This is a genomic window from Pseudomonas sp. JZ134 (genome assembly GCF_051027695.1).
In the GTDB taxonomy this organism is placed as follows: Bacteria; Pseudomonadota; Gammaproteobacteria; order Pseudomonadales; family Pseudomonadaceae; genus Chryseomonas; species Chryseomonas luteola.
Window position 1 is genome coordinate 345721 of record NZ_CP069251.1, and the last position, 57671, is coordinate 403391.

Annotated in this window: 54 protein-coding genes (2 of these 54 only partly in view); 32 read left to right on the forward strand and 22 right to left on the reverse strand. The window is 51.4% G+C overall.

Going from position 1 to position 57671, the window contains the following annotated elements; all coding sequences use genetic code 11:
• A protein-coding gene (locus JQR86_RS21025; protein WP_407363882.1) for a hypothetical protein crosses the window boundary here: on the forward strand, positions 1–835 show its 3' portion. It extends 320 nt beyond the left edge of the window; 835 of the gene's 1155 nt are visible here — the last part of the coding sequence; its start codon lies off the left edge, out of view; its stop codon occupies positions 833–835.
• Positions 836–1589: 754 nt separating this feature from the next.
• Here the strand turns inward: JQR86_RS21025 and JQR86_RS21030 are convergent.
• Entirely contained in the window at positions 1590–2717 is a 1128-nt protein-coding gene (locus JQR86_RS21030; protein WP_434155415.1) for a hypothetical protein, read from the reverse strand.
• A gap of 656 nt (positions 2718–3373) precedes the next feature.
• Between JQR86_RS21030 and JQR86_RS21035 the strand changes: the two genes are divergently transcribed.
• From JQR86_RS21035 to JQR86_RS21060, 6 genes are all read left to right on the forward strand, one after another.
• Positions 3374–5068, forward strand: coding sequence for an arylsulfatase (locus JQR86_RS21035; RefSeq protein WP_407363886.1), 1695 nt, complete (start codon positions 3374–3376; stop codon positions 5066–5068).
• Positions 5065–6108, forward strand: coding sequence for a formylglycine-generating enzyme family protein (locus JQR86_RS21040; protein ID WP_407363888.1), 1044 nt, complete (start codon positions 5065–5067; stop codon positions 6106–6108). Before JQR86_RS21035 ends, JQR86_RS21040 begins: the two co-directional genes overlap by 4 nt.
• A 736-nt stretch (positions 6109–6844) precedes the next feature.
• Positions 6845–7885, forward strand: coding sequence for a hypothetical protein (locus JQR86_RS21045; protein ID WP_407363890.1), 1041 nt, complete (start codon positions 6845–6847; stop codon positions 7883–7885).
• A 522-nt stretch (positions 7886–8407) separates the two neighbouring features.
• A complete protein-coding gene (locus JQR86_RS21050; RefSeq protein WP_407363892.1) occupies positions 8408–9586 on the forward strand; it encodes a transglycosylase SLT domain-containing protein in 1179 nt (392 codons plus the stop codon).
• Between the two features lie 711 nt (positions 9587–10297).
• Complete coding sequence (locus JQR86_RS21055) at positions 10298–11143, forward strand: sigma 54-interacting transcriptional regulator (protein WP_407364017.1); 846 nt, start codon at positions 10298–10300, stop codon at positions 11141–11143.
• Positions 11144–11214: 71 nt separating this feature from the next.
• Complete coding sequence (locus tag JQR86_RS21060; protein ID WP_434155417.1) at positions 11215–12126, forward strand: sigma 54-interacting transcriptional regulator; 912 nt, start codon at positions 11215–11217, stop codon at positions 12124–12126.
• Positions 12127–12194: 68 nt separating this feature from the next.
• On the opposite strand, the gene JQR86_RS21065 is transcribed toward JQR86_RS21060, so the two are convergent.
• Entirely contained in the window at positions 12195–14648 is a 2454-nt protein-coding gene (locus JQR86_RS21065; RefSeq protein ID WP_407363896.1) for a type III effector HrpK domain-containing protein, read from the reverse strand.
• Between the two features lie 241 nt (positions 14649–14889).
• Here JQR86_RS21065 and JQR86_RS21070 point away from each other — a divergent pair, with 241 nt between their 5' ends.
• The 13 genes from JQR86_RS21070 to JQR86_RS21130 all read left to right on the forward strand — a co-directional run bounded on the left by JQR86_RS21070 (position 14890) and on the right by JQR86_RS21130 (position 25894).
• Entirely contained in the window at positions 14890–15234 is a 345-nt protein-coding gene (locus tag JQR86_RS21070; RefSeq protein ID WP_159435100.1) for a hypothetical protein, read from the forward strand.
• A gap of 49 nt (positions 15235–15283) precedes the next feature.
• A complete protein-coding gene (locus JQR86_RS21075; RefSeq protein WP_434155419.1) occupies positions 15284–16195 on the forward strand; it encodes a type III secretion system effector HrpZ in 912 nt (303 codons plus the stop codon).
• A gap of 37 nt (positions 16196–16232) precedes the next feature.
• The gene (sctI, locus tag JQR86_RS21080; RefSeq protein WP_407363900.1) at positions 16233–16598 is read left to right on the forward strand and encodes a type III secretion system inner rod subunit SctI; all 366 of its coding nucleotides are present in this window, start codon (positions 16233–16235) and stop codon (positions 16596–16598) included.
• 10 nt (positions 16599–16608) lie between these two features.
• On the forward strand, positions 16609–17415 hold the full coding sequence (gene sctJ / locus JQR86_RS21085; RefSeq protein ID WP_150346065.1) for a type III secretion system inner membrane ring lipoprotein SctJ: 807 nt from the start codon (positions 16609–16611) through the stop codon (positions 17413–17415).
• On the forward strand, positions 17415–17990 hold the full coding sequence (locus JQR86_RS21090) for a type III secretion protein (RefSeq protein ID WP_407363902.1): 576 nt from the start codon (positions 17415–17417) through the stop codon (positions 17988–17990). The genes sctJ and JQR86_RS21090 overlap by 1 nt, the downstream gene beginning before the upstream one ends.
• Complete coding sequence (sctL, locus tag JQR86_RS21095) at positions 17980–18543, forward strand: type III secretion system stator protein SctL (RefSeq protein WP_407363905.1); 564 nt, start codon at positions 17980–17982, stop codon at positions 18541–18543. The genes JQR86_RS21090 and sctL overlap by 11 nt, the downstream gene beginning before the upstream one ends.
• A gap of 75 nt (positions 18544–18618) precedes the next feature.
• Positions 18619–18843 (forward strand): type III secretion protein, encoded by a 225-nt coding sequence (locus tag JQR86_RS21100; protein ID WP_074825831.1) that lies wholly within the window; start codon positions 18619–18621, stop codon positions 18841–18843.
• Positions 18844–18902: 59 nt separating this feature from the next.
• Positions 18903–21002, forward strand: a complete 2100-nt coding sequence (gene sctC / locus JQR86_RS21105) for a type III secretion system outer membrane ring subunit SctC (protein WP_434155421.1) — start codon at positions 18903–18905, stop codon at positions 21000–21002.
• On the forward strand, positions 20999–21205 hold the full coding sequence (gene hrpT / locus JQR86_RS21110) for an HrpT family type III secretion system protein (protein ID WP_258019806.1): 207 nt from the start codon (positions 20999–21001) through the stop codon (positions 21203–21205). The genes sctC and hrpT overlap by 4 nt, the downstream gene beginning before the upstream one ends.
• A gap of 18 nt (positions 21206–21223) precedes the next feature.
• Positions 21224–21562, forward strand: a complete 339-nt coding sequence (locus JQR86_RS21115; protein ID WP_150346060.1) for a type III secretion protein HrpV — start codon at positions 21224–21226, stop codon at positions 21560–21562.
• A 269-nt stretch (positions 21563–21831) separates the two neighbouring features.
• Positions 21832–22317 (forward strand): CesT family type III secretion system chaperone, encoded by a 486-nt coding sequence (locus tag JQR86_RS21120; protein ID WP_162997697.1) that lies wholly within the window; start codon positions 21832–21834, stop codon positions 22315–22317.
• A gap of 41 nt (positions 22318–22358) precedes the next feature.
• The gene (locus JQR86_RS21125; protein WP_434155423.1) at positions 22359–24521 is read left to right on the forward strand and encodes a hypothetical protein; all 2163 of its coding nucleotides are present in this window, start codon (positions 22359–22361) and stop codon (positions 24519–24521) included.
• Positions 24522–25489: 968 nt separating this feature from the next.
• Positions 25490–25894 carry a hypothetical protein gene (locus tag JQR86_RS21130; protein ID WP_434155424.1) on the forward strand — a complete coding sequence of 135 codons (405 nt, stop codon included), beginning with the start codon at positions 25490–25492 and terminating at the stop codon, positions 25892–25894.
• Positions 25895–26429: 535 nt separating this feature from the next.
• On the opposite strand, the gene sctU is transcribed toward JQR86_RS21130, so the two are convergent.
• The 12 genes from sctU to JQR86_RS21190 all read right to left on the reverse strand — a co-directional run bounded on the left by sctU (position 26430) and on the right by JQR86_RS21190 (position 36819).
• Positions 26430–27509, reverse strand: coding sequence for a type III secretion system export apparatus subunit SctU (sctU, locus tag JQR86_RS21135; protein ID WP_434155425.1), 1080 nt, complete (start codon positions 27507–27509; stop codon positions 26430–26432).
• A gap of 3 nt (positions 27510–27512) precedes the next feature.
• The gene (gene sctT, locus JQR86_RS21140) at positions 27513–28304 is read right to left on the reverse strand and encodes a type III secretion system export apparatus subunit SctT (protein ID WP_074825807.1); all 792 of its coding nucleotides are present in this window, start codon (positions 28302–28304) and stop codon (positions 27513–27515) included.
• Positions 28304–28570, reverse strand: coding sequence for a type III secretion system export apparatus subunit SctS (gene sctS, locus JQR86_RS21145; protein WP_112298012.1), 267 nt, complete (start codon positions 28568–28570; stop codon positions 28304–28306). Before sctS ends, sctT begins: the two co-directional genes overlap by 1 nt.
• A gap of 7 nt (positions 28571–28577) precedes the next feature.
• Positions 28578–29231, reverse strand: a complete 654-nt coding sequence (sctR, locus tag JQR86_RS21150; protein ID WP_112298013.1) for a type III secretion system export apparatus subunit SctR — start codon at positions 29229–29231, stop codon at positions 28578–28580.
• A complete protein-coding gene (locus tag JQR86_RS21155; RefSeq protein WP_434155427.1) occupies positions 29228–29581 on the reverse strand; it encodes a FliM/FliN family flagellar motor switch protein in 354 nt (117 codons plus the stop codon). The genes sctR and JQR86_RS21155 overlap by 4 nt, the downstream gene beginning before the upstream one ends.
• Positions 29574–30287 carry a type III secretion protein gene (locus JQR86_RS21160; RefSeq protein WP_434155429.1) on the reverse strand — a complete coding sequence of 238 codons (714 nt, stop codon included), beginning with the start codon at positions 30285–30287 and terminating at the stop codon, positions 29574–29576. The genes JQR86_RS21155 and JQR86_RS21160 overlap by 8 nt, the downstream gene beginning before the upstream one ends.
• Positions 30284–30694 (reverse strand): type III secretion system HrpP C-terminal domain-containing protein, encoded by a 411-nt coding sequence (locus JQR86_RS21165; protein WP_407363923.1) that lies wholly within the window; start codon positions 30692–30694, stop codon positions 30284–30286. Before JQR86_RS21165 ends, JQR86_RS21160 begins: the two co-directional genes overlap by 4 nt.
• A gap of 115 nt (positions 30695–30809) precedes the next feature.
• Positions 30810–31256 (reverse strand): type III secretion protein, encoded by a 447-nt coding sequence (locus tag JQR86_RS21170; RefSeq protein WP_407363925.1) that lies wholly within the window; start codon positions 31254–31256, stop codon positions 30810–30812.
• Between the two features lie 2 nt (positions 31257–31258).
• Positions 31259–32608 carry a FliI/YscN family ATPase gene (locus JQR86_RS21175; protein WP_434155430.1) on the reverse strand — a complete coding sequence of 450 codons (1350 nt, stop codon included), beginning with the start codon at positions 32606–32608 and terminating at the stop codon, positions 31259–31261.
• Positions 32605–33555 carry an FHA domain-containing protein gene (locus JQR86_RS21180; protein WP_434155431.1) on the reverse strand — a complete coding sequence of 317 codons (951 nt, stop codon included), beginning with the start codon at positions 33553–33555 and terminating at the stop codon, positions 32605–32607. The genes JQR86_RS21175 and JQR86_RS21180 overlap by 4 nt, the downstream gene beginning before the upstream one ends.
• Positions 33556–33571: 16 nt before the next feature.
• Complete coding sequence (sctV, locus tag JQR86_RS21185) at positions 33572–35665, reverse strand: type III secretion system export apparatus subunit SctV (protein WP_434155432.1); 2094 nt, start codon at positions 35663–35665, stop codon at positions 33572–33574.
• A complete protein-coding gene (locus JQR86_RS21190) occupies positions 35653–36819 on the reverse strand; it encodes a hypothetical protein (protein ID WP_434155433.1) in 1167 nt (388 codons plus the stop codon). Before JQR86_RS21190 ends, sctV begins: the two co-directional genes overlap by 13 nt.
• 258 nt (positions 36820–37077) lie before the next feature.
• Between JQR86_RS21190 and JQR86_RS21195 the strand changes: the two genes are divergently transcribed.
• The gene (locus JQR86_RS21195) at positions 37078–37611 is read left to right on the forward strand and encodes an RNA polymerase sigma factor (protein WP_074825779.1); all 534 of its coding nucleotides are present in this window, start codon (positions 37078–37080) and stop codon (positions 37609–37611) included.
• A gap of 243 nt (positions 37612–37854) precedes the next feature.
• On the opposite strand, the gene JQR86_RS21200 is transcribed toward JQR86_RS21195, so the two are convergent.
• On the reverse strand, positions 37855–39423 hold the full coding sequence (locus tag JQR86_RS21200) for a RopAA-2 (protein ID WP_434155435.1): 1569 nt from the start codon (positions 39421–39423) through the stop codon (positions 37855–37857).
• A gap of 893 nt (positions 39424–40316) precedes the next feature.
• Positions 40317–41558, reverse strand: coding sequence for a hypothetical protein (locus JQR86_RS21205; protein WP_434155436.1), 1242 nt, complete (start codon positions 41556–41558; stop codon positions 40317–40319).
• A gap of 411 nt (positions 41559–41969) precedes the next feature.
• Between JQR86_RS21205 and JQR86_RS21210 the strand changes: the two genes are divergently transcribed.
• Entirely contained in the window at positions 41970–42875 is a 906-nt protein-coding gene (locus JQR86_RS21210; protein ID WP_434155437.1) for a hypothetical protein, read from the forward strand.
• 2 nt (positions 42876–42877) lie between these two features.
• Positions 42878–43351, forward strand: a complete 474-nt coding sequence (locus JQR86_RS21215; RefSeq protein WP_434155438.1) for a CesT family type III secretion system chaperone — start codon at positions 42878–42880, stop codon at positions 43349–43351.
• 140 nt (positions 43352–43491) lie between these two features.
• On the opposite strand, the gene JQR86_RS21220 is transcribed toward JQR86_RS21215, so the two are convergent.
• Positions 43492–44064 carry a cupin domain-containing protein gene (locus tag JQR86_RS21220; protein WP_312271854.1) on the reverse strand — a complete coding sequence of 191 codons (573 nt, stop codon included), beginning with the start codon at positions 44062–44064 and terminating at the stop codon, positions 43492–43494.
• Positions 44065–44557: 493 nt separating this feature from the next.
• Between JQR86_RS21220 and vapB the strand changes: the two genes are divergently transcribed.
• The 3 genes from vapB (at position 44558) to JQR86_RS21235 (ending at position 46391) form a co-directional block, all read left to right on the forward strand.
• Entirely contained in the window at positions 44558–44788 is a 231-nt protein-coding gene (gene vapB, locus JQR86_RS21225) for a type II toxin-antitoxin system VapB family antitoxin (protein ID WP_122044179.1), read from the forward strand.
• Entirely contained in the window at positions 44788–45198 is a 411-nt protein-coding gene (vapC, locus tag JQR86_RS21230; RefSeq protein ID WP_074825762.1) for a type II toxin-antitoxin system tRNA(fMet)-specific endonuclease VapC, read from the forward strand. Before vapB ends, vapC begins: the two co-directional genes overlap by 1 nt.
• Before the next feature lie 158 nt (positions 45199–45356).
• On the forward strand, positions 45357–46391 hold the full coding sequence (locus JQR86_RS21235) for a GlxA family transcriptional regulator (RefSeq protein WP_404628621.1): 1035 nt from the start codon (positions 45357–45359) through the stop codon (positions 46389–46391).
• A 217-nt stretch (positions 46392–46608) separates the two neighbouring features.
• Here the strand turns inward: JQR86_RS21235 and JQR86_RS21240 are convergent, their stop codons facing one another.
• Entirely contained in the window at positions 46609–48066 is a 1458-nt protein-coding gene (locus JQR86_RS21240; protein ID WP_434155439.1) for a DnaJ domain-containing protein, read from the reverse strand.
• Between the two features lie 243 nt (positions 48067–48309).
• Positions 48310–48924 (reverse strand): TetR/AcrR family transcriptional regulator, encoded by a 615-nt coding sequence (locus JQR86_RS21245; RefSeq protein ID WP_233432159.1) that lies wholly within the window; start codon positions 48922–48924, stop codon positions 48310–48312.
• 110 nt (positions 48925–49034) lie between these two features.
• Here JQR86_RS21245 and JQR86_RS21250 point away from each other — a divergent pair, with 110 nt between their 5' ends.
• Entirely contained in the window at positions 49035–50039 is a 1005-nt protein-coding gene (locus tag JQR86_RS21250) for an NAD(P)-dependent oxidoreductase (RefSeq protein ID WP_434155441.1), read from the forward strand.
• Positions 50040–50692: 653 nt separating this feature from the next.
• Here the strand turns inward: JQR86_RS21250 and JQR86_RS21255 are convergent.
• Entirely contained in the window at positions 50693–51049 is a 357-nt protein-coding gene (locus tag JQR86_RS21255; protein ID WP_434155442.1) for a DUF1090 domain-containing protein, read from the reverse strand.
• A gap of 610 nt (positions 51050–51659) precedes the next feature.
• Positions 51660–52604, reverse strand: coding sequence for a LysR substrate-binding domain-containing protein (locus JQR86_RS21260; protein WP_434155443.1), 945 nt, complete (start codon positions 52602–52604; stop codon positions 51660–51662).
• A 131-nt stretch (positions 52605–52735) separates the two neighbouring features.
• Between JQR86_RS21260 and JQR86_RS21265 the strand changes: the two genes are divergently transcribed.
• From JQR86_RS21265 to JQR86_RS21285, 5 genes are all read left to right on the forward strand, one after another.
• Positions 52736–53140, forward strand: a complete 405-nt coding sequence (locus JQR86_RS21265) for a RidA family protein (RefSeq protein WP_286788503.1) — start codon at positions 52736–52738, stop codon at positions 53138–53140.
• 825 nt (positions 53141–53965) lie between these two features.
• On the forward strand, positions 53966–54493 hold the full coding sequence (locus JQR86_RS21270; RefSeq protein WP_434155445.1) for a hypothetical protein: 528 nt from the start codon (positions 53966–53968) through the stop codon (positions 54491–54493).
• A gap of 362 nt (positions 54494–54855) precedes the next feature.
• A complete protein-coding gene (locus JQR86_RS21275; protein ID WP_434155446.1) occupies positions 54856–55647 on the forward strand; it encodes a hypothetical protein in 792 nt (263 codons plus the stop codon).
• Positions 55590–56306 (forward strand): glycosyltransferase, encoded by a 717-nt coding sequence (locus JQR86_RS21280; RefSeq protein ID WP_434155447.1) that lies wholly within the window; start codon positions 55590–55592, stop codon positions 56304–56306. The genes JQR86_RS21275 and JQR86_RS21280 overlap by 58 nt, the downstream gene beginning before the upstream one ends.
• 183 nt (positions 56307–56489) lie before the next feature.
• Positions 56490–56690: a hypothetical protein gene (locus JQR86_RS21285; protein ID WP_434155448.1), complete on the forward strand. Its 201-nt coding sequence runs from the start codon at positions 56490–56492 to the stop codon at positions 56688–56690.
• Between the two features lie 266 nt (positions 56691–56956).
• Here the strand turns inward: JQR86_RS21285 and JQR86_RS21290 are convergent, their stop codons facing one another.
• A protein-coding gene (locus JQR86_RS21290) for a sensor domain-containing diguanylate cyclase (RefSeq protein WP_434155450.1) crosses the window boundary here: on the reverse strand, positions 56957–57671 show its final stretch. It continues 827 nt past the right edge of the window; only the last 715 of its 1542 coding nucleotides appear in the window; its start codon lies off the right edge, out of view — the gene reads right to left on this strand; it ends in the stop codon at positions 56957–56959.

Consider the following 57671-nt stretch of genomic DNA (forward strand, 5'->3'; position numbering starts at 1 on the left):
GCAAAATGGTAACGCAAACGTTTATAACTATGACGGTACAGGTGGCTTAATAGGCGTAGCGTCCAGCGAGCAAATTGGTAATAACAACGTACATAACATTGTCCAGACCGGGCTGTACTATGCTCCCGTTTTTGCCTATACAACTGGCAACGCGAATAACATCACGGTAGAGCAGGACACGGGAGGTGTAGGTAGTGGATTCTCCGTCACTCAGAATGGTGATAATAATGCCATTACCTCTACTCAACGCTATATGAATAATTCGGTCGGAGGAGAACAACGTGGAAATGCGAACGTTGTAGTTGTTGACCAAGACGGCAGTAACCCTAAGTACCCAGAGGACGGCGGGAATGGCTTGAGCTTTAACCAGACCGGTGATGGTAATAGCATAAACGCTACTCAAAGCCTGAATACCTCAACCGGACTTACACAAAATGGTAATAACAACACCATAACCTCTAGGCAAGAAGGTAACGCTGGAATGTTTGTTTCGGCACGGGCTGATCTGCATGCAACCCAAACAGGGAATAACAATACTCTGAATGTAGACCAGAGGGCTGCGCAGGGATCTAATGAGATCACTACCAATCAGGAAGGTAATGGCAATACCATGGATCTTGTACAGGATAGAACGATCGATAGCTCACTCGAAGTCGCTCAGCTGGGTGACGACAACTACATGAGCATTAGTCAGCGCCAGACTGTCAATGATGTCTTTAAGCTCACTCAGGAAGGCTCAGGTTTGTCTGTAACACTTGAGCGTACCGGTCAAGGTAATCAGGCTACGGTATCTCAAACCGGCATGATGAATACAGCGACTGTTATTCAGCAGTAAGCCAGCAAAGTAGGCCATGAGAACCTTGAGTTCTCATGGCCTCTCTGAGCTTCAAGCCAGTCATAAGAGGCATATCGCGTTTCTAGACACTTGATCAAGGCAGCTATATGTGTGATCTGATCATAAGGTTTGCCTATGAGCAGGAATTTAAAAAACTGTTTACTTAAATTTGCCCCGCCTTGAAAGGTATGGGCGGATGAACCAATACACAGGTAGCCTTGCTTTGGATACCTAGCCGAAGTGCTTATAGATTCCATTCGCTATAAGGCCCCTTAAATGTTCATTGCCTAACTGCAAGTAGTCTCTTTATAACGCTTTCTTAAATTGAACTCTAGGGTCTGTCTGAACAGTCCATCCACATGCATTGCTCGATACAAGCCAGAATAACCACAGCCTTGAAGCTACTGGCCAGTTTGTCAAAGCAGGTGTATTTCCTTCAACTAGCTGAATAGCACTCGTTTACGCGTATATCAAACCGTCAAGGCGCGCCTAGACACGTGGTGCGCTGAGTAATTACCGATCGCATACTAAAGTGGTTGCGATCATGACGTAACTCTTCACGATCGTAGTCCTTGTCAATGCTTCCTGTCATTAAGCATTGCAGAGTAAGGCAAGAGGTATATTTGGTCCTGACACCTTGATAGCTTAATCATTTCGATTGTTAGTTCATTCTCTGCAGCTGATCTTTCGTAGGATACTACGCCGCCTCGTTCATCTCTGATTTCTGCTAGAGTGCACAAAAGATGCCAGTCTATTAGCTTGTTTTTAAGACGGAACTTAACATCTTGAGCTCATTTAAAAGGTTGCCTACGGCACTATTCTGCTCTTCGCAGCTTTGTAAGGAGCTTAATTGATCCTCTAAGTCGGAGATGAACTTTGGGGCATCTTTTAACTCGAATCTATTAAAGTGAGCGATGCATTCCCTCGCTAGTCCCAACTTGGTTTGAACATCTTCTAAAGCACGCATAGTATTCAAAACGCTTTCAGCCTGCTGGTTTGGTAATTTTAAATCAGGCCGCTTATCGACGAGTGAAAAATCATGCAGCCAGTCACCAGCCTGAACAAGATGAAACGTCTCGACTATTTTTTTGCCAATAGCCTCTCTATCGTTGCCAGTGAGCGGCATGACACTAAACTTATTCGATGCAATAGTTATCAAGTTTGTTAGCGCTTTAGATTTTTCGCGCTTTGCTGCTAAATCACCAAAGGTACTGAGCTCGTCTGGCCTTGCTGCCATCTCATAAAGAGTGTTCGTTATGCGCTCTAAACCTGCAGTATGTTTCTCCTGCGGTAACCGAGCGATTCCATAAGCGAAAAGAGCTTCACTAAGCGTCATCGCGATGCTTGGATTTTCGACATTTATATCTGGCAGTGCGTTATATAAATGATCCAACTGCTCAAGCTTGGATTCAGACTCTGATTGAAAATTAATTAGATATTTAACAAATTCCATTGCTATAGACGATTTGTCTAAATTATTTGCGTTGGGTAGATGTTGAAGTAACGTATCCATCGCCCTGATATTTGGAGCTTTTTGTAAGGTCGTCCAAGCCTCTACAACGTTGTCAGGAACCTTGATGTCATTGTGCTCAATCATGGCTTGACATAATGCATCGTTAGATTGTGACAATGCCAAGCGATCAGGGAAAGCCAAGTGCTTTGCCACCTCGCTGACAATATCCTTATTGGCCTTTTTCCAAGCACCTGAAAATCGTGCTACTTGCAGCGAAGAGGCACACGGACTTGATGGTGGAGCATCTGGCCGAGGCGGTTTTACTGGCAATTTCTGGGGAGGCAGCGGAGCAGTTTCACTCTTCCGAACATCCTCTTCAGGTGTTGGAGAGTGAATGGTAACAACAGAAGGAGTACCAATCGGATACATGATGGACAGGCCTGTTGGATATAGAGAAAGTTCCTGCGTGGTTTTCTACTAACAAAAGTTCCCACCTATGGCCTGGACTGAATCTGCTGTGATCAGATCCTTTACCTACGCCGGACGCCGATCCGTTGGCTTCATTAACGAGGCGGTTTTTGCTTGAGCCTCTAATCCATAGGGCTTAAACCTTCAATTGCTAGTCCAAGCGGTAGTGATGCAAGAGCGAAGATAACGATGCAGCACTTTTCTACTAAGTCACATTGTTGAAGGACCCCTGGCAATACAGCTCGGAATTGGCGTGGTTAAAAAGCGTCGAGTGGCGGCATGACGCAGCGTCGTGACATGTTATGTAAGCCATATTGCTCCACAACCAGAAGTTGGACCAAAGCTTGCCATCTACGGATGCCTGTCTTGACCCGAATGCAAGCGTGGAGCCTCGCCTTGCCTCACGCATTCAACGTTTAAATCGAGAAGGTCCGTGACCCATCGCTCTACAGCGCACCTGACTGAAAAGCTGCAGCCGAGCCTGTTAGGTGCCGGTCAGGACATTGCGTCAAAACGCAGGCAGATTTGACAAACAAAGTTAACTATCATAATTATTTAGATGCTGGCCGATACCGAGGTCAAGCTCAAAAATGGGCATACAACAACAAGGAAAACCCATGAAACTTCTACCAGGTGTATTTGCCACCTGTCTTTGTCTCTTATCGAGCACAACGTCGTTCGCTGAAAACGCCCAAACACCTCATCAGCCTAATATTCTCCTGCTAGTTGCTGATGACCTGGGCTATGCAGACCTTGGCGCAATGGGCAGTGAAATCAGCACACCTAACCTCGATCAGTTGATTGCTGGTGGAAAACTCTTGCTGGACTTTCATAGCGCGCCGAGCTGTTCTCCTACCCGTGCCATGTTGCTTACTGGCAACGACCAGCACCTGTCAGGTATTGGCATGATGGCCGAGACACGTAATCGGCTGTTTGCTCACCAAGCCATCCGTCCTGGCTATGAGGGCGTATTACAAGGTGAGGCTGTTACGCTGGCTGAACTACTGCGAGACGCCGGCTATGAGACTTCCATTGCAGGGAAGTGGCATCTGGGCAAGCTGCCGGAACAACAGCCTCAGAATAGAGGGTTTGCTGAGTCCTATGTGGTGTTGGAGGGAGGGGCAGCTCATTTCAAGCAAAAGGAAATGTCTATCCAGGCCAACTACTCGGCAACCTTTGTCCATAATGGGGAACCGCTTGCTCTGCCCGAAAACTACTTCTCGACCACCTATTTTACCGATCGGCTGATCGAGACGACCCGGGCGGCGCATGAGCAAAACAAGCCTTTCTTTGCATTTGCAGCCTTCACGGCGCCTCACTGGCCGCTCCAGGCGCCGGATAGCTATCTTGCCAAGTACCGTGGGTTCTATGACAGGGGATATCAGGTGATTGCCGATCAACGCCTGGTTCGCCAAAAAGAGCTGGGTCTGCTTCCAGCCGATTTCCAGACGCGGGCGGTACTGGAAGGCGTGCCTGAGTGGAATTCCTTAAGCGCGGAAGAAAAAATGCGCTCAGCACGCTCAATGGAGGCCTATGCGGCAATGGTCGAGTCTCTGGATCAGGAGATTGGCCGCCTCGTCACTCATCTTAAAAACCTGGGCGAGTATGACAATACACTTATCCTGTTCATGTCCGACAACGGCCCGGAGTCGGTGAACCGAGGGGATTCAATCAAAGAGTGGGTAGCCGAACACTTTGATAATCGTCTGGACAATTTGGGGCGAGCCAACTCGTTTGTGACCTACGGTCCGGCCTGGGCGCAAGTTAGTGCTCAGCCGGGACGGCGCTATAAGCAGACCATTTTTGAAGGTGGAATACGGGTACCTGCGTTTGTACATTTTCCGGCCAGGGTCCTCAAGGGCCAGACAACGGAGTTTGCCAGTGTCCGTGACGTCATGCCGACCTTTCTTCAGGTAGCCGGTATAGAACATCCCGGTATTCGCTATAAGGGTAGGGCGGTCATCCCGTCACAGGGCAGCACGATGTTGCCGTTTCTTAGTGGAGAGGAGCCGCGGATTCATGCCGCCGCGCAGCCGATGGGGTGGGAGCAGGACGGTGCAGCAGCGCTTCGTCGAGGCAACCTGAAGCTGGTCTATGCGCCCAAGATAACAGGCGCAACCTGGCGTCTATATGACTTGGCCACCGATCCCGCCGAGCAACAGGACTTGGCTGGGCAACATCCTGAGCAGGTTAAGGACCTCCTGATGGACTGGCGGCAGTATGCAGGCAGTAACAACATCTCTATAGACGAGGCAGGAGTGCCGCGCTTTCCTGCACTGCAGCGCCCGGCCGACAGCGCACCAGATCTGTGAGCGTACGGCGTAATCACCTGATCGCTATCGGCGCTCTTTTGCTCGCGATCCTGACCGGAGGGCTTTTGCGCTACCTGGCCGTGGCGGATTCATCGCCATTGCCAGGCTATTTGTGTGAAACCTACGACGGGCTGCCCCTGACGCGGCAGGGCAGAGAGCAGCATGGAATGATCCAGCTAAGCGCAGGCCGGTTTACGATGGGGTCCGAGCGCTTCTATCCCGAAGAGCGACCAGCGGTCCCCGTTGGCATCAAAGGTTTCTGGATAGACCGTCACCCTGTCACCAATGCGCAGTATGCAGCATTTGTAAGGGCAACCGGCTATCAGACGCAGGCGGAGCGCGGGCTCAGTGGCGAAGCGGCCAGAGGACTTCCTCCGGCGGTGCGTCTGCCCGGCTCGCTGGTATTTGTCCGTTCAAAAGAACATCCAGGATGGCAGTTTATTGCTGGAGCAAACTGGCGGCACCCGGAGGGCCCTGGCTCGGGCATCGAAACTCGACTCAATCATCCGGTGGTTCATGTCAGCTTTGATGATGCTCTGGCCTATGCCACCTGGCTGGGGCGAGAGCTGCCAAGCGAGGCGCAGTTGGAGTACGCCGCCCGCGGCGGCCTAGTAGAAGCGGACTACGCTTGGGGTGACAAACCGCTGGATCATGAACATCCACAAGCTAACACTTGGCAGGGCGACTTTCCCCTTGCGGATCGAGGAATTGATGGATACCGGGGGACATCTCCCGTGGGCTGCTTTCCACCCAACGGATTCAGCCTTTTTGACATGGGAGGTAATGTCTGGGAGCTTACCCGTACCTGGTATCGCCCGGGCCATGAGGGTGTTGAGACCAACAATCCTGAAGGGCCTGATACGGGGCTGGACCCGCGGGAGCCTGGCGTTCCGGTGAAGGTTATAAAAGGTGGCTCCCACCTGTGCGCCGAAGATTACTGTCTTCGTTATCGACCTTCCGCCAGGCAACCCCAGGTCAGTTATTTAGGCACCTCGCATATCGGATTTAGAACGGTCTCGACAGAGGCGCCGACCCGCTAGGCAGCTGTATTTCCAAGCTTGGGTTACACCTGGCCGTTTTGAGCGCGACAGAGCAGGCGGATGGCCTGTCTTACGATACTAACTGGACGCTTCGGGGCTTAAATTTTTTTCCAATTCATAACCCAGGCAGGAAGGTACGAAAGATAGGCTACCGACCAGATGCAAAAGGCATCCATGTCTTGAATGGAAATGGGGCTGCCCAGGGCGGCTCCGCTCCAGCAGTATTGGTGTTCGTCTATCTAGGCGTTGTCAGAAAATAATTTTCTTAGGCACGTCAAAGAGATCATGGCTTCGAATTTCGAAGCGGGTTATAGCGCACCCAACAAGCACGCGATTAACTTCTGAAATCAGGCGTCCGGTATTCTCATTAATGAACTTATCTAGTCTTTTAGGTGCTGTGCCTAATTCAGCTTTTTGCTCATGAAAAGAGGGTGCTGGAGTGCATTGATTCAACTATCTGAAAGCGTCTCGATGTCTGTCTAGGTCACAAGATGTAGCTATTCTTTGGTAGAGCAAGAAGACGGCAATCGCCCTATCCGTAATTACCGTTAAACGTTTCGTCTCTACACGCTGAGCTCGTGGTGTGGAACGCAGCTTGGCTTGTTCAAAGCGCCTCGGCAGCCTGCCTCACATTTGGAACCGGCACTGACCATAAACCACTCATTCAAACGCTCCACCTGAACTAGGCTACTAACGGGTCGGCAAGATCTGTTGCTAAAATAGGTAACAAATACAGATGAGCTGGATGACCTTGATCAGGATGGAAACCTATGCACAAACCCGGCGCTATTCACCGATTGGTTTTAAGCGGCACAATCATTTTCGAGGCAAGGTAAACATGAGTGTATCCATACAACGACCAGTTCCTCAGAACTTACTGCCCTTGGATTCCCAGAACATGGGCTTTTCTCAAGGTAGTTACGGACAAAATGGGCAAGTCTCATTTGGCTTGGGCGATAGCAGCCCCGTCAATTTCGGCAGCCTATATGGCGCCGACAGCAGTTCTGTGAATCACAGTTTCAGCAACAAATCTATACAGGATCCGAGCGGTGCCAATAATGTAGAGCAATCGCTGAAAGATATCCTTGAAATGCTCAAGCCCCTAATTCAACAACTACTGATGCTGTTGCAAGGTGGGCAGCAACATGCCCCTTCCAACAACTCCGCCGGGAATGAAAAAGGCAGCGGGGGGAAAGGCAATGCTCCGGTCACTTTTGGTAATGAAGGCCAACCCAGAGATGTTTCATTTGCGGCACAAAGCCCTAGCGGCAAGGAGGGGGAGGCCAGGGCGAACGACGCAGGTGATGGTCAGACAGTGAAGCCCGGCAATGGCATCACTTCAGTAAATGCCGGCAACGCACCGCAGGGCATGCCGCAGGGTCTTTGGCAGAACTGCGTCAAAGCGGGAGAAAAGTATGGGGTTGATCCCTTTGTGCTTGCAGCTCAAGCTAAGCAGGAGAGCAGTTGGGGACAGAACATGGCTAATGGCGACGGTGTGATGCAGGTAGAAGCCGCTACACGTAGCGAAAACACCGGCATGTTCCGTCAGCAGGCAGGTCATGAATACGACCATTCCAGTCAAGCCGACCAGGTAGAGATGGCCGCTATGATCATGAGCAACCTGGGTGGCGACACCCGGAGTCAGTTGGAGAAATACAACGGCGGGCCTAACTGGCAGCCAGGCTCGATCGATTCTTTCCAGCGAACCACCGACCCTCAGGGCTATGCGCAGAAAGTAATAACGACCGCGGATGAGTTGCGCGGCAGCGTAGCATAAGCGAAACACGGAGGGCTTAATGGGTCCTCCAGTTATTATTTTATTACTAATGCTACGGGCGTAAGCATTAATTGTTGCTATGTAATTACCAAACTGATGTGCTGTTCCTCTCAATTTATTATGAATGAGATGCACCTTTTGCATAAGGGGCAAGAGGTGCGGTTATTTATAATTCAGTCTCATGGCTGCGCTAACTCCTCACAAAGTTTCTTGCGAAATACCCGGATTTTTTATTCCAGTGACTTTTATAAAATACTTACTAGTCCAATGAAAAATCACCTTTGGATCAGTCGTGAAGTGAGTGGCTGTGCGGCTTCGCAGCACTTTTAATAAAATCGAAAATCTCAACGGAAGTACATCTGGTCGGCTGAAAATAACGAATGAGGAAAGCGCTTCTCTGAATTGAAAGAGTTTATGTGCTTGAAGAACCGGAGCTGAAGTTTAGGGATTGTCTCTGAGTTGTTGGCTGAACCAGGCGATTTCATTAGAGTTAATTATTGCAGTAACAGCTGAAATTCAAGTGTGATCAATAAACTCATTATCTTTAAAAGTCTGAAACTGAATCATGTAGGAACCGATATCTACTTCAAGCCACATAGGACTGTTTGGTTTGAGGTGCTTATTGTTATGGAACGGTCTTTTTTTCGTATGCCTTTTGCCTCCCTACGGGCTGGTTTTCTTTTCTCTATTACTCTATGTGCAGGTTGTCAACTTACTGACTCAGTCCAACTACCTGAGGCACGCGCGCCACGCTTGGTCATTCGTGAGGGGCAGGAGCCGGTCATGGTATCTGACTATTCCCGGCCACCTATGCTACGCGAGAAACGGTCTGATATCTGGGGAAGGGTAAGCAGTCGGTTTGTTCTGGTGGACCAGATTGGGCGTAACGATCGGATTAATCAGCAGCTTAACTGGTTAATCCAGAATCGGCGTTTCATAACCAACGCCAGTGGCAAGGCCGCACCTTATTTGCATTTTATCGTTGAAGGTCTCGAACAAAAGGACCTTCCGGCCGAACTGGCTTTGTTGCCTATGATCGAAAGTGCCTATGACCCGATGGCCATCTCAAGTCAAAAGGCGGTCGGACTATGGCAATTCATGCCCCGTACTGGTACAGATTTCGGCTTGCGCCAGACGTCGCTTTATGACGCGCGGCGCGACGTTATCGCGTCAACACATGCTGCCATGAGATACCTGACACGTCTACATCAGCAGTTTGGAGGTGATTGGCTATTGGCTTTAGCCGCCTATAATGCTGGTGAGGGGACCGTATCGCGCTTAATAGAGGCCAATCGCAAGAAAGGGCTTCCTACCGATTATTGGCATCTGGATTTACCCCGTGAAACGCAAAATTATGTCCCACGGCTCCTGGCCCTATCCATTCTTGTCAAATCGCCTCATGGACATGCCATAGAGCTGAAGCCTGTAGCGGATGAGCCATACTTTATTACGGTTCGCTTGGCCCGTCCTGTAGAGCTGGCGCAGTTGGCGCTTATATCAGGTATCCCCAAAAAGGAACTACAGAGGCTAAACCCTGCCTATGTTAACGGCAATACCATAGGCGGGCCGGGGCATCTTGTCATTCCCATCGCTAAAGAGAGGCTATTGACAGCTAATCTTGATACGCTTGCGCGCTCTGACGGTTCCGTTCATACGTCGGAAATACCGACCGGGCAGTCGACTATTGCCGCCACGCCTTAATCGAATGATGTGTAACATAATACCATTGAAATTTAATATTCAATTATTTGTGAATCCGGAATTTTATTTCCATACTCATAACTGTTAGGCGGAATAATTTATAAGGCAACCTATCGCCAAGAACTGGCTCGGCTTTTTAGCAAAAGGATGATATGTCGAGTCGTACCACCTCAACGAAATACTGCAGCCATTCAAAAAAACGCTGATAAAAGCCATCCAAGAAAATTATTCTAATCTTTTACAAAATGTAAAATGGAGCTATGGTTGATAAGCTAAGCAAACCGCACTGTTAAAGATAATGGCCCAGCTACTGCCTGACTCTTGGCCTTCTGAGCTATCCAAAACACCTTGGATGATGTACAGGTTTTGTCTAGAGAGATGTCGGTAATATGAAGCTTTTATTACCTTCTATCAATTTTTAAGCCCTATTTAATTTCGCAAGACTCGGTGCATCTGACCTTAATTTCTGCACCTTCTATTGTTTCAAATAGCTGTTTTAATCCTATGTTTTGATTAATAAAACCAAGAAAAAGATAGTTTGCTATTTGTTAACCTATTCACACAACTCAATTCACATATTGACGATTTTGGTTACAAAGATATTACTATTCTCGACCTTCAAGGTGAGAGTTGTCGATGCAAACAGAAACCGCTATACAAGATTGTGCGGACTGTAATAATAATAACGCGCACAACGTTCTTGGGGCTGGCCTGGATTTTAACCATCTTAAAATGGACCTTCTGCTTTATGGCGAGACGGGTACAGGAAAAGACACGCTAGCAAGACAAATTCATGATCTCTCGGAGCGGTCCGGCTCCTTTGTTGCACTTAACTGTGCTGCTATACCAGAGGCACTTGCCGAAAGTCAGTTATTTGGTACTGTAAACGGAGCCTATACGGGCGCCACACGCTCTCGACAGGGTTATATAGAAGCGTCAGATGGTGGGACTCTCTACCTGGACGAAATCGACAGTATGCCTTTGGCGCTACAGGCCAAGCTACTACGTGTCCTGGAGATAAGAGGGGTTGAGCGATTGGGATCCACAGAGTTTATTCCTGTTGATCTTCGTGTTATCGCCTCTGCGCAACGCCCGTTGGATGAACTTGTGGAACAAGGGTTATTTCGTCGAGATCTGCTTTTTCGACTCAACATGGTAACCATCCGGTTACCCGCGCTACGTCAGCAGCGTGAAAAGATATTGCCTTTGTTCGACCAGTTCGTTACAACCATGAAAAATGAGCTTAACAAGCCAGCGCCAATCCTGGGCAACCATTATGTCCAGTTGCTTCTCAGCCATTCCTGGCCAGGCAATATTCGCGAGCTTAGATCAGCGGCTAAGCGTTTCGTCCTGGGGTTTCCGCTGTTGGGGGCGGAGGGCTGTGATGCTGTGCTTTCTGAAGAGCCAGCTGGGCTCAAATCACAGCTGAAAGTTGTCGAGCGGCTGCTGATTCAAGATGCGCTTAAGCGACATAAGCATCAGCTCGATGCGGTTATTCAAGAGTTGGATATACCTAAACGTACGCTGTATCACCGAATAAAGGAGTTAGGCCTTTAGTTTTCTTCCCAAAGGCGAAAGGAATCTCGCATCGGGATGTCCCCGCGCTCTTGAAGTATTCGAGGTCAAGAATGAGCGAGTATGATTTGCTTGATGAAGCATTGGCGGTCTCACCTGACCTGCCTGATCTAGATGTCATTGCACAGAGCCTTTCCGAATTCGCTGTCGATCTGTTGCTGGCGGGCGAGACTGGCTCTGGTAAAGATACATTGGCCCAACATATACATTTGCTCTCAGGGCGTAAGGGACCCTTTGTCGCAATGAATTGTGCTGCGATTCCGGAATCGCTTTGTGAAAGCGAATTGTTTGGCGTGGTGAGTGGTGCCTATACCGGTGCTGATCGTTCTCGTGTCGGATACATCGAAGCCGCACAAGGAGGAACTCTTTACCTGGACGAACTGGACAGCATGCCGCTAGCCTTGCAGCCCAAACTGTTGCGCGTATTGGAAACGCGTGTGCTGGAGCGGTTGGGATCGACTACACCGATTCCGCTTGATATCTGTGTGATCGCGTCTGCCCAGCGCCCGCTGGACGAATTGGTCGAGCGGGGTGAGTTTCGGCGTGACCTGTATTTTCGACTTAATGTGCTAACGGTGAAGTTGTTGCCACTGCGGCTCCAGCGTGAACGCATTCTTCCTCTGTTTTACCGTTTCGTAAAATGTGCTGCGAGAGAGCTTGAACTTGAGGCCAGTGAAGTTGATCCAGTTATGCGCCAGATCCTGTTAAACCATGATTGGCTTGGAAATATTCGCGAGCTAAAGTCTACTGCCAAGCGTTTCGTGCTCGGTTTGCCGCTGTTCGACAGCGAGTTGGTAAGCGAGGGGGAGTCACCTACAGCACTCAAGTTCCAGTTACGGCTTATCGAAAGGGTGCTGATTCAGGAATCGCTCAAGCGAAACCAGCACTCTATCGATGCAGTTAGCCGTGAGCTGGATATTCCTCGGCGGACGCTTTACCACCGCATGAAAGAACTGGATGTTTGAGTTATATCTGAACCGCTCAGCCTGACTTATGCAGGCTGAGCGGTCCAAGGAAGGCGCAACTTTCTACATTAATGCGCCTTGGGTATGCCGAACTGTTCCAGTGTAGGGTCAACGTTGTGGTCGAATGTTTCCTGTTTCTTGTGTTTGTTTACCGCATCGATAATGGCTTTGATACCAAAGCCGATGGCTAGAACGGCATCAATTGCCCAGCCAATCGGTCCGGCCGCGGCGCCAATGGCACTGGCGGCTGCCAATCCCGCTGCTTCGCCCGCAACCATTCCGACTACACGTCCTGCGACGGCACCTGCCATGCGTCCGAGACCGGCAGAGGCATCCTTGCCAAGGCTTTGTGCCACGGCGTTATAACCCAGCTTACCTAACTCAGCTGAGCCTTTGGCTCCGTCATAAATAGCCTTGGCTGCGCCAGCGGTGTCTCCGTTATTCAAGCGCTCTGAGACAGATAAAAGGCTAGCTACGCTAACAGCGCCGCTGCCGGCTAACAGGGTCTTACCGCCCTTACCGAGGTCTGACGCAGATGTCTGTTTCTCCACATTGTCTCTTAGTTGAGAATACAGCTGCTGACCTGTCATTTTCTTCTCGTCAGCATCTTTTGGAAGCGTACCCGCATCCTTCAAGTCCTTGATTACGCTTGCCCCCTTGGCTGTGGTAGTTAAGGCTTTCATGGTCGCTTCGGCGTAGCCGCTCTGCGCTGCAGTCGTAGCGCTTTGCGGAATAGCGTCTTCATACGCTAACTTCTTCGCATCTACCTGGGACAGAACATCTTTAGGGTCCGATTTCTGGTCCTGTTTAAGTGCGCTCTCGGCTGCTTTGCCTTGGACAAAGTTCTCTTGATAGGAGCGATCAATTTCCTGCTTAAGGTCCGGACGGCGGTCTAATACCTGACTGGTAGTGGGTACGTTATCTTTACCTTTCAGGTCGCCTTGTAACTGGAGTTCTGCCGTCATATGTCCAATAGCCTGGCTATAATCCACAGGCTTGCAGTCTTCTGGCTTCTTGCCCTTGTTATCCTTGGCGGCCTGGTCCCGGGCGGCTTGCATGTCTTGCTCAAGTGCCTTACCTGATACCAGATCTTCGTGGCGTTTGTTGACTGCCTCTTTCAGGGCGGGGTCGCTGGCAATTAGGGTCTTTTCCTGGGCAGGAACTGCCTTGTCCAGATAGGTTTTAACGCTTTCATCGGTCTGCAACTGAGCAATTTTTTGCTGTAGCGCCTCGGAGGTCTTGTCTACTTTTCTTAGCTTGCTTCCTCCCTGGACTTGCTCGAGCGTTTCCTGCAACTTGATCATGACGGCGGCTTTTTGCTCACCCGTGTAATTGTCGGGGTGGTTGAAGACATCTTCATTGAGTTTACTGATGTCCACATTAGCCACTGCATTACGGGTAGCGGCGTCGCTCATCATGGATGCGAACTCGCCACCATTCTTGGGCGCTTGTTTCTTGATCCAGTCGTCTATGTTTTTGGTACTGATCTTTTTGTCTGCATTGTGTAGTGCAAGACCTTCCCCCTCAAAGCCGCCTTGATCAAGCATGTGCAGAAAACCAGGCTCTGAAAAGGTCTGGGCTGTTTGAGCAAGTTTTGGAGAAAGCCCTGGGTTCCCTGTTTGAAGCCCCTTCAAGGCATCATCGGTAATGTATTTACCAACACTTTTTTCTTTGTCTGGATTGCCTGCTTTGGCTAGCGGTTCGTTAGCACGCAGCATCGCGGCGGAGCGGACCATGGCTAATGATTGTGGACCCGCGCCCGGGTTTTCCTTTTGATACGCCTCGACATCCTTGGATGCAGCCTTTGCAGCGTTCTCCATGTTCTTGATAAAGGACTTGTAATCGTTTTTAGAAATGGTGCCGTCGCACTTTCCGCCGTGCTTACTGGTATCCAGCGCTTTCTCGAGCGCAGGATTGGCCTTGATGAAATCCTTGGCCTGGGCTGAGCCCTCTTTACCTTCAGCCGCCATCTTGGCGGCGGCAATCGGGCGATTAAGTTCTTTTGCCGCCTGTTCTCGTTCCGCCGGTGGCAGATGAGCCACCAGCGCATCGTATTTCTTCAGCTCCTCCGGAGAGGAGTACTTGGAGTTATCCAGAAATTCCGCATCGGCGGCTTTAGGCGTAGTGGATGTATCGCTGGTCTCAGTACCGCTGACTGTACCTACAGTACCGGTTTCTCTTACCTGCGTTGGCTGCTCAACAGAAGGCCGTGTACGGCTCATATCCGGACATTCTGGCCGGGCCTGCCCTGATGGGGGCTGGGTAGACGGGGTGGTGGGTTGTTCCAGATTCTTCAGCAACTGTACAAGGCGGGAAATTAATCCGTCACGCGTAAGCGACGCGTTACCTGGCAGCATCTGCCGCGTGGATGGAGCGTTGGTGCCGAACTGAATAATGTTACCGGTATTGCCTCTGCGCTCAGCTGGCGCAGCACTGGATTTTGCGTCCATTGGAGAGAGTTCAAGACTGACGTCTGGATTGGCAATAGTTCCCATTCCTGGCGTGGGGTTGGATACGCGCATGGATACTTACCTGTGTAGGAAGCCGGAGTGTGGGGGCTGAGTGGCAGGTATCGCTGCGCAGTTCCATTCAGGTAGCGCTGTGTTCCTATACATGAGCGCCAGAGTGAATACGGGGCCGGTAGTAAGAGCAGCCAGAAGAATTTCTTGAAGTGACATGGAACCGATCCCCAAGGCGGTGCCACGCATGTGCACCAAGCAACGATGCTGGTATTCCTCGAATCACTACAAAGGTGCATATGCCATGGTTAATCCTGTCAATAATCCTAATACCGGTTTTACGGGTTTCGTTGGTGACGTGACCAATGCCGGTGGCCAGTTTGTACAAGGCGCTAATCAGGCCGAGGCTAATTTCAGTACTCAACAAGCCATGAATGAAATGACGGGTACTAGCAGCTCGGTTGAGGCCCAACGTGCTGAGATGAAGAAAAACGATGAAAACAACGCAGCATTAATTGGCTTGCAAGGCCAGGAAAACCGCCAGATCGCTATCCAGAACACGCTTAACTCCATCCAGTCGGCGCGAGATGACGCCTCTAACAAGAAGATCAGTTCCGCAGCGCAAAACGCCAAGGGCATCAGCTACTAACACGTGCTGCCCCCGGTTTGAGGGGCGCAGGCCTTAAGGAGCAGGAACTATGTCAACCGTAATGAACAGTATGATTCCCAATCAATTGCCAAGGATGGATATTGAGTCGCTAATGCTGACTGGATCCAAGGAAACTCAGAGTAAGCCGTCACTGGAAGATGTGATCAAGCAGCTCTTGCAGGAATTGACCAAAAGCGGCTCGCTGGATGAGTCATCCCCATTGGGAAAAATGCTCGCCCAGCACATGCAAGAAAAAGGAATACAGGGATCTGGGCCGGAGGATCTTAAAAAAGGTCTGGAGAGTCTGATCAGCGACAAGCTGGGCCCGAACTTCGGCGCTGCGGATTCCGCAGGCCTTAACGGTGGCAATCAGCAGGACCTTATGTCCAAAGTGCTTAACGGGTTGGCCAAATCTTCCTTGGATGATCTGCTTTCCAAGCAAGGAGAGGGCACTACCTTTTCCCAAAGCGATATGCCCATGCTGGAAAAGATTGCCGAGTTCATGGACAAGTTTCCCAAAGACTTTCCACCCCCAGATTCAGGCTCGTGGAAAAATGAGCTCAAGGAAGACAACTACCTGAGCGAGCAAGAAACAGGCGATTTTCGTGCAGCGCTCGATAAGCTTGGCTCGCAGCTGCAGACTAATGCTTCGGAAGGTAGCCAGGGTCTAGGGCAAGGGGGCGGGGGGGGTGGCCTGGGTGATCCGGCAGGTTTGGGCAACCAGAGCTCACCTGGTGGCGTACAAGGCGGCAGCGTCGATGAGCTTGCCAAACTCTTAAGTGCATTGATCGAGAAAGGGCTAGAGGCGACCCTCGCCGAAGGTGGAAACGGTGGTGTGGGCAATGGTCAGCCACAGGGCGCTGGTCAACACACCTTGAACAGCAGTGCAGCGGAAACTGCGAATGCGTTGGTGCAGGCCTTGTTACAGGGCGGCGGCTTACAAACACAGGCATCGAGCTGACCCACCTTTTATCGACACCGTCTGTTGGAGTCTTCAAATGACGATTACATCCGTTAGCAAAGCAAAGCAGCCAAGCGTTGATATCGACCAGGGGCTGATTCAGGAGCCTTCACAGGCGGACGTCGATCTGTTTTCCGCAGCGATGAGTGCTGGGGCCGCCGCCGCGGTGCCAGGGCAATTACCTGCCTTGGTAGCTGGAGCACTGGTGGATCGCGTCCAGAGCACGGACAAGCTCTCACAGCAGGCCATGCGCAATATGAAAGCGGCTGCAAGCGCTGATGACCCTATGGACATGACCATGATGAGCCGCGCGCTGTCAGCGTACTCATTGCAGATGGCAGTCACTACCAAGGTGGTCAACAAGACTGCACAAACGCTCGATAAACTGACCAACCTGCAGTAGGTAAGCCATTGTGAAAGGGTCTGTCGCGACGCTATTGCTCAGTATTCTGCTGCTTGCAGGATGCAGTCAGGAAACCGACCTGTTCAGCGGACTTTCCGAGCAGGACTCCAATGATGTCATTGCGTCGCTGGCTGACCAGCACATCGAGGCGCATAAACGTACGGAGAAGACAGGTATCGTCGTCTCCGTGGACAGCGCCCATATTAACCGCGCAGTAAGAATACTGGATGCGGCAGGGTTACCGCGGCGCACTCATACCAGTCTGGGTGAGATCTTCAAGAAAGAAGGTGTCATATCCACCCCTCTGGAGGAGCGCGCCCGCTATATCTACGCATTGTCACAAGAGCTGGAAGCTACGCTGTCCCAGATCGACGGCGTGATTGTGGCCCGCGTCCATGTGGTACTGCCAGAGCGTGTTGCCCCGGGCGAGCCTGTACAACCCGCCTCGGCGGCAGTGTTTATCAAGCACGCTGTAACCCTTGATCCAGACAGTGTACGGGGCCGTATACAGCAGATGGTTGCAAGCAGTATTCCAGGAATGTCAGGTACTACGACGATGGATTCAAAAAAGTTTTCCATTGTGTTCGTCCCGGCCGCCGAGTTTCGCGATACTCAGCAACTGGTCAGCCTCGGCCCGTTCCTCGTGGATAGCGAAAAGGCGGCTTTCTGGAGTCGGATGGTGTGGGTAGCCCCGGCAGGAATGGTTCTACTTGTACTCGTACTGATGTTGCTGGTTCGATCCGACTGGCGATCGGCCTTGTTGCAACGTGTCACCTCGCGGCGCGGAGGCGGCTCTAATTTGCCGAGCCGGATCTGATGTCTACAAACGTCAGCGAACGCTGGGTCCAATGGTGGTGTTGCGCCTGGCGCGACGCGCACCCTGAGTGGAGGGCCCGTTTCATTGACCAGTCAGGGCTTCCGCCAGCTATTTGCGAGACACTGGCCATACAGCGTGTTGATGTCTTCCTAAAATTTGCAGGTGTTGTTTTCCTGCAGCCTCCTGAGCCTGAGTCCCACACGATGAAGTGGCTGTCGCTGGATGACTCACAGAGTCAACTCGCCTTATCGTTGGCAGGCCGCATCTGCTCACCTGAACATCCTGATTCATCGGTAAACGACGAGTACACGCCGTGGTGTCGTAGCGTAGCAAAGGCGCTGCGCCCGGGTCTTTGGCTAGATAGCAAGTCACTGGATCCGCGCCTATTGCTAGGTGTCTGGTTGGGCGTCAGTTACTGGTCGAGGGTTCGCCTCTACTGGTCGCCAAACGCCGTGGAAGAGAGCCCTCTAAAGGTGATAGCCGCCAACACCATGGCTTGCTCCAGACTACAGACACTCTGGCCCGCTGTCTTTTGGCAGGTAACAGAAGGTATGGAGATTCAACATGCTGGCTAGGCGCTCTCTGTCCCTCGGTGCGGCTGTCATTAGCGAGCCTGTGCTACGCAGGGAAGATCTTGTTGATGCATTACGTGCACAGGACATTCTCAAGCATGCCCAACAGCAGGCTGAAGCGATTCGAACGCAGGCTCTGGTAGAAGGACAACAGCTGATCGATCAGGCCGTTGGCGAGTTTTGGTCGGTTGCCAATGAATTTCTTCAGGAGCTCCACGAAGAGCGGGAGGCCTTTCGGCGAGAGGCACTGGTTTCGGTGGAGGAGCTGCTTAATCTGAGCCTGTCCAGGTTGCTGGATGAGACCCAGCTTCCGGAGCGAATCCGGGCACTATTACGCAACCTGGCTGACAGCCAACCCGTTGCGGTCGCTGCAACCCTGAGCTGTCATCCTGATCTTGCTGAAATAGTAGGCGAGTGGCTGTCACACAGCCGCTTTACCAAGCTGTGGCGGCTGGAAAGTAACAATGCTTTGCCTGTGGGGTCGTTGAGACTTACTCATACCAATGGCTCGTTTGACGTCGACTGGGAAAGCCTGCGCAACGGCCTACTGCTGTAGCCATCTCCAAACGAGATGGAACCACCTACCATACAGGATCCACTCAGGGCCGAACCCCTAAGATGGAGTCCCATCATGCTCAATTTGAAAACCCTGCAGAACCGTCTCGATCATGCCTACAAGAGCGCACAATCCGAGATGGATGAGGCCAGCATGATCGCCACCGATACGTGCGATGTTGAAGACATGCGCCTGTTTAACGAAGCCAGCCGGAAAAGCGCGGTTGCCAGCACGGTTCTGGGTGAGTCGCTACGTGCCAAGCACAGCATGACCAAAGCCATCATCGACGGAATCCAGTGACCGTCCGACGGCGCGACTCCTGCACCGCGCCGCCTTCTTTTTTGACCAGGGAGCGTGAAATGCGAAAGGCCTTGATGTGGTTGCCTTGGTTGTTGTGTGTCATCAGCCCTCTTGGATGGGCTGCAGTACCTGAAAGCTGGAAACATACGGCCTATGCCTATGACGCCCGGCAAACGGATCTGAACAGGGCGCTTGGTGATTTTGCCAAAGAGTTCGGCATGAGTCTGGACATGCCTTCAATGGATGCTGTCCTGGACGGCCGTATTCGAGCCGCCAGCCCTCAGGCTTTTCTAGACCGTCTGGGGCAGGAAAACCATTTTCAATGGTTCGTTTACAACGAAACGCTGTATGTCAGTCCGACACGGGAGCAGACCTCCACACGTATCGAGGTGTCACCGGATGCAGTTGATGATCTGCAGCAGGCGCTTACGGATGTAGGCCTTCTGGACCCACGCTTTGGGTGGGGCATCCTGCCGGATGAGGGGGTGGTATTGGTTCGTGGCCCGGCTAAGTACGTGCAATTCATTCGTGACTACAGCCAGAAAGTCGAGGCACCGGAAAAGGCAGAGAAACAGGATATCGTGGTGTTGCCGCTGAAGTATGCCAATGCCGCTGACCGAACCATTCGCTACCGTGATCAGCAGCTGAACGTGGCGGGGGTGGCCAGCATCCTTCAGGAGCTGTTGGAGAGTCGCTCTCGAGGCGAATCAATTAATGGTATTAGCCTTGCACAACGCCCAAGCGGTACCTCGAGTGGATTAGGGGCCGGGAACCCTCTTGGGCTGAGCTATGGCGGCATGGGAAACGACATGGATTTTGGTGCGATAGAGCAGGGGCTGGATCAAGTCCTGGGTCGCTCAGGGCGCAAATCAAAGGGCGAAGAAAGCTCGTCTCGTAGTCGAATCCGTGTAAGTGCTGATGTTCGTAACAACGCCGTTCTAATTTATGACCTGCCCAAGCGCAAGGCAATGTATGAACAGGTCGTCAAGCAGTTGGATGTTCCGCGGAATGTCATTGAAATTGATGCAGTGATTCTTGATATCGATCGCAACGAGCTGGCGCAGCTGTCCAGCCGCTGGAACTTTAATGCCGGTAGTGTAAGCGGAGGTGCAAACCTGTTTGAGCCTGGAACGACATCCACGTTGTTCATTCAGGACGCTGGAAAGTTTTCTGCTGATCTGCGCGCGTTGGAAGGTAATGGGGCGGCCTCTATTATCGGCAACCCGTCAATTCTGACCTTGGAAAACCAGCCTGCCGTTATCGACTTCAGCCGAACGGAATACCTCACCGCGTTGGCCGAGCGGGTCGCCAACATCCAGCCTATTACCGCCGGAACCAGTCTGCAGGTGATTCCACGTTCGCTCGATCATGGGGGTAAGTCTCAGGTGCAGCTCATCGTTGATATAGAAGACGGTCAGATCGATGTCTCCCAGATCAACGATGAACAACCGGCTGTCCGCAAGGGAAACGTCAGTACTCAGGCAGTGATTGCGGAGCATGGGTCACTGGTCATCGGAGGATTTCACGGGCTGGAAGCCAATGATCGGGTCAGAAAGGTACCGCTTCTGGGAGATATACCGGTCCTTGGTAAGCTGCTTTTCCAATCACGCAGCCGCGAACTAAGCCAACGTGAGCGACTGTTCATTCTCACGCCTCGGCTTATAGGCGATCAGGTAGACCCGGCGCGCTATGTGCAAAATGGTAACCCTCATGATGTGGATGATCAGATGAAACGAATTGATACCCGGCGGGATGGCTTTGTCCAGCCTACGCGTGGGGACATCGAGCGGGTCTTTACGCAATTGGTAGACGGTGTTTCGCCCACCGGGCTTTCCTTGTCCTCCGCCTTGCCTTTTGAGCCTGACAGCCTGTGCGATCCGGCCAATGGTCTGGTTCTGGATCGGCAGCGCTCCCAATGGTTTACCCGAAAGGAGTGGGGCGTAGCAGTCGTGGTAGCCCGTAATCAGACCGAAAAGCCCTTGCGTATTGATGAAAGCCGCTGTGGTGGCCGGTGGGTCATGGCGGTAGCGGCCTGGCCTCATGCGTGGCTGGAGCCCGGTGAGGAGAGCGAAATATTCATTGCCTTGCGCCAGCCCCAGCAGTCCTTGAAAAATGCTGCCCAAAGTCGTCCCTCACTGCTACGGAGAGCTATCCAATGATGCGTGGCCGCTATGCAATCACTCTTATCGCACTCGCCTTATTAGGCGGTTGCGCAAGCCGCTCCGGCTGTGTGGGCTATGCGTGTGAGCGTCCCGATTCGACAGATCGCCAACTGGTCATCTGGTGGCCTCAGGATATGCGGCAGGGTTTGAATGACCGGGACCCTGACGTGGACTTCACGGTGGTGCCGCTAAGAGATTGAAGATGGATGATTCGGGTAATGGAAAAGCACGCCTTTTACACCCAGCTGCTGGCAGGGCAGGCGGCAACCTGGTCGATAGCAGAGGGAGTCTGCTTCGCCAGTTGCCGCGAACATCTGGAGTGGGGAATGGCGCTGCGTATCCAGCGTGGTGTACTTACCCGCGAGCAAACCCGCCAGATATTGGCGCGCCGATTTACTGATGCCGAGCGTTACCAGAATTACCTTTTATCCCTGGATCCAAGATGTGGGTTCGCTATTTGGCATGCGCTGCCCACGCTCTCCGAGTCGGTTAAATCCCTGGATGGTATTCAACAGCAGCAGCTAGTTCTTGCTGGGCTTGAATACCTGACTGAATAAATCGCCTCGTTCTAAGCGTGCATGTCACTGGCTGTGACTACCCATTTGATAGAAAAACAGCCGGCCGTAAGGCTCGTTTCTTTTGAAATAAGACGATTGCTCGGTGATGAAACTCGGGGTGGTGATCCTACTGCACCTTCAATTTAGAAAAGAACGAACAATCGATTGGAACCGATAGAAGCCATCTTCCACATAGATGGCATTGCTTCTCAGGAGCAATGCCCTGGTGGCGTAGCACTTCTACTGCTACATCAATGGAGAACAATAGTATGGCTTCGCAACACTATCACCGACTGCTGGAAGAAATCAGCCAGCTGACGCTCATTCCTGAAACTGTCTTGTCTCAAGAGTTGACACATCTGTCCATTCGCGGCGTGGACTTTTCGATGTACCCAGTTGGAAACCAGGCACAAGCCCACCTCGTGATTCATTGTGATCTCGGTTCATTGCCGGACAAACGCCGAGAAGAAGTGCTGTCACGCTTGCTTGATACCAACTTTCACATGGTGAACTCAGCAAAACCCGTAACGTTCTGCCGTAACGAACAGTCCGGGCACATGATGCTCAGTGCGGCGCAACCATTGTCAGGCCTGACTGGTCAGGCGGTTCTGGATCAAATGGGATCACTGGCGGACTACGCTCTCGCATGGCGTCAGAACTTCTTCCTAAGCGATACAACGTCCAAACCTCGAACGCCTGTAGTCGCCAAAGAAACGCAGCTGCCACGTACCTCGTTTTCCAGGAGGGCTTTGTAATGCTCCCAATCCATACCGGGCGCGCCGCTGGCGCCCAGGGCGTGCATACGTCAGAAACTGATGAGATTCAACGGGCCTCGGTGGAGGGTGTAACTACCTCACACCAAGGAGCGATAGAGCAGAGCCAGATGCCCGGCGCGTACCCCCCTTCGCCTACCGCGACTCCTTTTGAAATGTCGCCAGAGCTCAGATCCGAGGCGGCAAAATTCGCAAAGAAGCCTCAAGTCGCTAGCAAAGAGTATTTAAGCGAGCGCATGCAACTTGAAGGTTCCTATCTTGCAGAATTGCAGAAACATGCGGAAAAAACGGATTCGCCTGACAGCGCCTTTGTCAGTTTCCCCCAGATTGCAAGGGATCTTGGCCTTGAGAATCCAGTTGCCGACAATATAGAAAGGCTACAGCAGCAGACGACTCAGGAGTTAAAAGAGATTCTGAAGGGCGCCAAACCCGATCAGGATAGAATGCAAGCGCTAACGATGCAGCTTAAAAAGCTTCTCTCGGAACAAACAGAGTTGTTTGCCCACCAGGCAGCTAAGTACGAAGAAGTGAAGAGGATGGATGGGCTGCCTGAAGAGGCCAAGATAAATATTCAGCGTAGCGAGCTAAGTTTTTCGGCCTATGCGACTAAAACAGCCTGCGATGTCCCAAACATGGTTGCTCAGGCTCATGAGAAAGCTTCATTGATCGAACGCTCCTTGAAAGCAATTGGACAGGAGGATGAAGCAAAGCCATGGACTACTACTACAAAAGAACTGGAAGGACTTCAGAAAGATATCTCTTCTGACTTCAAAACGGCTGTTGATCAGGCAAAACTGACATTGCTGGTAGATGAATACCAAAAGGTCAGTGGTGACTGGAAAAATAAAGGGATGGCATTTATCGGCCAAGGTGTGCGCCAGGCAGGATTGTCCGGTTTTGCACTCGGCGCGGTAAGAGCCTTCACTTTGGCCGGTTTGGAAGGTAATACAACCGCTCAGGTGTTTGGTGCTGGTGCTACTACGGGTATTGCACATGAAGTCGGAACCCAACTATTGGCACCGGCCATCTTGGAGATAGTAGGGGGTGCGACGCGCCCGATCAATACCGCCGAAGTTTTACCTGCGCCTAATAAGTTTGTCAGTGAAAACGGTGTTGTGCGCGAACGTAACGAAGATGAAATGAAGGCAGCGAAGAAGGAGGTCGCAGATCTTCGTAAAGAGCATGAACAGAGCAAGAATGCCAATAAAACAGGATCTCTGCCGGGTGAAGCAAAGGCCTGGTCTTTCTTTTCTGGCATTCAAGGAGCAAGTGCAGCTGTCACAAACAATATGGATCTGACAAGTACCCAGCAAGCAGGTGCTATTACGTTAGGCTCCATCATTGCTGGCTTTTTCATGGGTGCCACACATGGCGCCGACGGGCTCAACGCCAAAATGAAAGATCAGTATGGACGTGCGCTTCCTGCCCACACGATGAAAAAACCATCCGATGCTCCGCTTAAAGCCAGGCTGAAGGATACCATCGATGCAGGGTGGGCAAAACTGAACCCAGCGGACACCAGCGCTCGCAAGGTGTATGAGAACAAAATTGCTGCCCTGACGGTGGGGCTGGGCTATCAGAGAGCGTTAGACCCAGCCATCAAAGCCGTAGAAAACAGCTCTCCTGCTGTCAAAGCTGGGGTAACAGGATTCGTTACAGGCGTTCAATCCATTATGCTGCTATCTCAGGCGTGGGGTGGTTTTGGGATTGGTGCGCAGACCGCTGCCGATAAGAAGGCCGCGGCGGCAGAGCGTAAGGAGAAGAACCTTCCTGAGCCGGAACAAGGTCGGTTTGATCGTCTCAATACGGCGAGGCTTAATGTGTTCAACCCGGGACGGGACGCCTATACCCATGCTACTAAGGATGGTGTAGCTAGATTGGCGGAAAATGCTTACACGGTACTCCAAGGTATTGGCGAAATACCCGAGACGGCAGTCACCGATATGCTAGAAGCTACACCAAGTCTGCTAGAAGACGCCGGAAGGATGATCGGAAGCGGCGCACAGACGCTGTTCAGACCGAGTCGTGAAGCCCAAGCCAATAGTGCAGACGGTGGATCGGCTGCAGCAGAAGAGCATGAGATGGCGACCCTTAGCTCTAAGGGTAAGACAGTCTCGAGTGCCGAGCGTGGTGAGTCAAGCGGACAGCAAGGACGTGGCGAATCAAGTAAACAGCCACAACGTTAATACCACCTCGCATGGACGCGAACGCGCGAAGTGACCGCTCCAGTTAACTGTTGCTCTTCTTAGCAACAAGCAAGAGGCCGGGCATTGACTTCAATGCCCGGTACTCAGTGATTGTCTAACCTACATCCGATACTCAGCATTACCTCGACATATGACGGTTGCCTAAACTGCCAACGTTAAACATGCATGGGTAAACCGCAGATATTGGTATCCTGGCTTTGCGCCACCTCAGTCATCAATGGGCCTACGCTTGGGCTGTGAGCCAATCATTACTGTGTACTATCCTGCCAAGCCGTCAAAAAATCACGTTCTACAGACCTATAAATAAGTTTCCTTATCTGTAGCGTTAAGCCATCTCTAGCACGAGTAAATAGTGAATAGTCAGAAATCGCTAATTACTCGACCCGAGCGATACTACCGCACATGCACCCTTGTAGCGCAGTGATGGCGAATCAGCTTAACCGGGACAATAGCACTATAACTATCTTCCCTACGGTGCATTTGTATCAGAAGGAGATGCCGGCAAACCGCTAAAAAGAAGCCATTACAACTGCAGTACAAACGCTGTGGTTCGCCCAATCCGCCAAAACTCCTACTACCTCCCAGTCTAGCTATGTCCACGATAAAGGCATGAGGCATCGCAAAGAGCTATGGGGGCATGACAAGTCGCCATTACCGAAGTATTAGCCCCAAGTCAAAAACGGTCGGCTTTATTTGGATGACTGGGACAATGAGTGCGCTCTTAGTGGTATTGGATTTGTTCTGCGTATCAGCATGTTAATCCAAGCGCTGAGCTCAGAGGCTCAGGGGCTACTAGAGGAGTCTATGGGGAACAGGCCGGTATGTATGCCACAAGCTTTTTTCTTGTGGGATCAAACGCCTGGTTTGGAACCAACAATGTCCTGATGCCACTTAGTTCGGCAACCATTTGAGAAGCACTCCCTGTCGATTTGATCGAGGCACCGTTTATGCGTATAGATTCAACAGGACCATCTGATAGCGTATCACCAGAGTCTCCCGGCTCTTCCAAGGCTTCCCAATCAGAGATAAACAAGGAGGATGTCATCGCCTTTAACTGCACGCAGACGCAGGAGCCTGTTACATTTGGGAAGGAGCCCAAGGGTAATCGAACAGTTAAGGACGCTATGGCCAATGCTGGAGAACACCTAAAGTATGTTCCGGGGCTTGGTAACGTTTTAAAGGGCATTGGGAATAGTGACGAAGGGGCTCTCAATACCCTATCCGGTGGGCTTGGTGGCGTTACGAAAACTGCAATGACCAGTGTAGAAGGCATCGTTACGGGCGGCTCGCGGAATCCTGCACAGGCACTGACCAACGCCTATGTTGCGAATGTGCAGAACTTTGATAAATGAAGAACATCGCTAAAGCGTTAATTTAGACAAGTAGTACTCCTGATCGAATGCTTGCGACCAGGAGTACCTTTAGCAGTGGGATCTCATTAAGCAGAATGCGTATCAGCTAACCATACCAGGCTGGGCGACTGGAAATTTCTAGTCATCATGTACGGTGGTTCGTTTTCAATGCCCACCCTAGGTCGGCTACGCACTGGCTACCCAGCGGCTAGCGAGCATTTGGTGAGCATAGTCAGTTAGGCTATAGACTAAAGCCGTTTATGGAATCCCGATAACATCACTCTCTGAAAGCAGTATCTTTTTAATCAGAGGAGTGTCAGCGTTTCAGTCGTTCAGGCATATCATTCTGTGGTGCAAGCCTTTATACGTATGTGAGTCTATTTCAGTGACTGTAGCCGCCACCTCATGATTCTAGACACTAAGCCGTCATGATTATGATACCAATCCGCATTAAGATTTTAGTAGCCGTAAAAGGATACTTAAGGTTCTGCGGTTTCTATAGCAACAGGTAGATGCGGATGAGCGTGGTGCGCCCCTACAGTTCATCTTCCACACGAATGACTTCGTCCGTTACCTCATCCAGCTGTTTTATGACCTGATAAAGATGAGCCACCGCCGTTAAGGTAGGTCGTGGGATGTAGTGCCCTGTGTTCACCTTGTAAAGCGTTCGGGCAAGCCAGATGCTTTGTACGACTGGAACCCGTGCGTGCTTGGCACGGGCAATAAGATCCAGTGCGCCATCATCCTCTCCCTTGCAAAGGATGCGTGGCAGCGGCGTTTCACCGGGGCGGTAGAACAGCGCCACCGCATAGTGGGTTGGATTGACGACCAGCATGTCAGCATCCTCAACCGGTTTGGGTGGCGCAGAAGGCGCTTTGTTCAAGAGCTCATGAGCCAACTGCTTACGATGTCCCTTGACGTGTGGATCACCCTCGGACTGCTTGTACTCGTTCTTGATGTCTTCATGGCTCATGCGCAGTTTCTTGGCGTGGAAGTATTTTTGTAGAGCGAAATCCAAAGCGCCAATGACCAACAATAAACCCAGCGTGGTACGAAGAATGTGGCGAAACAGGTCCAGCAGTGCATGCCAATAGGTCGTCAGGTCTGAATTCGCAAGCAGTATCAAAGCGCCTAATTCGGGCTTTACGACCATGTAAAGCGTTATCGCAATAGCGGCTGCCTTGAGTATGCTCAAGAGCAGATTAGTTAGATTCTGACCTGAAAACATCTGCTTGGCATGGGAGAAGGGATCAATTTTCTTTATATCGAATTCGAGCGCCTTTGGTGCAAATAGAAAACCAATCTGCATCCAGCTGCTTGCCAGCCGCATCAGCATCGCCGCCCCGACACTACAGAGGATAAAGCCAATCAGTACTGTGGCACCTTCGCTGGCCACCTGACCTATTGTGGTGAGAAAGGGGCGACCTGTCGCCACAAGCGCAAGATCCAGCAAGTGCTGCAAACGGCCCATGCTGTCATCGGCCAGCCCCAAGGTGATTTCGCTCACTACCATCAGGACCAGTAATTTACCGAGATCCTGGCTTTGGGCAACCTGACCTTTTTCGCGCGCGTCACGTAACTGTTTAGGCGTGGCTTTTTCTGTTTTCTCGCCCATGGCTCAGGGGACCTGTATGAGGTGATTGAACAGGAATTTAAGGTCTTTGAAATGTTGAATCTGCCCGTTACCCAGCTCCAGCAAGGTAGGCAGGTAAATGATCAGAAAGGCGATACCCGCCATGCTTTTGGCGGGCATGGAAAGGATGGATACATTCAGCTGCTGGGCATATAGACCAATAATGGCGAGCGCCGCCTCGATAAGCAGCAGAAGGCCGATAAACGGGGCGGCATACAACATCATGTGCTGTAAGGTTTGATTGAGCTGTTCGAGAAAGATGTTTAGCCCATCGGCCGTCATGCCAGGCAGCCAGGCGGTTGGAGGCCATACCAGATAGCTGTCCCAAATCACTTGTGTGATCAGTGATAAGCCTCCCGAAAGGATCACCAGCAGGATCAGCGCTTCCTGAAACAGCTCTCCAAGCGGGGTCGCATCCGGGCCTAGCGCCGGGTTGATCTGGCCGCCACTGAGCGCGCCGCGCTGACTGTCGAGCAGGGCACCTACCGACGCGAACAACCAGAACGGCATATAGAGCAAAATGCCAAGCAGCGTACCGAGGACTGCTTCCTTGATCAGCAGTGCCGACATTGCAATAAGGTCCTCTTGCCCACTTAGTGCCTGGCTAATTGAGGGCGCCGGAATCATGGCTACTACAATGACTACAGCATAGCGCAGGGGGCCCTTGAGGTATTTGAAGCAAAAGGCGGGTACCAGGATCATGCAGGGTAGGAGCCGCGCCATACCCAGGCCGAGCCCGAGCATCAGGTCGAAGGCATGCTGCGCATCGAACGGCATCAGTGTGCGCCGCCGGAGCGGGAGATCAGGTCGAATGCCATGTTAATGAACTGGATCAGCTCCACACCGATCCAGCGGCCGGTCATCGCCAGTGTCAGACCCACCGAGGCCAGCTTGATACCGAAGGGCAGCGTCTGGTCCTGGATCTGCATAAGGGCCTGGAGTAGTGAGATGATGACCCCTACAAGTACCGCTACCGCCAGGGGCGGGGCCGTAAGGATAACGACCAGGATCATGCCCTGTTTGAACAATGCCAACGCTTCCATGGCTGCCTCACATGTAGGAATAAAAGAGACTGTCGAGCAAGCGGGTCCAGCCGTTGACCAGTACAAACAGCAAGAGCTTGAGCGGCAGAGAAATGGTCATGGGAGAAACCATCTGCATGCCCAACGCCAGGAGCAGGTTGGATACGATCAGATCGATGACAATGAAGGGGAGATAGATAAGAAACCCGATCTGAAATCCTGCCTGAAGCTCGGACAGAACAAACGCCGGGATAGCGAGCAAGAGGTCATTCTTTGTGGCCTGATCAGCCATATCCTTGGGCCACATCCGTTGGGTATTCTCAAGCAGGTGAGCAGAGACGTCCGGGTCAGTGTTGCGCGTCATAAAGCGTTGGAGCGGATCAATCACACCGCTAGCGCTGGCTTGTAGCTTCTCAATGGATGACATGTCCAATGGCTGGGCCTTGACCCTTTGTTGAATTTCATGCGCCACCGGTGCCATGACAAACATCGTTGCCGCGAGTGCGATTCCATACATGGCCATATTGGGAGGAACCTGCTGTACCCCAATAGCATTGCGGGTAATCAGCAGGGTCATGGCAATCTTGAGAAAAGCCGTACAGACAATCAGCAAAAAGGGAATCAGCGACAGCCCACCAAGGAATAGGGCCAGCAGAACGGGGTTCATCCCCTCCATGATCATGAGCGCGACGCCATACGGATAAGTTGCAGACCCAGGCGTCCATCAACATCGACCAACTCACCTTCAGCTACTATATGGTCGCCATGACAAAGGGTAGCGTAGCCGGGAGCGATGCCCTGAACTTCCAGCACGGTACCGTGGCCCAGCCGATGCAATTCATCCAGGCTCAACGTGAGGTGCCCGCAGCGTACGGTAAGCGCCAGCGGCAAATGTGCGGTAGGTTGAAGCGCGTTGGTGTCAGCCAGGGGCTCATCCCGGTCTTCATAATGCTCCTGGCCGTATTCTTCTTGAATAGTAGGGTCTGCTTGCGCGTCCAGTTCTGCTTCTGGGTAATGGTCAATGCTACTCATGAGCGCCGTTGTCCTCATCAATCAAAGTCAGGAAAAGCTGCTGTTCGCGATGCTCGGCATGCCCGATCCAGCGACGATCCGCCAGCTCCAGGCGACCATAACCTTCACTGTTGAACAGGCAGAGGGAGGGCAGCAGTACGTCGCCGATACGCAGCGAGTCGAGCTGACTGGCAGAAAGCATCACTTGCCCAAGTATCAGCGGAAACGGAATTTGCAAGGTCTCGGGAAGCGCTGCCCGGTGAGAGGTCCAGCCGGGGGTATCGAGCCAACGTAAAAAAGTTTTGGGTGTACCACTCAGGAAGGTATAAAGCGCTTCGTCTCCATGTCTTATGCTCAGACGGCAATGTAAAAGCAGCCCTTCAGGTACGTATTCACCCAGAGGACTGATAGGCGCCAGGCCTTGGGCGACCGCTGAGCTCAGGTGCTGGCTGATCAGCTGCCAGTACCAGGGTTGAAGCTCACCACTAGTGGATACAGGCATCTCGCCAACCAGATTTAACACTGCGCCGGCATCATCCAAGTAGAAGGGCCCCGCAGCGGTATTGAACCAACCTCCTGAGTCGAGGGACTCATACTGGGAGACGAACTCTAACGAGAGTTCGCCTGTTACGCCGTGGGCACTAAAGTGCAGAGAAACACCGGCCCCCAAGGCTCTTGTGGCAGCGGCGAACTCACTCTGGACGGAACGCAGCGCAAGCATTTTCATGTATACGCCTCTTCTAGCATTGACAGCTCTACTGGGTCACCAAGTGCGTTGGTCAGAGCCGATTCGCAGGCGCGTTGATGAGGTCTAAGCCGACTTAAAATCTCGCGACGACTAAAACCCAGCTCGATCCCCCAATGGTCGTTATGTCTGGTGACCTTGACTTGAACCTTCCCAAGGTTGGGCATCAATACGGTGACGGCTAGCGGAGCGACTGAATTTCGGGTCAGTTGCTGTACCAATTCATCAATCAGCTCTGCCGGAGCCTCTTCGGTCTGGACAGAGAGCGCCACGCCTGCGCTGCCACCGAGATCCTGCTGTCCGGCATCGCTGCTGACGGGCTGAATGAGTTGAGAGAAAAACAACCCATCTGCGTTTAAAACATGCTCTGTCTCATGTTCAGGACTCAAGCTTCGCAGCCGCTCATTTTCACCTCGGCGGCCGATCAGTAACGGCGCAGAACTCTCCTTGCAAGGCGCACTCACCGGGGGGGAAAGCGGCCGGGGAGGGGCTGATGGTCGAGCTTCAGTTTTCATCGTGCATGGCCTCCGTCAGGCAGGACAGCTTTTCAACGGCACGCTGAGCATTGCGCGCCTCGTCTTGCGCGTGTTCCAGTGTCTCTTGCTGTTGTTCGACGGCCTGAATCTGAAGCTGAATGCCCTGGCGGAGCCGCGAGAGGTGATCAAGCATGCTGCGCTCCTGTTCATGCCAGCGATCCACTTCGTTTAACGTATGCCGCTGATTAAGATGCTCCACCGATAACGCATGACGTTGCTCACGCTGCTGGACCTGTTCGGCTGTAAAGCTGCTACGCAATTCGCTCAGATGATCACGGCTGTTCTGCAGGTCTTTTTCAGACTGCAGGCGCAAGCGTTCGGCTTTGGCTTGTCGATGTTGGCGCAAAGGGGCCAAAATACGAATCACCTCCTCTAGCGCAGCGCGTTGCGGATCGATTTCCAGCTCGTCGTCCATGATTACTCCGGCAGCTGCTCAGTGATTTGTAGGAGACCTGCAAGGGTCTCGTTCAAAGGCACAGGCTCGCGCAAGTCTTGCTGTAAAAAGCTGTTGATCGTTCCGTGCAACCTCACCGCGCAATCGGTAACCGGATCACTCCCGGGTTGGTACTCGCCCAGACGCAGCAACATTTCAACCTGACGGTATGCGGCCAGGAGCTGGCGCAACCGGTTGTTGGCCTGCTGATGCTCACGGTCGGTGACGTTGGTCAGGATTCGGCTGATGCTGGCCTGAACGTCGATGGCTGGATAATGCCCTCGCTCGGCCAGCTTGCGAGACAGCACGATATGGCCATCCAGTAGTGACCTGACCTCATCCGCAACAGGATCATTCATGGAGTCCTGCTCGATGAGTACCGTGTACAGCGCAGTGATAGAGCCGACTTCGCTCATCCCGGCACGTTCTACGAGCTTGGGAAGTAGGGTGTACACCGAGGGTGGTAAGCCACCACGGCCTAATGGCTCGCCAGAGGCAATACCGATTTCGCGCTGAGCACGGGCGAATCGGGTCAAGGAATCGATGAGCAACAATACTTTCAGCCCTCTGGCGCGAAAAGCCTCGGCAATAGCCGTGGCAGTAAAGGCGGCGCGGGCGCGTTCCATGCTCGAGCGATCCGAGGTGGCACAGACCAGTACCGAGCGCTGCCGTAGGTCATCGTCCAATTCGTGGTCGAGAAACTCGCGCAGTTCCCGACCTCGTTCTCCAATCAGGCCGAAAACGATGACATCGCAGGCCATATTGCGCGCCAGCTCTGCGAGCAATGTCGTCTTGCCACAGCCGGCGCCAGCAAATAAGCCCACGCGCTGGCCTTCCCCCAGCAGGATGGCGCTGTCGATCGCGCGCACGCCTGTAGGCAAGGCACTGGTAATACGTGGTCGCTGGGTCGGCGGCAGGGCGTCAGCAATGACTGGTAGCGTCTGACGAGTATCATGAGGCCCTGCAAAGGCTCCTCTGTGGCCCTCTAACAAAGGGCGACCGAAGCCATCGAGGACGCTGCCCAGCAACTGCTCGTCGACACCTATTCGATGGGCCATACCCAACGGCCAGATGGGAGCGCCAACCTGAATACCCTCTGGTGAGCCCAACGCACTAAGCAGGGTCCGGTCATCGGTAAAGCCGACAATTTCAGCCAGAATCGCGCTGCCGTCTGCTTTGCTTACCTCGCACAGATCACCTACTTTGGCTGCAGGAATCTGACATTCCAATAGAATTCCGCTCACGGCACTCACCCAGCCGCTCACGCGCACGGCAGAGTAACAGGCAAGCCGTAACGTTTGGCTGGATACCCAGTCCTGTAAGGTACTATTCACCAGACCACCTCGTAGCGACGCTCCCCTTGGAACTCCAGACGGCCATCGTCGATCCGGGTCAGCCGAATGCCATCGAGCTCATCTCCCACGTACAAACGCTTTCCTTCTGCCGTCACGATATGGGCGAGGGGGCCTGACATGATCTGGACAATAGCGAAGGGAAGGGAAGCGCCGCCCACCGATACCTCGTCGACCAGCGCTGCCTTGGTTTCATAACGGTCTTTGAAACGTTGCAACATCCGCGCGTAGACTAGATGGGCTTCCTGCTCAAGGCTGCCACGCAGCACTAATCCATCAGGTGTCGACTCGATCGCGATATCAGTTAGCAACCGATCACTTAGCATTGTCTTGAGCTTTGACATGGCCTCCTCATCGCTTAATTGAAGGCGCTGAGGCGCGGCATGTGACGACGTAGCTTGAGCAGAGCTGTTCTGTTTAATCGCTTGGTTATCAGCCACGGCAGATGCCGGGCCACTGGAGGAAATACTCCAGGCGCTTCCTACCACTCCCAGCAGAACACCCAGGACTATGGTGGTCATACGGCTGAACAGAAACGTTTTGGGTTTTGAACTGGATCCGTTTGACGTTGGCTCTGTAGGCTGGTTACTGGTTTGCGAGCGGCCAGAATCTGGAGTAGGCGTTGCCACAACGGGCCAGGCATCCTGTGCCGCGGATATGGTCAGCCAAACCGAACCTATTACAAAGAGTCGATTAGGATAGAGATCGTCCGGTGATAGGGGATGGCCCTCCTCATCAAGTACCACACCTTCTTCAGCGTTCAGTACCCATCGCTCGCCTTCTCGTTTCAGGCAGCCATGTCTCTGCTCGACCCCTGCGTCATGCAGCGCGAGATCAAGCTCATCGTTCGCACCGATCAGCCATTGCTCACCTATCAGGGGAAGGGCGGCTCCCTGGTGAAGGCCATTCAGCACACGCAACTCGAACATATCTGCTCTCCTTGGTTCAGGCAGCGTAATCGTTGTCCATGGCCGCGGTATCGTCTTCGAGTTCGAAGCGACCCATGACCTTTACCTGAGCGGTGGTTCCGATTTCCGCAAATGACATGACAGGCACGTGGTAGAACTCCTCCTGTAACAACGTCCGTAACGGGCTTCGCAGGTCCTGAGCCACCAGCAGAACAGCCTGTTCGCGCACCCGAAGGGGAAATGCGAGGTGAAGTTGCTGCACCAGTAACTGACTGGTCTCATTGCTCAAGGCAAAAAAGGTTTCGGTTTGGGTCTGGCGCAGGCCATCTCTCAAAATGCCTTCGCTTTCAGGCGTCAATAGCCAGACCAGCAGGCCTTCTGCACCGGCATATTGGTGGTAAAGCTGAGATTTCAGAGCGATCCTGACGTAGTCCGTCAAGGCTGTAGGTTCACGCTCGTACTGTCCGTATTCGATCAGCGTTTCGGCAATCACTCGAATAGAACGCAATGGCACGCATTCGGATGCCAGACGCTGAAGGACCGCTGCGAAACGTGCCAGCGGCACTGCCCGCTGCATCTCCTGAGCCAGTTCTGGCTGTTCCGACTCCAACCAGCCCAGGATAGCCTTGGCCTCTTGTAAGCCAATAAACTGAGGCCCGCATGCCTGCAATGCACGCTCCATGCGTTCTACAATAAGCGTGCTGGCCGTGACCCTCTCAACCTCCTCATGTTGCAGGTCAGGCGTATCAGCCGGCAGCCAGACCCATTCGGCCTCCTGTCGATCCGTACTGCCTTGAACTGCCTGTTGAGGCGCCTGCTCAAAGAGACGCGCCTCTACTGCCACATGGCTATGCGTAAAAGTGGCCCTCAGGACGGGCACTTCATAAACGGTGAACCTGAACTCATCAGGTGCCAGCAGAGGCGATAGCTCAATGATAAACGAGGGCAGCGTCAGGCCATAATGCACTACGAGCCGGTTACGTCGCTGGCGAATTTCACTCACCAGGGACTCGATCAGGGCAACATCCTGCGCGGGATGGAACTGCAGGACAAACTGGCGACTCGGCAAGAACGTACGCAGGTCCTCGTTACCGTTCAGCTCCGGTGCTAGCGCTTCAGACTGATCCTGGGCAACCGGGCGGGCCCGTCTCAGTTGCAGGAAGCCGCCACAGCCGCAGACGATGGCGATAATAATGAATACGGTTGTAGGCATGCCGGGAAGCGCGGCGAACCCAAGCATTGCTACGGAGGCGATGATCCATGCCTTGGGTTGGCTGGTAATCTGCTCTGCAATTTCACGACCGATATTGCTCTGGGCTCCCGGATCGCCGTTGGGTACACGCGTAATGACGATCCCGCAAGTGACCGAAATCAGTAGTGCCGGTATTTGCGCAATCAGCCCGTCACCGATGGTCAGTACCGTGTACAGCTGCAGGGCGTCACCGGCTGTCATGCCATGTTGTACTACCCCGATCGCGATCCCCCCGATCATGTTGATGGCGACGATGATCAGGCTTGCGATAGCATCGCCGTTCACGAACTTCATCGCACCGTCCATGGCACCGAACAGCTGGCTTTCCTTACCTAGCTCGGCCCGGCGGTTACGGGCTTCCTGAACAGTGATCAGGTTGGCTCGTAAGTCACTGTCGATGGACATCTGCTTGCCTGGCATCGCATCCAGAGTAAAGCGCGCACCCACTTCAGCCACCCGCTCCGATCCTTTGGTGATCACCAGAAAGTTCACGACGGTAAGAATGAGGAAAATCACCATGCCCACCGCAAGGTTACCGCCTACCACAAATTGTCCGAACGCCTCCACGATATGACCGGCATCCTGGTTCAGCAGAATCAGCCGGGTGGTCGAAATCGAGAGTGCCAGGCGAAACATGGTTGTAAGCAACAACACTGCGGGAAACGTGGAGAACGCCAAGGGGCGCGGCAAGTGCATGGCCAGCATGATCAGCAGGCAGGAAATACAGATATTGATTGCGATCAGGACGTCTACCAATACCGTAGGCATTGGGGTAATCATCATGAATACGATGGCTATGACCACAAAAGCGCCTACTACCTCTGAGCGCCGCATTGCAGCCAGAGCGATAGCATTCAGAACATTAATCAAAGGTTCCATACGATATCGGTCTCCTGGGCGCGTTGTTGCTCTTTATCGGTCAGTTCCGTGCTAAGGGTGAGGAGGTTCTCCTTGGCTTTCTGGAAATCGCTCTTTTTACGCCAAAACCAAAATAGTAACGACATTCGCTGAGTCAGAATGCGCATCAATTCGTTGAGAAACGCCAGTTGGTGTTTGAGCTGCTCACCGCCAATGAGCTGTACCAGGGTTCGTGTTTGTACAGGTTCCATGAGCTTGTTCATTAGCGTGAGGAGATGCCTGAGCAGGGCAATCGCCTCAACCTGAATCTGCGGGTTTTTACCGCGCATACGACCCAGTATGTGCTCACACTCATGTAGCAGGGCGGCTACATGCTTTGCGATGATGAGATTGCTCATCAAGGGAGATGCTTGGTGAAGAACATTAGCTGAGGCTGCGTTTGCAATGTCCTCAGCCATCTCGGAGCGTATTTCACTGAGCGATAATTCATATTGACCTTGCTCTCGCAGCTCATTCAGCAGCGCGTCTACCAGAGCAATGACATTAAGAGGGCCATTAGCCGTTACGCTATGGAGTGTCTGGGATCGGGTACGCCGCTGCGTCTCGGTACTAAAGCGACCGCGTACTTTTGTCAGAGAGCCGGTCGAGGGCCGAGCAGGTTTGCCGTATTCCTTATACAAGAGCTTGAACTGACGTCTGAACAGGAGCTGTTCGCTATCTTCGCCTTCGTTCCTGGCCTGTCTTGCGGCCACTCGCAACATCTGGTGAGCCAGGACGGCATTGCCACCACAGCTTTCAAGAATATGTTTGAGCGTTTCCTTCGAGTTCTGCAATTGGCGATCTTTGAGCTGCCTTCGCAATGACTGCGCCGCCTCGCCTAGTGCTTTATCCAGCCCCTTGAGGTAAGTGGCGTGCAGCTGTTGAGCTGACAGTTGCAGTCTATATGCCTGTGACTGCAGGCCCGCAGACAGCGCGCTTTGATCGCGTCGGCTCGCTGTCTGACCCTCCTGGGCCAGCGCAGCGTCTTCTTTGGCCAGTGCATGCGTACCTTTCTCGTCGGATGAAGCAACACCCGGGCGTGTCTGAGTAGGTCCGGGATGAGGAGCATGCGGCGGTGTCTGCACCTCGGGGTGTACATGAGAAGGGGTGGGCAGAATCGGCTGGGCAATTTTCATGGCGTACTTCTGGGTAGAGTCATGAACCATGAGTGGTATGCCGAAAGGAACAGTTCCAACGTTACAAAAGAGGTTCTTCTGCATGCTGGCGTTGTGCAATATTTCGTAATGCCCAGCGGTGAGTTATGCAAGAAGTTGCGTTAGGTGATAATTTTAAAATTTAAAAAATATAAATAAATCAGTAGTTTAAAGAGGATTCTTCGCGTGGCACGGGTATCGCAATAGAGAACTTGCCAAATCCAATGGAAGGTAAGTCCAATGCATACAAGAATCTCCACCGTCCCTTGCGCATCTACCGGTATTCGCCAGCTTTCAAGTGATCAGATCCAGATGCTGAGAGCCTTTATTCAGAAGCGGGTTATGAATCAGGACGATGTCGACGATATTCTTCAATGCACTTTTCTCGAGGCCCTGCGCAGTGAACACAAGTTCCAGGGAACCAGTAAGCCGCAAACCTGGCTTTGCGGTATTGCATTGAATCTTATCCGGAACCATTTCCGTCGGCTTTACAAGCAGCCTTATCAAGAGAGCTGGGAGGACCATTTGCATTCTGAAGTTGGACAGGGGAGCGATATCGGTCATCAGGTAGACGGACATCGCCAACTGGTCAGAGTCGTCCATGCGATCGACCGATTGCCTGTCAATATGCAACGTGTAATCAAAGTTAGTCTGGAAATGGATGGTAATTATCAAGACACCGCCTTGTCGCTGGGGGTGCCAATCGGTACGGTTCGGTCGCGGTTATCCAGAGCGCGAGAACAACTAAAACGGCACGTTGAGTCAGCCACCTGATCTAGATGTGGTAACGCTGTAAGGCGCTTCTGTATTGATATGCCAGATTAGAAAAGGCTGAAACCGTTGTACCGTTTCGCTCATTCAGAAGTGTTACCCTTTAAGGCTCCAGCACGGCCCTGAAAATGAGCGCAGGCAGATACTGTTGTACGTAAGTATCCAGCCTGCGCTCAAACTCCATGCGCTACTCATGACCGCTAGCGGCGCTCAGCGAACCACCAGGTGGCGAACCACCGGGTTGTGTCACACCATGTCCTCTGTCCTCGGAGGAGCAGGTGGTGCCAACGTTGAGGTAGCTACTGGTGCTGGGATGGATGTTGGGGCAGTTGGTAAGGGGGAATTCATCAGATTTGCATATCTCTGACTTAAGCCACGTTGACCACGATGATAGAGATCTTGAGACCTTTGAACTCCACTAGAGAATGTACTGACTGTCGAGTTGCCTATTCCGACAGCCTTGTCCTTCGTATATGCCGCTCCGTCGACTATACCTCTCGCTACGGAATTAATAGCGCCTTCCACGCCTTTGGCCACATGTGCGTCCGTTGCCTCAACCGCTTTTTTAGACTCTGACTCCCCCAGGCTTGCGCCTGCTGCCCATAAGCCAAACGCAACCGCACCCAGGATGTTTTTTACCGCCTCGGCGGCAGCGGCTACTTTGCCATCGCTAAGACCATGCTCTGTAGCTAGCGTCCTTGTTGCCGTCGTAGCGCCTCCCATGGCAGCAAATCCACCGGCCAGGCTCATGTTGCCTACGATACTTGTGGGGGAGAACACGGTTTTGACGGCATTACCGGATACAATCGATTTGATTGCGGAGGCAGTACCTGCGCCGAGCCGTGCAGGAACCATTTTCAACAGCGCAGTAGAATCCAGATTCCTCAGTACAATAAATTCATCCAACCATTCGTGCTCCTCGGCAATCGGCGTTGGTGCTTGGCCTTCCGGGACGGTATCGCGGCGGCCATAGAGCATGGCGGGACCTAGCAGGCTGCGGCTTTTATCACGGCTAAGGTTATAATGCTCGATAGCCATGCCTACGATAATGGCAGTGATTGGCCGCATATAAGCTTCAAGGGCTGCAGCCAGCTCTTGTTTCCCTTGGCTCTCTAGACCTACGCGAATCGGATACAGAGCGGCATTGCGAATGGCAAACCCGACTAGCCATTTGTTGCATTCATCCATAGCATTGCCGAATGAGTTTTTGTCGTGTGTCTCGCGCTTCTCTGACAGCGATGCTTGAAACGATCCGTGCAATTTCTCATCTGGTGGTTTTTGATAATACTCAGGTTTTAATCCAGACAGCATATCGTTAACACTTGCATCCGCAGCCCCGGCGTACCAGGAGGCCAAGGCATTTTGGAGGGCCGCCTCGCCTTCGGGCGTATCTCGACGGTTAAAAACCTCAAGCATGGATGGCCAGGTATTGGTCGCCATCGTGACGGCGGCAAATGGAGATCCCCCAATACCAGACTTGAAAGTGGCAAAGATCCTATCGGCGATATTTGCGTTTCTTTCAACTATGTCCATATCGCTTACGGTATAGCCTGCGTTAAATAATCGTTGAGCCCGATCATTTCGAATAGTATCCAGTTCATCGTTATGCCCCCGTGCTGTGGCAGCGGCGGTCTGCTGAATGTCAGGGACGTTGCGGCGATATGGAAGGAAATGGGCATCAAGCCTGTCATATATTTCCTGATGGAAGCGATCCATATTCCGAGCGCTTCGTGCAGGACCAACAGGTGTAGTGAGTTCGATCTCATCGGCATGGTGAATAATTTGGTGCGTCGTGGCGATACGCTGAGTATCCATAGGGGAAGTATCCTCATCGTGATCGGCAGGTTTTAATAAGGGTGAATCGGGTGGTCTTATAGAAACTCCCGCCAATCGCTGCCACCGCTATTGCGTCTCGATCCGGATACTTTAAGCGGTAGCACCCTGCGACCTTAGTGAACGCTGCGCCTTAAGTGTTCCATAATTTTGAAGATACTTTTAGATGAGCTAAGTGGTGGGAAGAGATGATTTCCAAACCTGGGAAGAGACCTGTAAAGGGGTAAAGCTACTGATCTCGGCGACTCCCTAAGTCGTATGCCGAACACAACTGACCAATACAAGTTAAGTGCAAGAAGGAGCTTGCATTCCAGCGGTCACAAAAAAGCTCATCTGTTTTACGCCTCTAAGGAGTTCTCTGGATGGCAGAGATCTCTAGCAAGCTGCCCAAGTTGGTGGGTATCAGAAAAGGCATACATGTAGGCACCCACTATCAGCGTGACACGCCATTAGGCTTCGCACTCATAATGTAAGAAGGTGCCAAGCGAAAGGCCTCTACAAACTATTGCCAGAGCGGCAGCTGCACACATCCAAGACGGCAACACCGTATTGACGGCACCACAAGTGCTGCGCTGGCGTTGCATCTCTGCTCACGGCAGGTGACCAATAGCCTACTGGCGGTGATGACGATCGCGAACGCCCGAGACTCCTCTGGCAATGACTGACAGCGATGTATGCGGATTGATCTGGGTACATAGGGGCCATTGGCAGAGCTGACAGTGAGTCGCCTGTAAGCGTTTATCACTTTATCACCTCACAACTAACGCCTTTCGAGCCTCCCCGTTTATCACAGTTGAGAATGCTGCCATTAGCTAACGGGACGCGAAAGAGCTAACCTCTTCTATGCTCTCTTTTCCTCAAAAAATTTGCACACCCTAAGCGTGCCAGAAGGGGGAGTCCAGGTCGTTAGCTTGGGAGTTGAGTAGCTGATACCACTGCTCAGTAGTTGGTACATCAATATGGTCATTTCTATCTTTTTCTTCCTCGATATCAGTTACATAGGAATCAAGAAAGTACTGTTTTATATGAGTTGGTATTTGTGGAAGAATCTGTTTCACGGCTTGGTGAAGTAAATTGCTCTCATTAGGAGGTATTAAAATAATATCATGGTCTTGTTGAGCGGTAGTCGGGTTCATGCCGTAACTTGCTGTCCGCAAATCAGGTAACGCATGCAGAAATATCTCATGGAAGACAGTAAATGCAATCATTGCATGCATCTCAAAGTCTTGGTCCCAGTCTTCGCTGGCAATTAATCCGATTGAAATCCTTGATCTATTGCCATTCGAGTTAGTAACGCCACGGTCCATATCGCCTTCACGATCATAAAAATCAAAGTCTATTTTATTGAAGTCTTGAGGAAATGATTTGCCGATTACGTTTATAATCAGCATGCACATGTCTGCTACTTCTTTAGGCGGCTGGCGCAGAAAACGTACTTCTGCCTCGGTGCCGTTGGTATGCAAAGCATAAAGGGATGAGGCGCTTATGGCGGGCCGCTCTGTTTCGGTCGAAAGCGCTAACTCCTCATTAGCGCCCGCTACAGAATAAGTGCTGGACGCTGCAGCTGGAGAAATAGGACCGTCGCGAAAGTGGTGAGGATTGCGTAAGCGTATTAATGCTTGTGTCAACTGACCTCGCGAGCCTTGTGCAGATAGATTGTCTGATATTGGGTGCGGATCTATTCTCCTTATGGGCGGAGCAGGCGCACATAACGTTATAGACTCAGTGCCACCCGTCGACAGCACATCCAATGTAATTCTAACAATATCATATTGCGAATGTTCGTTCAGTTTCGCTTGAACCGTCAAATTAGCAGGGCCTGCGTTAGGAACAGCCACCTGCTGCCTATATTCTGCTTCAGTTAGCTTGCTGGAATGTATATGCAGCGCTCCATCCGCTATACCGTTATATGCCAACAGCGCAAAAAGTTGATGGTGAGGGTCCGGCTGCGCCTCAACTTGGGTTAATGCTAGTAAAGCATTACGGCTCAACCTGGCTAAGGACAGAGCAGAAGGGTGAGTTTGCTCAGTCTGCAAAGAGGAGGGCGATAGTGGCTGACTTGCGTCTAATGAGGTGGCTTGATACCTCATTTGAATGCCTGAACCAATAGAGTCCACAGTATTATCTCTTAGCCGTCTGACTTGAATCTAGACGTCTACGTGGTCAACCAGCCTTTTCAGTTCCTGATTTTTTAGCCATGGGAAGAAAAGATTTATACGCAACAATCTACGGATCAAGCCTTACCTTCAAAGGCAGATCGATAACTGAAAACTCAGGATAATATGCAAAGCAATTTCGGGCCGGACACGGATTATATTAAATTAAGACGAAGCATTGTCCCCCTATAGCCTAGCACTAAAAGTATCTTTCACTTGCTCGAGTGTAATCCTATGTGGAGTAAAGAGATGACTATAGATTTGCATGGGTGCTAGATTTATTTTTGGAACTCATCCCCAATAAAGACCACTCAAGTAGTCATCTATTTGAGTGAGACCTTTATATACAAAATCATGAGGGGGGAATCAACAATGTTTACAGTACTTCATGCTAGGGGATCAGCGCTATATGACAACAATACCCAGAGCGTTAAGCTGTGGGAGGCGATACCTGGTAATCACAGAGGAGAGACGGTTACCGTTTCAGCTCGTTTAATGACTGAATTGCATACAGCACAAAGCGTGATAGACACAGTAAAAGAAAACCTCAGCTACGGTGCTGGCAATTTAAAGAACGACTTTATGCTGACCTCAGGGGAAAGCTACCAACGATCGATTGCGGCTAGACACATCCGTGATACAGATTTTCGCGGAGATGATAATGGACTCGCGAAATCCGCTTTGGCAGCTCAGGCTGGGACATGCTCCGAATATTCAGCATTAATTATTGCCTATCTTTCAAATATGGATCTACATCGTCCTATCTTTACTTATGCTGCTGCTAATGAGCCGGATCATCAATTTAATGTGATAGGCGATATACGTGAGTCAGCTGACGCTGTAGTGGTTGACGCATGGCCTTCATTCGCGAAAGCCCATTTGCTAAATAATGCGAGTTTTCAGCCATCATCAACAAGCGTTTTAGACGTTCACTATCCGGGGATGAACATCAAACTAGAGCTTGAGGACATGGCGGAGGTTGCCAAGTTGAGCAAGGAACGTGTAGCGCAGATTAATAGGATCAAAGACACGCCTTCCTATGAGGAAGTATTGAGGCATCGACCGGATATCGGACTCAGAAATAAACTGCATGGGATCAATAATTTAGGTGTTAGATATCAAAATAGAGATGATTCATCTGACATATTCGAAAATAAGGTAAGTTCTCATGATTACGAACGCCAAGCGCATGGAAGATTTCTAGTGCAGCATCATCTTTCTGATGGTGCGTATGATATTAATCCAGAAATCCTGCACAATGCTGAAGAGGATAGCTGACCGTGAGTAACCAGCAATTTAATAATGTTGTCGCACCGTTGTTAAGCTATCTTAGCATACAAACCCCTATGACTAATGATGATCAGGCTATTCTTATTGACTTTAAAAATTTACAGCTGCAAATTACACCTTTAAACAATCAGGAGCTGCTGTTAGTTGCTAGTCTTGGTGTTTTGCCTCCGGATAGCCTGGGTGCATTGGCTAAAATACTGTTAGGAGCAAACAGTATTGATCCTATTGCTCCACCTATATCTGTATCAGTAATAGGCTCTCAGAGCACCTTAATACTGTGGAGCCGTGAAAGATTTGTACATTTAAACTCTGCTGAAATTATTGTTTTGTTTGATCGCCTAGTTTCTAAAGCTAATAGATTGATTGAGGATATTCGAGCCGAATCTCTGTCAAGCGGCGCTCCGGTTAAAGGTGGGGAAATAAAACCATCTAAGACAGTACTGACAAGCAGCTGCAAATGGTAGAGCTATTATTTAAGGACTTTTACTTGGATAAGCTTTAGACACTTAAAAGTTAAGCACCCTAGCTGCCATACAAGCTGAGTCATTCAGCTTATATGGACAGCATGATAGTGAGTTTACTTAGAGGCGAAGCACTTAAAATCTCACTTAGATAATCTATCTGCAATGTCAGGGGCGTAACGCCCATCAAGCTGGACGAACAATAAACGGCAGTTGCTATTGGAGCGGTTTGACCATGCGTGGTTGGTACCGCGTTGCACCACCACACTTCCAGGCTTAAGCAGGACTTCTGCATCGTCGAGTACGATATAGATCTCTCCTTCGATCACGACACAGTAATCAACTGCCTCACTTCGGTGCATCATTGGATGCGGTGAGTCATGTTTAACAGTCAGCCCGTCGACGTAGTTGACTTGCTCAAACAGCTCTGCAATGCGCGCTTCATGCTGATCAAGATAGGTCTCATCTGGGGGAAGATCAACGAAGCGAATACGAGTCCCATTTGGCGGTGGGTTATGCATCACAGGGCCGGTTGTTGGATCAGCGGCATTGTTTATCTCTACAGGCGAACCTGTAGTTTCCCAAACTTCGTGAAAGACAAGGCCCGGGATAGCTTCCATTTCAACGACCGAAGGTAATGCCCCTTCGCTGCAAACTGTGGACCTGCCGTTGGCATCGTGGCCCGTGACGATACGATGGATAGGCAGAAAGGACATAACAATATTCCTCCAAAAGTTCTCTTCGATTCTGTAATGTGATTGTTACGATAATAGTATTTCTTACAGATCTAGGAATATTATTTTGGTAGTTATATTTGAATCCTAGGCTAGCCAGGAAATGATCATTTGGAAGATTTCTTTGCCTAACTAATAGGATAATGAACCAAGATTCATATGAATATTTGTTGTCTAATGTTCATATTCAAAAATATCCACGCTTGAAAAGACTGTCTTACGCAAAGCATCTCCACGTCACTGCCTTTTCCTATGAATTTCATTCTTACTCGTTGAGTCAGAGTGAAATAGTGCTCTGGTCGAAAGAACGGCTAACCAGCCTACCATCGAGAATGAGCCACACCTTGTGATCCACTCACTTGGTAGGGTTTGTCTGAAAAGTTATGTTGTACAAGTTCTTACGTATATCCCATTGACATATCCCGTTATGGTTCTATTATGGGATATACATTAAATATATCCCGCGAGGTGTGCTGTGGAACAAGGCGCAGTTTTTCAGAGCAATCGCAGTCAGGCCGTAAGGCTACCTAAGGCTGTTGCCCTACCAGATGACGTAAAGCGCGTCGATATTGTTGCCCTTGGTCGGGCTCGACTTATCACTCCCGCAGGGGAGTCCTGGGATAGCTGGTTCGATTGTGAGGGGGTTACTGCAGACTTCATGGCGGAGCGTGAGCAGCCGGCAGATCAGGAGCGCGAAACGTTCTGATGCTCAAGTTCATGCTCGACACCAATATTTGCATATTTACTATCAAGAACAGGCCCCAGGAGGTTCGAGAAGCCTTCAAACGGCACCACGGTCAAATGTGCATCAGCACTGTAACGCTGATGGAGCTGATCTATGGAGCGGAGAAGTCTTCTAACCCTGAGCGCAATCTGGCGGACGTAGAAGGCTTTGCGGCTCGCCTGGAGGTGCTCAAGTATGATCAGGAGGCTGCTGCCCACACTGGACAACTTCGTGCTGAGCTTGCCCGCCTGGGTAAGCAGATTGGTCCCTATGACCAAATGATTGCCGGGCATGCACGCTCCCAGGGGCTGATTGTCGTTACCAATAACCGTCGAGAGTTCGACCGCGTACCTGGCTTGAGAATTGAGGATTGGGTTGCCTCACCCGAATAAACGAGGGTCAAAGTGAGTACTTTAGTTGTGTGCTTGGAGCGCTTAAATTTCAGGATCGTTCATACTGCCGAAACAAATCTGTAGTTTGTCCAGACATCGTCATGCTCAGGCCTTTTACTTGCCTGGATGTCATAACAACAACGTAAAACGAGGCAACCATGGTGAAAAAAAGAGCGTTCAGCGAAGCCATGCAGGGACGAAACCTTCGTTATATGGGTAGTACAAGCCAATCCTCCTCAACCTCTCGCGTCGGCTTTGTACTCCTTGAGCACTTTTCCCTTCCTGCCTTTACCCAGGCGCTCGATACACTTGTGACGGGAAACCTGATCCTGGCAGATACCTTTTCCACCGTAACCCTTAGTTTTGATGGCGAGCCGGTCATGAGTGACCTTGGGCTTGCGATCTGTCCTGACGCGGCGCTTTCTTCAGGGCAATGCAATAGTCTGGATCTGCTCGTCGTGTGTGGAGGGCTGCGTACCGTCCTGTACCCGATCCCCGCGCTCAGCCGCGCGCTCAAGGTTGCTGCAGAGAAGGGGGACGCTGTAGCAGGCCTGTGGAATGGTGCATGGTTCCTCGCTCAGGCAGGTCTACTTGATGGATACAAGTGTGCTGTCCATCCCGAGCACCGAGTGACCGTTGCTGAACTGGCGAAAGACAGCCAGGTGACCAGCGAGGGCTTTATTGTTGATCGTGATCGGCTAACCGCGGCAAGTCCTGCAGGTGCGCTTAATATGGTGCTTGGCTGGATTGGTAGGCGTCATGGACATCAGCTGTCGGATGCCATCGTAGATATACTGGCCTTTGAGGAGTCGCGTTACCGTCGGGTACGTCCCACCATGCATGAGAAGATGAGCGAGCCTCTGCGCGAGGCTATCAATCTCATGAGCGCAAACATTGAGGAGCCACTGAGCCAGGAGCAAATATCCCAGTGTGTAGGCCGCTCAAAACGGCAGATCGAGCGACTCTTCCAGCTGCAACTGGGAACCTCTCCGGTTCGCTATTACCTAGAGCTGCGGATTACGGAAAGCCGCAGGCTGATTCAGCATTCTGACCTTTCCCTGCTTGATGTCGCCATAGCCTGCGGATTTGTCTCTCCGAGCCACTTCAGTAAATGCTACAAGTCGTTCTATGGATATGGACCATCCAGGGAAACGCGTTATGGCTGCGTTAAGGGTAAGCAGCGAGTCATGTAATTTTTAGCAGCTCAATGGGATAGAAACTCTAAGAGCCTGTTCACGATCTTTCGAAGAACATGCATAGCCTATGAATGAGAACCAAAACCTATCCCAGCGACATAAGTCGAGAACGATCCGACCGAATAAACGCTCTTCAAATCCGCTCAGCCATATAGAGTGACTTATGGCCCGGTATGATCCTGTCCCAGGATCCAAAGCTTGCGTGGGAAGGCTTCTATGATTGATCAGGGTCCAGATCATATGCGCGCCGCTTTTCAGGGTCTTGCAAAATTTCATAGGCTTCTTGGAGCTCTCGAAACTCAGCCGTTGCCTCGGGACTTTTGTTATGGTCAGGATGCTTTTCTAAAGCAAGCCTTCGATAAGCTTTGCGAATTTCTCTTTCTGTTGGCGACGCGGTAAACAATCCTAAGCGTGCATAAAGCGATTTGACCGCGGGCTTGGCTTTGATGTCCTCGGCCACGTTGGCTGCGCCGTTGGTAGTTGTTTCATCCTCTTGCGAGTGCGTGGATGGTTTATCATTGTCGATCCCGGGTTCTCTCGTTTGACGAGGCGGCGGAGCACTACTCGCACGCGATTTACCAGCAGATGGCCGCTCGCCATTGAATTCAGGGCCATTGGGCTCAGCGCGAGTTGAGTTCTTTTCAGGCCTGGGTGACTTGGCATTTGCGCCTTCATCCGGTGGGCGCTGACCGTTGAGCTTCGCATGTAACGCCACCTGGCTCAAATGTGACTTCAGATGGGGCTTGGGTGGCTCCTGGCTTGCCTTGTTCTCAGCCGCTTGCGCCTCATTGGGGTCCATTTCGTAGTTTTCATAATCTGCATGCGAAAAGCTGCTGGCCGATGCATGCCCGAAGAAAGGCGCTTCCCCAGATGCTTGTTCCGGGTTGATCTTGGGACCCTGACCTGGACGAGGTGGAAGCGGCGGTGGAGTCTCTTTCGGTGTTCGTCCGGTAGATGGCTTGAATTCTGTACTAAAGCCAGCCTGTGCCTCACGGGCTGTACGTGGAAAACTGTTTGCCCGTGGCCTTTGAGGAAGAGGGGGCGATCCATAGGTACTATTAGGATTACCGTTCTGGCGGCCAGGACGCGGAGGAAGCGGCGGCGGAGCTTCCCCATTACCAGATAATTGAGCTGCTGGGTTATTGATTGCGGAGACGAACCCTCCCGTGATATTTCGGATTACGCTACCTAAACCAATATTACCTGGTAAGGCACTGCGCGCCTTTGCCATCAGGCTGTCGTTACCAGCTTGTTTGGTGCTGGGTGACAGTGTATTTGCCAGCTTTGTACCTAAAGAGAGTAATGCTTTGTCCTTACCATCACTCATACCGAGAAAGCCTAATACCTCAGACATCGGCTTTTCGAACCCAATACTAATGGTGGTAGCCCCATAGGCAGGGCGATCCAAGAAGATTTCTCGGCCCATACCATTGGCTTGAACAGCTCTGGGCTTTTCGTCCCCACTTAACACTTTCAGGGCAACATCAAACATTTTTTGTTGGAGTGGTCCAAGCGATGCTCGCTGCTGATCCAACCATGAGCCAGGGAAATGCATCTTGGCGCCCATAGCGATGTTTTCTGCGACATGAAGATCCAGATGCACCGAAGGCTTGTCAGCTTTGCCCAGCTCGACCTGCAGTGATGTTAACGATGCATTGGATATATGGATCATCGGGCGCCTCCTAGAGCGGATACCCGACTGAGTGGCTCAGGAGCAGGCTTTGTTCCAATATACGCGACGATAGTTTTTGAGGTGACTTTACCCCTGCGAATATCGCCCAGCCGTGGACATATTCTCTATTACTATCCATAAATGTTGGAGCAGGAGTTAAAGGGTTGGCTGGAAAATCCAACCGGTTGGCCTATATTTTGTGAAAGCATAAGAACACGGTTCTGCCGCATTCATGTTTCAGCCTCAATTAGTGCCCGGCAAAGCGTTCCGGATCAAGGAGGCGAACGCGTCAATCACCTCATCCTTGCTATAGCGCCCTCGTACTAATGCGCCTGAGAGTGCTTCTCCCGCGCCAACAAGGCCCGTACAGCATCGCTCCAATTCGCCAGACGAAAAAGCTGCGTGAGGTTTGAGCACGGCTATGAACATTTGCACGCAGTTATCCAACAGCTCCTGAAAGACTGCTGCTTTCTCTTCGCTGCCTGCCAGAGCTGCGCCTATTGCATAGAATTCGTCGGTTGTGTCTCCTGCGCACTGAATGTAGGCGCTTGCCAGGAGTTGGGCAGTTTCTTCAAGGCTCCGCGGAGTTAAGGACATTGCGTCACGGAAAGCGTTAACCCGCTCGATATCAATGCATCTGTAGAGCTCGATCAACAGGCTCGAGCGGGTATCGAAATGATCATAGACCACCGGTTTGGAGACGCCTGCGCGGACGGAGAGATACCCCAAGGTCAACCGGTCTGCTCCTTCCTCCCGCACGATCAGCAATGCGGTATCCAGCAGTTGTCTACGCCGCTCGGCTTTTGGAAGCCGGCGTGTAGAGGAACGTATAGCGGAGGGCACGGTTTCTTTTTGCACTTGATCATTCCCGAATTAAAAAACCTACCAATGGTAGGTTCATATAAGTGATAGTCGTGATAGTTTACCTACCAGTAGTAGGTTGAAGCCTGGAATTAGGAGATCATGTAATGTCACTTAATCCTATCCTGTTAATGGGCGGTTCTGGCGCAATTGGTCATCAAACTGCCCGGGCGCTGCGCGCAGCCTATCCTGATGTACCACTGCTGATTGGCGGCCGCGATGCTGCCAAGGCCCAACAGGCCGCAGAACAGATTGGCGGAGCGCAAGGCGTGGTCATTGACGCTGGCGCCGACGACCTGGGCCTTGGGGATCGCACCGTCAGCGGCGTCGTAGTCTTCTACATGGACCATGCTATTGCCGGACTGCGCTACGCCCAAAAGCACGGTGTGCCTCATCTCAGTATTTCATCTGGCATTTTCGAGATCGCACCGGAAATCGCAACCTACATGCACATGCCTAATGCTGCACCCATTGTCCTCGGTTACGAATGGATGGTGGGCGCTACAACAGTATCCACACTGAGCATTGCTAGGGCGTTTAGCCGGGTGCACGACATACGCATCAATGCGCTGGTCGATGAACAGGATACCGGAGGCCCGACTGTTGCTAGCGACTTTGAGCGCCTGAACAGGATGCTGCCAGCCGCGCTGACCCGGCGTGACGGTGTATATGTTTGGCGGGAAGGAGAGGATGCCAAGGTCAGCTTTCGTGCAGTTGATGGTACTGAAATCGAAGCGTCCGGGTTTTCATCCATTGACGTCGCTGGCCTAGGGGCCGCAACAGGCGCAGCCAATATCCAGTTCAATATGGGCATCGGGGTTAGCTCAACCCGACGTCAGGGTAAACCTATGTCGACCGAGATCATCATTGAGCTTGAAGGCGAGGACCTAAATGGCGAACCACTGCACACACGTCATGCCGTCATCCATCCAAAAGGCGCGGCACCGCTAACAGGCCTTAGCGTAGCAATGGTCCTTGAAAGGCTGCTCGGGCTGGACGGTCAACCGCCCACCTCACCGGGTCTTTACTTCCCTTACCAGTTACTGAGTACCGCCGCGTACTTGAATCGCTTAAGGGAGGAGGGGGGTGAGCTACGTAAACTTCAGATGTAATGAGGATACCAGGTCAACGCCCAAAGGTTGTCCCGACGGCTTCGATACGGGCTTGTTTCTAATACGTAGATGCCTTGAGTGAAACGATTCGTGATGTTTTATAAAGAGTGGCTTCATGAGCACTAGCGTCGGGGCAAGCAGATGATTTCATCGTTTGTGGCCGAGTCGCCATTTTCTGTTTAGGCATTTAACTCGGTCATACACTGGCAATTTTAACTTGGAGGTACCCTCGATAGAAAAAGCTCATTCGTGTCAGCTCGGTGATTGCCCATGCACCATTACAGCATCAGTAGACTTGCCGAGGCTTGCTGGAAGCTCTCGCTTAACATGGTTAACAGCAATAGGCTAATAGGCCGCTTTCAGCTTTGAATTTTAGCCCTGCTGCGGCAAACTTTTAGACTCAACGGAACAGATTTGAGATGCTGAACGTGAACGCTGAAGCTTTGAAAACATGTTTCAACGGGCTGCCAGTCTTTTGCCCCAGTATCCCATCATCAAGGTTCCGATAATGGGTTCGTTGATATTGCCGCGGATCGATTTGACCCTGGTGTCAGGTTAGACGAGGCCGTAGCGCAAGACATGATCGCTGTGCAAATTAGCCCTGATGTTCATTTTATAGTGTTGGCACCCGCCGCCATTTAGCATTTAAAGCATCACTCTCTTAATGCATCACGTAGTTCTTTTTGGGCCTCCGCCAGTTTATGTTGGTGTATCTTGATTTTTTCGGCCGAACCGCTATCTATCGCTTCTTGAAGGTCCGCTTTACGCTCGGCAACCTCGTTACGAGCATCATTGATGGCATGCTGCCGCTTGGCGCGCAGATCTGAGTTGGTACAGTTCTCCTGTACTGATTTGAGTGCGGCTTCCAATCCACGAATACGACCGGAGTTACGGTGTTCTCTGGCATTCTCAAGTTGACGTTGGATCTCAACTTCTTTTTGAGAGCAGTCTTGTGCCTGCGCCAGACCAGAAGTCAGTAGTAAAGATAAAAGAACCATTGCATATCTCATCCGTGTCCTCCTTCCGGTGAATCTTCGCAGTAAGGTTAGCAAAGGAAAATGGCATCACGGGCACATTACTGTTTTACATAGTTTGTGGTCATCATGACATCCAAAGAGTTGGGTAAAAGCGTGCCGTAGCGGTACAGCTAAATGGCTTTTGAACTTGCCAGCAAAGGATGGAGTATCGTTTTTGATGATAGAAGACTCGGTATAACCGTCTAGGCGGTCGATGCCTTTGCAGTCTGCTACTAGCGGATAAGAGGCGCAGCCTGGTCAGTCAGAGGTGATCGTTTCTACGGCAATATCCGCAAGTGCGCATAGCCTGTCCGTTTTCCTCATGTCCTGATGATAGCCCATCCATATGTCATGGCTAGGCGGTGCCTCGCCGACATCAAGCAGGCTAGTGTGAGAACCTTAAGCGAGCGACTCAACACGCAGCGCCTGCCCACAATAATCAAGATGCTAAATTACCCGGCCTGGATTAGTTTTCCGTGCGGGGCTTTGTGTCATGTAGGTGTATGCCGGTCGGCAGCAGAGCCGTGAGTAGGGAAACCGCTGGACCTTGAGGGAAAAGAGAAGGTACTGCTGGTAAACACGGTTCAGGTGGGTGGATCCTATGTCAACTGGCAGGGTTCGTAGCGCCTGTTCCCTTGTCCGATGCTGCTTCGTTGGGTGTCATCAGTTCGACGATCCATTCGATAAACACACGTAGCTTGGCGCTAACATGCCGATTTGGGGGGAACGCCACGTACATTGGCATCGGATCGAGGCGCCAGTTCTCAAACACCGGAACCAGCTCGCCTCGAGTCAGATAGTCTCTAGCCATATAATCGGGTAGCCAGAGAAGGCCTAGCCCTGCCAGCCCAGCTGCCAGGTAGGCGTTACCATCATCAACGGCAAGCGCATAACGACCCATGACATTGACGCTCTCGTTACCGGAGTGCATGGCATAGGGAAAGACCTTGCCGGTGCGTGCCCAGTGAAAGCCTACGATACGATGGTTAGTGCCCTCCAATTCCCTAGGGTGTAGCGGCATCCCTGCGCGTCTCAGATAGCTCGGCGCTGCGTATACCCTAAGTCGTAAATCGCCTATATGACGAGCGACCAACGACTGATCAGTAATCTCGCCACCACGCACAACGCAATCCACATTGTCGCTAATAAGGTCAACCATACGATCGCTGACACCCATATCAAGTTGGATATCGGGGTACTTTTCGTAAAACGCTGGAAGTGAAGGAATCAAAACCAGACGGGCAAAAGGGCTGGGAACATCCACCCGTAGCCTGCCCCTGGGAGCCAAGGAGGCGCTGGATAAGCTCGTTTCGGCATCATCCATATCTGCCAGCAGTTTTACCACACGCTCATAATAAGCGGCCCCATCGGCCGTCACATTGACACGGCGTGTGGTCCGGTTGAGCAGCTTAACGCGTAACCGGGCTTCCAGTTGCTGCACCAGTTGGGTAACGCTGGTCTTGCTCATATGAAGTGTTTCGGCTGCCTTGGTAAAGCTCCCTGCCTCCACAACACGAGCAAACGCCTGCATTGCATCAAAACGATCCATCGTTGTTCCTACTGTCTTGTAGATTATTTGGATTTTACAAATAGTGATGACTGCGCCTGCTAGTTTATTCAGCAGGCCAGCGTTCCTTAAAGTCTCTCTACACCGGGCATTGACCCATCAGGAGAGCAACCATGAGCACACGCAACGTCGTTTTTCCAACTGGCCGCCAGGCATTATATGAGCGTAATCGATATTCACCCGCGATTCGCTCCAATGGTTTTTTGTTTGTTTCAGGACAGGTTGGTAGTCGTGAGGATGGCTCACCCGAGCCGGACCTAGACGCCCAGGTGCGGCTTGCTTTTGAAAATCTGAACGCGATTCTGGCTGCAGCAGGCTGCTCGTTCAAAGATGTCATTGACGTAACGGTTTTCATCGTTGATCCCGAAACACACTTCGATACGATCTGGAAAGTACTGCCCGAATACTGGGGAGAAGCACCTTATCCGACGTTAACCGGCATTGGCGTTACATGGCTCTACGGCTTTCAATTTGAGATAAAGGTCATCGCCAAACTTCCAGAGGCTATTGCTAGCTGAACTGTGTAGCGAAAAATTACTGCAAGCTCGGCAATTTAGCTGACTTTCTACTGCAGCTCAGCCTACATATTGCCGAGCTTGTCAAAAAGCTGTTTTATCATTAAACAAATGGGGAAGGCTGTGCTTTAACGGCCTGCAATATAGCGTTAGGCTTAATTTAAGATCAGTTGAGTGATAGCCCTGATTTACGTTGCTTGAGAATCGACCAACCATAAGGCTCGCTTTATGGTTATTGTAAGCAAAACACGCTTTACTATTTTGTCGTTACAGGCTCACACCCTATTATGCAGAGAGAGTGCCCCGCCTGATGTCTTTTGGCCCTGACCTGTTTGCTCACACGCTCTCTACTGCGTTATAGCAAAGTCAGGGGCTCTTTATGTCTACTATCAAACCTTGTTTCATGGTTGCTCTGCTCTCATTCAGCATCTCTTGTCTTGCAGACAGCAACACGGCTGATTTAATACAGGACGGTAACACTGCGCTGATAGACAGCTTGAAGCAACGCGTTATTAGTCAAGCGGCTACCAGACCAAAATTGCCTTTGGAAAATCGCGTTATTCAAATAATTTTTGGGTAGGCAGCAAGAAACCATAACTCCATTGAGGTACAGGGAGGTAACGAAGCATATGGAGCGATCAACCAAAAGGGCGATGGAAGTATGTCCTGCTCAGCTTGTCAGGCACGGCAAGCGTTGACCAAACGGGTAATTACAACTACGCCTCATTTAGACCTCAAAACAGGAAGGCTCAACCAATGAGCTATTTATATCGCAAATAGCCTATAGCGGCGGGGGAGTTGATAGGTACTACCGCTGGTAACGGTAATGTGATCAGAATCGACCAGCGTGGTGAGTATCAAGTGAGTCTTAAATACTTTCAACAGGATGACGGGATTCAGCTTGCTATTCAGCAAGGCAGTTGGCTGAGTGGTCGCGTTGATGTAACACAAAATGGCAACAAAAACTTGTTGTCGGCTAATCAGAGTGGCGCAGTAGGATGGTGGCGTGGCAATACTCAAGGTAATAATAACCAGACTGAGATAACCCAATATGGTGAAAGCGATTTGTTTGGCTACAATCAAACTGGAGATGCGAATACACCTCGGGTAAACCAGTCCGGTACATATAGCTCGGCAGAAAGTACTACCTTTGGAAATAACAATATCGTAGATATCAGCCAGGGCGGTGGCGGCTCGATTGACATTGATCAGTGCAGAGACCTGACTATCGCTCGGATCGAAAAAGTCTCCCCTATGAATATTCGCACAGCGCAACGTCGACTCAGACGGGAATTGGGAATGAGGCTGTTGTTCGACAATCGAAAAGTTACGAACGCAGTAGCATCGTCGTGCTAAGTCATACAGGTAATGGCAACAAGGCCAGCTATTTAGATTAACTGATGTCAGGCAGCGCGGCCATCTAGTCGGCTCTATGACTCAACGGCTGGGTTTAAGGCTAATTGAAGAAGAGGGTGGTCTTGTCGAGTAATCACTGTACGCGTTGCGTTTTCTGAGCATCATTACCAAGGAATTCAGTAACAGCGTTGAATGCAGATTTAACCGTAGCCCATAACATGAATTTCCGTGGCGCCATGTGTTGGTGAGCATTCCGTCATACCTATCCTTTCCAGATACAGAATATCTTTATCTATTCTTAGTAAGAATGTCATGGATGATCGGTAAACCTTGACTCATACACCGTTGATTAAGGTTATTTGATGCCTCGCATTATCGTTGCAACCACGCCCCAGGTAGGTCATGTACTTCCCGTTTTGTCATTACTGCCGTGCCTGAAAGAGCAGGGTTATGACATCACTTTCATCACGGGATCTGCGTCAAAAGAACGTGTTGAGCAGGAAGGTATCCGGCATGTTACATTACAAGGTACAGCGGATTATGATGCGCGGGATGTCAACCAAACCTTTCCTGACCGTAAAAAGCTGCGGCCTGGTCCTCAGCTGCTTGACTTCGATTTCCGCGTCCTATTTATCCAGCCATTGGTCGACCAGACCAAGACAGTTCAAGCTGTACTAGACGAAAGTGATGAGCCCGCTGTGCTCATAACCAATCATATGTTTGCAGGAGGATGGCCATTCCAGCTGCGATTCTCTGGCACACGACCTGCCGGCTTGATCTCACTCGGGATAACGCCCCTAATGCTCAGTGCAGACCATCTGGCACCCTTTGGTAAAGGACTTCCTCCTGCTGCTACCGAACACGAAAGACAACGTTATGTACAGTTAAGTCGTGATTTTGGCTGGGAGATGCGGGGCTCAAAAGCAGCCCTTGATGCCGCCCTGGGCACATTCGGTACAAGGCCTATGCCTTATTCCTTTATGGATGCCACCACGCTACTTCCGGACATATTTCTGCAGATGACTGTTCCAGGACTGGAATATGCCGGAGCCTGTCTTCCTCCCTCTGTAAAATTGATAGGTACGGTACAAGGCCTATGCCTTATTCCTTTATGGATGCCACCACGCTACTTCCGGACATATTTCTGCAGATGACTGTTCCAGGACTGGAATATGCCGGAGCCTGTCTTCCTCCCTCTGTAAAATTGATAGGTACTGCGCCAAGCCAAGTACAAGCCTATTCTTTGCCAGCTTGGTGGGGTGAAGTCGATGCAGCGAAAGCAGAGGGTCGGCCTGTTATTTTTGTCACTCAAGGCACCGTAGCTCGTAACCTGGAGAACCTGGTATATCCAACGCTTGATGCTCTTGCAGCTAGTAACGCGCTGGTAATTGCTACAGCCGGTAAACCAGGGGAGCACACCAAGCCATTTGTTACCCAAAATGCCTACATGGCTGACTATTTGCCTTATGAGCAGATGCTTCCGTACGTCGATGTCATGGTTACCAACGGCGGGTACGGTGGCGTACAACAGGCATTGCGACATGGCGTTCCGCTTGTGATTGCAGGCACCTCGGAAGACAAAGCAGAAGTTGCAGCGCGGGTAGCGTGGGCAGGTGCAGGTATCAACCTCAAAACAGATCGTCCCGCCACGCAGGATTTATCAGAGGCCGTCGCAACGGTTTTGAGGGAGGCGCGATTCAAAAGGGCCGCGATGACATTGAGTCAACAGTATAGCGAACTCGATCCGGCCTTGGCACTTAAACAGGCGGTTGATTCTTTTTTCCCGTCTGAGTTATCACTTTCAAGCCCATGACTGATCGAGATCTTTAAACCTAAAAGCTTATCGAAAGAGATAAGGTGGTCAGAGCACTAACAGGGAACGTTACCAACCTTATGTCTGCAGTTGTACGAGGCTCAATCAGCTAATCTGTAACGCAGACATTATCAAAAAACCGTTTCGCTGATGTTTACTGTACAGAGATATCAGGTAGAGACCATGGCGAAGTTGATCAGTCGTGAACCTTGGTGGGCAAAACCACCTGAACAAGGACAAGATGAATTGAGTCTTGAGTGGGGATATCTTGAAATCTATGACAATCTTGAATTCAGGTTTGTCTCGATTAGACCCTCTGACGAAGAGATTCGCCTGCGTAAAGGCTGTCGAGTTATTAGCGAGGCACCATCAGGCTCATCCTAAAAACGTCAGCCATCCATCTTTATGAAGCGGAAATTGATCGTAAGAGTAAGACCTGAATAGTTTGTACTGCAGGTCATGAATTTCCGATTAGTGCTTTAATCGGAAATAAAATACTGGGGAAATGTGTCGATCACATGCTCCTATGAGACTTATCCTTACATTCGCATAATATATCTTATGTTAAATGGAGCACTAGAATTACCAGTAGTACCGGACCTGCGTATAGAGCCCATGTCCGGGAACCCCTCTCACGTCTCCTCTGCTAATCACGTATGACTACTCTCAGTCGCCACCATCCGGTTTCGCCCATTACGTTTGGCTTCATATAAAGCACTGTCTGCACACTCAATCAATGTTTGTCCAGTCAGGACGCCGTCCTCGCCGGGCATATATGTATGAATACCACCGCTGACAGTGACCACGCCGAATGGACTGGTATGATGCTCAAGCTTTAGCTTACGTATCTGGTCCTGGATACGCTTGGCAACTATCCAGGCGCCTTGCCTGTCGCAGGCTGGCAAGATGGCCGCCATTTCCTCACCACCATACCTTGCCGCAAAATCACCCGATCGTGGGAGACTATGCTTTAGCGCCTGTGCGACCTGTTTCAGGCAATAGTCGCCTGCAGGGTGTCCGTAATGGTCGTTGTAGCCCTTGAAAAAGTCGATATCCAGCATGATCAGGCTTAGCGGTTGCCCCGAGCGTTCTGCCCGCTTGAGTTCCTGATGCAATGCCATATCGAAATAGCGACGATTGGCCAATTCAGTCAGTCCGTCAGACAAGGCCTGCCTTTCCAGCGCACGGTGCGCCTCGATCAGTTCAGCCTTGACTGTATTGGCATGCCCGATCTGGCGCATCAACACCAAGCCGAACAGCGACATCACGATAATGAGGCTGGCGACAATGATAGCTGAGCGTTGCGTATCACCGGTCCAGTCCGACAAGAGCTCTTTCTTGCTCATTGCCACCATTACCAACAAG

Bases quoted from the DNA above. Each gene is read 5' to 3' on its own strand.
- JQR86_RS21030 (WP_434155415.1), bottom strand. From the start codon at position 2,717: ATGTATCCGATTGGTACTCCTTCTGTTGTTACCATTCACTCTCCAACA.
- JQR86_RS21035 (WP_407363886.1), top strand. From the start codon at position 3,374: ATGAAACTTCTACCAGGTGTATTTGCCACCTGTCTTTGTCTCTTATCG.
- JQR86_RS21045 (WP_407363890.1), top strand. From the start codon at position 6,845: ATGAGCTGGATGACCTTGATCAGGATGGAAACCTATGCACAAACCCGG.
- JQR86_RS21060 (WP_434155417.1), top strand. From the start codon at position 11,215: ATGAGCGAGTATGATTTGCTTGATGAAGCATTGGCGGTCTCACCTGAC.
- JQR86_RS21065 (WP_407363896.1), bottom strand. From the start codon at position 14,648: ATGCGCGTATCCAACCCCACGCCAGGAATGGGAACTATTGCCAATCCA.
- JQR86_RS21070 (WP_159435100.1), top strand. From the start codon at position 14,890: ATGGTTAATCCTGTCAATAATCCTAATACCGGTTTTACGGGTTTCGTT.
- JQR86_RS21075 (WP_434155419.1), top strand. From the start codon at position 15,284: ATGTCAACCGTAATGAACAGTATGATTCCCAATCAATTGCCAAGGATG.
- sctI (WP_407363900.1), top strand. From the start codon at position 16,233: ATGACGATTACATCCGTTAGCAAAGCAAAGCAGCCAAGCGTTGATATC.
- JQR86_RS21090 (WP_407363902.1), top strand. From the start codon at position 17,415: ATGTCTACAAACGTCAGCGAACGCTGGGTCCAATGGTGGTGTTGCGCC.
- sctL (WP_407363905.1), top strand. From the start codon at position 17,980: ATGCTGGCTAGGCGCTCTCTGTCCCTCGGTGCGGCTGTCATTAGCGAG.
- JQR86_RS21100 (WP_074825831.1), top strand. From the start codon at position 18,619: ATGCTCAATTTGAAAACCCTGCAGAACCGTCTCGATCATGCCTACAAG.
- sctC (WP_434155421.1), top strand. From the start codon at position 18,903: ATGCGAAAGGCCTTGATGTGGTTGCCTTGGTTGTTGTGTGTCATCAGC.
- hrpT (WP_258019806.1), top strand. From the start codon at position 20,999: ATGATGCGTGGCCGCTATGCAATCACTCTTATCGCACTCGCCTTATTA.
- JQR86_RS21115 (WP_150346060.1), top strand. From the start codon at position 21,224: ATGGAAAAGCACGCCTTTTACACCCAGCTGCTGGCAGGGCAGGCGGCA.
- JQR86_RS21120 (WP_162997697.1), top strand. From the start codon at position 21,832: ATGGCTTCGCAACACTATCACCGACTGCTGGAAGAAATCAGCCAGCTG.
- JQR86_RS21130 (WP_434155424.1), top strand. From the start codon at position 25,490: ATGCGTATAGATTCAACAGGACCATCTGATAGCGTATCACCAGAGTCT.
- sctU (WP_434155425.1), bottom strand. From the start codon at position 27,509: ATGGGCGAGAAAACAGAAAAAGCCACGCCTAAACAGTTACGTGACGCG.
- sctT (WP_074825807.1), bottom strand. From the start codon at position 28,304: ATGCCGTTCGATGCGCAGCATGCCTTCGACCTGATGCTCGGGCTCGGC.
- sctS (WP_112298012.1), bottom strand. From the start codon at position 28,570: ATGGAAGCGTTGGCATTGTTCAAACAGGGCATGATCCTGGTCGTTATC.
- sctR (WP_112298013.1), bottom strand. From the start codon at position 29,231: ATGATCATGGAGGGGATGAACCCCGTTCTGCTGGCCCTATTCCTTGGT.
- JQR86_RS21155 (WP_434155427.1), bottom strand. From the start codon at position 29,581: ATGAGTAGCATTGACCATTACCCAGAAGCAGAACTGGACGCGCAAGCA.
- JQR86_RS21160 (WP_434155429.1), bottom strand. From the start codon at position 30,287: ATGAAAATGCTTGCGCTGCGTTCCGTCCAGAGTGAGTTCGCCGCTGCC.
- JQR86_RS21170 (WP_407363925.1), bottom strand. From the start codon at position 31,256: ATGGACGACGAGCTGGAAATCGATCCGCAACGCGCTGCGCTAGAGGAG.
- JQR86_RS21180 (WP_434155431.1), bottom strand. From the start codon at position 33,555: ATGTTCGAGTTGCGTGTGCTGAATGGCCTTCACCAGGGAGCCGCCCTT.
- sctV (WP_434155432.1), bottom strand. From the start codon at position 35,665: ATGGAACCTTTGATTAATGTTCTGAATGCTATCGCTCTGGCTGCAATG.
- JQR86_RS21190 (WP_434155433.1), bottom strand. From the start codon at position 36,819: ATGAAAATTGCCCAGCCGATTCTGCCCACCCCTTCTCATGTACACCCC.
- JQR86_RS21195 (WP_074825779.1), top strand. From the start codon at position 37,078: ATGCATACAAGAATCTCCACCGTCCCTTGCGCATCTACCGGTATTCGC.
- JQR86_RS21200 (WP_434155435.1), bottom strand. From the start codon at position 39,423: ATGGATACTCAGCGTATCGCCACGACGCACCAAATTATTCACCATGCC.
- JQR86_RS21210 (WP_434155437.1), top strand. From the start codon at position 41,970: ATGTTTACAGTACTTCATGCTAGGGGATCAGCGCTATATGACAACAAT.
- JQR86_RS21220 (WP_312271854.1), bottom strand. From the start codon at position 44,064: ATGTCCTTTCTGCCTATCCATCGTATCGTCACGGGCCACGATGCCAAC.
- vapC (WP_074825762.1), top strand. From the start codon at position 44,788: ATGCTCAAGTTCATGCTCGACACCAATATTTGCATATTTACTATCAAG.
- JQR86_RS21235 (WP_404628621.1), top strand. From the start codon at position 45,357: ATGGTGAAAAAAAGAGCGTTCAGCGAAGCCATGCAGGGACGAAACCTT.
- JQR86_RS21240 (WP_434155439.1), bottom strand. From the start codon at position 48,066: ATGATCCATATATCCAATGCATCGTTAACATCACTGCAGGTCGAGCTG.
- JQR86_RS21250 (WP_434155441.1), top strand. From the start codon at position 49,035: ATGTCACTTAATCCTATCCTGTTAATGGGCGGTTCTGGCGCAATTGGT.
- JQR86_RS21255 (WP_434155442.1), bottom strand. From the start codon at position 51,049: ATGAGATATGCAATGGTTCTTTTATCTTTACTACTGACTTCTGGTCTG.
- JQR86_RS21260 (WP_434155443.1), bottom strand. From the start codon at position 52,604: ATGGATCGTTTTGATGCAATGCAGGCGTTTGCTCGTGTTGTGGAGGCA.
- JQR86_RS21265 (WP_286788503.1), top strand. From the start codon at position 52,736: ATGAGCACACGCAACGTCGTTTTTCCAACTGGCCGCCAGGCATTATAT.
- JQR86_RS21275 (WP_434155446.1), top strand. From the start codon at position 54,856: ATGCCTCGCATTATCGTTGCAACCACGCCCCAGGTAGGTCATGTACTT.
- JQR86_RS21280 (WP_434155447.1), top strand. From the start codon at position 55,590: ATGCCTTATTCCTTTATGGATGCCACCACGCTACTTCCGGACATATTT.
- JQR86_RS21285 (WP_434155448.1), top strand. From the start codon at position 56,490: ATGGCGAAGTTGATCAGTCGTGAACCTTGGTGGGCAAAACCACCTGAA.